General features: G+C 71.4%; 58 protein-coding genes (2 of these 58 only partly in view). 32 read left to right on the top strand and 26 right to left on the bottom strand.

Translation table 11 applies throughout. The features are described from left to right. Both ACWEVS_RS10710 and ACWEVS_RS10705 read right to left on the bottom strand, forming a co-directional pair. Positions 1-58 carry the 5' end (the start) of an RpiB/LacA/LacB family sugar-phosphate isomerase gene (locus ACWEVS_RS10710; protein WP_452414061.1) on the bottom strand. The gene continues 377 nt to the left of window position 1, outside the view, so the window shows 58 of its 435 coding nt (coding positions 1-58); it begins with the start codon at positions 56-58; its stop codon lies off the left edge, out of view. Between the two features lie 3 nt (positions 59-61). Continuing rightward, positions 62-919, bottom strand: a complete 858-nt coding sequence (locus ACWEVS_RS10705) for an NAD(+)/NADH kinase (RefSeq protein ID WP_452551023.1) — start codon at positions 917-919, stop codon at positions 62-64. A gap of 82 nt (positions 920-1,001) precedes the next feature. Between ACWEVS_RS10705 and ACWEVS_RS10700 the strand changes: the two genes are divergently transcribed. The 8 genes from ACWEVS_RS10700 (at position 1,002) to ACWEVS_RS10665 (ending at position 6,785) form a co-directional block, all read left to right on the top strand. Further along, entirely contained in the window at positions 1,002-1,547 is a 546-nt protein-coding gene (locus ACWEVS_RS10700; RefSeq protein WP_449924006.1) for an SseB family protein, read from the top strand. A gap of 122 nt (positions 1,548-1,669) precedes the next feature. Continuing rightward, on the top strand, positions 1,670-2,350 hold the full coding sequence (locus ACWEVS_RS10695; protein ID WP_452551021.1) for a prepilin peptidase: 681 nt from the start codon (positions 1,670-1,672) through the stop codon (positions 2,348-2,350). Positions 2,351-2,393: 43 nt separating this feature from the next. Beyond that, positions 2,394-3,575 carry a chorismate synthase gene (aroC, locus tag ACWEVS_RS10690; protein WP_452414058.1) on the top strand — a complete coding sequence of 394 codons (1,182 nt, stop codon included), beginning with the start codon at positions 2,394-2,396 and terminating at the stop codon, positions 3,573-3,575. Next, positions 3,572-4,072: a shikimate kinase gene (locus tag ACWEVS_RS10685; protein WP_452551020.1), complete on the top strand. Its 501-nt coding sequence runs from the start codon at positions 3,572-3,574 to the stop codon at positions 4,070-4,072. Before aroC ends, ACWEVS_RS10685 begins: the two co-directional genes overlap by 4 nt. Further along, positions 4,069-5,139, top strand: coding sequence for a 3-dehydroquinate synthase (gene aroB, locus ACWEVS_RS10680; RefSeq protein ID WP_452414056.1), 1,071 nt, complete (start codon positions 4,069-4,071; stop codon positions 5,137-5,139). The genes ACWEVS_RS10685 and aroB overlap by 4 nt, the downstream gene beginning before the upstream one ends. Then, positions 5,136-5,564 (top strand): type II 3-dehydroquinate dehydratase, encoded by a 429-nt coding sequence (gene aroQ, locus ACWEVS_RS10675; protein WP_449923992.1) that lies wholly within the window; start codon positions 5,136-5,138, stop codon positions 5,562-5,564. Before aroB ends, aroQ begins: the two co-directional genes overlap by 4 nt. Continuing rightward, positions 5,561-6,325 carry an SGNH/GDSL hydrolase family protein gene (locus ACWEVS_RS10670; RefSeq protein WP_452551018.1) on the top strand — a complete coding sequence of 255 codons (765 nt, stop codon included), beginning with the start codon at positions 5,561-5,563 and terminating at the stop codon, positions 6,323-6,325. The genes aroQ and ACWEVS_RS10670 overlap by 4 nt, the downstream gene beginning before the upstream one ends. 160 nt (positions 6,326-6,485) lie before the next feature. After that, entirely contained in the window at positions 6,486-6,785 is a 300-nt protein-coding gene (locus tag ACWEVS_RS10665) for a hypothetical protein (RefSeq protein WP_452551017.1), read from the top strand. A 7-nt stretch (positions 6,786-6,792) separates the two neighbouring features. Here the strand turns inward: ACWEVS_RS10665 and ACWEVS_RS10660 are convergent, their stop codons facing one another. Next, positions 6,793-7,686 carry an NADP-dependent oxidoreductase gene (locus ACWEVS_RS10660; RefSeq protein ID WP_452551016.1) on the bottom strand — a complete coding sequence of 298 codons (894 nt, stop codon included), beginning with the start codon at positions 7,684-7,686 and terminating at the stop codon, positions 6,793-6,795. A gap of 70 nt (positions 7,687-7,756) precedes the next feature. On the opposite strand from ACWEVS_RS10660, the gene ACWEVS_RS10655 reads away from it, so the two are divergent. The 4 genes from ACWEVS_RS10655 (at position 7,757) to ACWEVS_RS10640 (ending at position 11,317) form a co-directional block, all read left to right on the top strand. Continuing rightward, positions 7,757-8,362, top strand: a complete 606-nt coding sequence (locus tag ACWEVS_RS10655; protein ID WP_452551014.1) for a TetR/AcrR family transcriptional regulator — start codon at positions 7,757-7,759, stop codon at positions 8,360-8,362. A 449-nt stretch (positions 8,363-8,811) separates the two neighbouring features. Beyond that, entirely contained in the window at positions 8,812-9,387 is a 576-nt protein-coding gene (locus ACWEVS_RS10650; RefSeq protein WP_449923980.1) for an NADPH-dependent FMN reductase, read from the top strand. Positions 9,388-9,411: 24 nt separating this feature from the next. After that, the gene (locus ACWEVS_RS10645; RefSeq protein WP_452551012.1) at positions 9,412-10,392 is read left to right on the top strand and encodes an ATP-binding cassette domain-containing protein; all 981 of its coding nucleotides are present in this window, start codon (positions 9,412-9,414) and stop codon (positions 10,390-10,392) included. 79 nt (positions 10,393-10,471) lie between these two features. After that, positions 10,472-11,317, top strand: coding sequence for an ABC transporter permease (locus ACWEVS_RS10640; protein ID WP_354907456.1), 846 nt, complete (start codon positions 10,472-10,474; stop codon positions 11,315-11,317). Positions 11,318-11,864: 547 nt separating this feature from the next. Here ACWEVS_RS10640 and ACWEVS_RS10635 read toward each other — a convergent pair. After that, complete coding sequence (locus ACWEVS_RS10635; protein WP_452551011.1) at positions 11,865-12,380, bottom strand: GNAT family N-acetyltransferase; 516 nt, start codon at positions 12,378-12,380, stop codon at positions 11,865-11,867. A 112-nt stretch (positions 12,381-12,492) separates the two neighbouring features. Between ACWEVS_RS10635 and ACWEVS_RS10630 the strand changes: the two genes are divergently transcribed. Then, complete coding sequence (locus ACWEVS_RS10630) at positions 12,493-12,765, top strand: hypothetical protein (RefSeq protein WP_452551009.1); 273 nt, start codon at positions 12,493-12,495, stop codon at positions 12,763-12,765. A 37-nt stretch (positions 12,766-12,802) separates the two neighbouring features. Here ACWEVS_RS10630 and ACWEVS_RS10625 read toward each other — a convergent pair whose 3' ends face one another. Beyond that, positions 12,803-13,444 (bottom strand): hypothetical protein, encoded by a 642-nt coding sequence (locus ACWEVS_RS10625; RefSeq protein WP_452551007.1) that lies wholly within the window; start codon positions 13,442-13,444, stop codon positions 12,803-12,805. Between the two features lie 102 nt (positions 13,445-13,546). Then, a complete protein-coding gene (locus tag ACWEVS_RS10620) occupies positions 13,547-17,134 on the bottom strand; it encodes an AAA family ATPase (RefSeq protein ID WP_452551006.1) in 3,588 nt (1,195 codons plus the stop codon). 97 nt (positions 17,135-17,231) lie between these two features. On the opposite strand from ACWEVS_RS10620, the gene ACWEVS_RS10615 reads away from it, so the two are divergent. Beyond that, entirely contained in the window at positions 17,232-18,053 is an 822-nt protein-coding gene (locus tag ACWEVS_RS10615) for an MOSC domain-containing protein (RefSeq protein WP_452551004.1), read from the top strand. Positions 18,054-18,243: 190 nt separating this feature from the next. On the opposite strand, the gene ACWEVS_RS10610 is transcribed toward ACWEVS_RS10615, so the two are convergent. Next, the gene (locus tag ACWEVS_RS10610) at positions 18,244-20,205 is read right to left on the bottom strand and encodes an ATP-dependent DNA helicase (RefSeq protein WP_452551002.1); all 1,962 of its coding nucleotides are present in this window, start codon (positions 20,203-20,205) and stop codon (positions 18,244-18,246) included. A 689-nt stretch (positions 20,206-20,894) separates the two neighbouring features. On the opposite strand from ACWEVS_RS10610, the gene ACWEVS_RS10605 reads away from it, so the two are divergent. Beyond that, positions 20,895-22,052 (top strand): hypothetical protein, encoded by a 1,158-nt coding sequence (locus ACWEVS_RS10605; protein WP_452551000.1) that lies wholly within the window; start codon positions 20,895-20,897, stop codon positions 22,050-22,052. Between the two features lie 99 nt (positions 22,053-22,151). Next, the gene (locus ACWEVS_RS10600) at positions 22,152-23,720 is read left to right on the top strand and encodes a Na+/H+ antiporter (RefSeq protein ID WP_452550998.1); all 1,569 of its coding nucleotides are present in this window, start codon (positions 22,152-22,154) and stop codon (positions 23,718-23,720) included. Here ACWEVS_RS10600 and ACWEVS_RS10595 read toward each other — a convergent pair. Beyond that, positions 23,717-23,974, bottom strand: a complete 258-nt coding sequence (locus ACWEVS_RS10595) for a ubiquitin carboxyl-terminal hydrolase 14 (protein ID WP_452414031.1) — start codon at positions 23,972-23,974, stop codon at positions 23,717-23,719. The two genes, ACWEVS_RS10600 and ACWEVS_RS10595, sit on opposite strands and share 4 nt — an antisense overlap. A 208-nt stretch (positions 23,975-24,182) precedes the next feature. Here ACWEVS_RS10595 and ACWEVS_RS10590 point away from each other — a divergent pair, with 208 nt between their 5' ends. Then, the gene (locus ACWEVS_RS10590; RefSeq protein WP_449923954.1) at positions 24,183-24,569 is read left to right on the top strand and encodes a hypothetical protein; all 387 of its coding nucleotides are present in this window, start codon (positions 24,183-24,185) and stop codon (positions 24,567-24,569) included. Here the strand turns inward: ACWEVS_RS10590 and ACWEVS_RS10585 are convergent. After that, positions 24,566-25,474: a DUF3500 domain-containing protein gene (locus tag ACWEVS_RS10585; protein WP_452550996.1), complete on the bottom strand. Its 909-nt coding sequence runs from the start codon at positions 25,472-25,474 to the stop codon at positions 24,566-24,568. The two genes, ACWEVS_RS10590 and ACWEVS_RS10585, sit on opposite strands and share 4 nt — an antisense overlap. A 61-nt stretch (positions 25,475-25,535) precedes the next feature. Here ACWEVS_RS10585 and ACWEVS_RS10580 point away from each other — a divergent pair, with 61 nt between their 5' ends. The 3 genes from ACWEVS_RS10580 (at position 25,536) to ACWEVS_RS10570 (ending at position 26,675) form a co-directional block, all read left to right on the top strand. After that, complete coding sequence (locus ACWEVS_RS10580; RefSeq protein WP_354907446.1) at positions 25,536-25,868, top strand: YidH family protein; 333 nt, start codon at positions 25,536-25,538, stop codon at positions 25,866-25,868. 2 nt (positions 25,869-25,870) lie between these two features. After that, positions 25,871-26,212: a DUF202 domain-containing protein gene (locus ACWEVS_RS10575; protein WP_354907445.1), complete on the top strand. Its 342-nt coding sequence runs from the start codon at positions 25,871-25,873 to the stop codon at positions 26,210-26,212. Positions 26,213-26,363: 151 nt separating this feature from the next. Beyond that, on the top strand, positions 26,364-26,675 hold the full coding sequence (locus tag ACWEVS_RS10570) for a hypothetical protein (RefSeq protein ID WP_449923946.1): 312 nt from the start codon (positions 26,364-26,366) through the stop codon (positions 26,673-26,675). Between the two features lie 50 nt (positions 26,676-26,725). Here the strand turns inward: ACWEVS_RS10570 and ACWEVS_RS10565 are convergent, their stop codons facing one another. The 5 genes from ACWEVS_RS10565 to ACWEVS_RS10545 form a co-directional block, all read right to left on the bottom strand. Beyond that, positions 26,726-28,546, bottom strand: coding sequence for an ABC transporter ATP-binding protein (locus tag ACWEVS_RS10565; protein ID WP_452550994.1), 1,821 nt, complete (start codon positions 28,544-28,546; stop codon positions 26,726-26,728). Continuing rightward, positions 28,543-30,309 (bottom strand): ABC transporter ATP-binding protein, encoded by a 1,767-nt coding sequence (locus ACWEVS_RS10560; protein WP_452550993.1) that lies wholly within the window; start codon positions 30,307-30,309, stop codon positions 28,543-28,545. Before ACWEVS_RS10560 ends, ACWEVS_RS10565 begins: the two co-directional genes overlap by 4 nt. Positions 30,310-30,332: 23 nt before the next feature. Beyond that, positions 30,333-30,791 carry an anthrone oxygenase family protein gene (locus ACWEVS_RS10555; protein WP_452414025.1) on the bottom strand — a complete coding sequence of 153 codons (459 nt, stop codon included), beginning with the start codon at positions 30,789-30,791 and terminating at the stop codon, positions 30,333-30,335. 155 nt (positions 30,792-30,946) lie between these two features. Continuing rightward, positions 30,947-31,240 carry a hypothetical protein gene (locus ACWEVS_RS10550; protein WP_452550991.1) on the bottom strand — a complete coding sequence of 98 codons (294 nt, stop codon included), beginning with the start codon at positions 31,238-31,240 and terminating at the stop codon, positions 30,947-30,949. A 101-nt stretch (positions 31,241-31,341) separates the two neighbouring features. Next, positions 31,342-32,031, bottom strand: a complete 690-nt coding sequence (locus ACWEVS_RS10545; RefSeq protein WP_452550989.1) for a response regulator transcription factor — start codon at positions 32,029-32,031, stop codon at positions 31,342-31,344. Positions 32,032-32,132: 101 nt separating this feature from the next. On the opposite strand from ACWEVS_RS10545, the gene ACWEVS_RS10540 reads away from it, so the two are divergent. Further along, the gene (locus ACWEVS_RS10540) at positions 32,133-33,470 is read left to right on the top strand and encodes a sensor histidine kinase (protein ID WP_452550987.1); all 1,338 of its coding nucleotides are present in this window, start codon (positions 32,133-32,135) and stop codon (positions 33,468-33,470) included. A gap of 21 nt (positions 33,471-33,491) precedes the next feature. After that, complete coding sequence (locus ACWEVS_RS10535; protein ID WP_452414018.1) at positions 33,492-34,913, top strand: pyridoxal phosphate-dependent decarboxylase family protein; 1,422 nt, start codon at positions 33,492-33,494, stop codon at positions 34,911-34,913. A 3-nt stretch (positions 34,914-34,916) separates the two neighbouring features. Here the strand turns inward: ACWEVS_RS10535 and ACWEVS_RS10530 are convergent, their stop codons facing one another. Then, positions 34,917-36,032, bottom strand: a complete 1,116-nt coding sequence (locus ACWEVS_RS10530) for a ferritin-like domain-containing protein (RefSeq protein WP_449927105.1) — start codon at positions 36,030-36,032, stop codon at positions 34,917-34,919. Positions 36,033-36,111: 79 nt separating this feature from the next. Between ACWEVS_RS10530 and ACWEVS_RS10525 the strand changes: the two genes are divergently transcribed. After that, entirely contained in the window at positions 36,112-36,756 is a 645-nt protein-coding gene (locus ACWEVS_RS10525; protein WP_354907436.1) for a TetR/AcrR family transcriptional regulator C-terminal domain-containing protein, read from the top strand. 49 nt (positions 36,757-36,805) lie between these two features. On the opposite strand, the gene ACWEVS_RS10520 is transcribed toward ACWEVS_RS10525, so the two are convergent. Both ACWEVS_RS10520 and ACWEVS_RS10515 read right to left on the bottom strand, forming a co-directional pair. Further along, positions 36,806-37,309, bottom strand: coding sequence for an aggregation-promoting factor C-terminal-like domain-containing protein (locus ACWEVS_RS10520; RefSeq protein ID WP_354907435.1), 504 nt, complete (start codon positions 37,307-37,309; stop codon positions 36,806-36,808). A 302-nt stretch (positions 37,310-37,611) separates the two neighbouring features. Continuing rightward, positions 37,612-38,028 carry an aggregation-promoting factor C-terminal-like domain-containing protein gene (locus tag ACWEVS_RS10515; protein ID WP_452414016.1) on the bottom strand — a complete coding sequence of 139 codons (417 nt, stop codon included), beginning with the start codon at positions 38,026-38,028 and terminating at the stop codon, positions 37,612-37,614. Between the two features lie 178 nt (positions 38,029-38,206). On the opposite strand from ACWEVS_RS10515, the gene ACWEVS_RS10510 reads away from it, so the two are divergent. Continuing rightward, on the top strand, positions 38,207-38,692 hold the full coding sequence (locus ACWEVS_RS10510; protein ID WP_449927113.1) for a glutathione peroxidase: 486 nt from the start codon (positions 38,207-38,209) through the stop codon (positions 38,690-38,692). Further along, positions 38,689-39,087 (top strand): YchJ family protein, encoded by a 399-nt coding sequence (locus ACWEVS_RS10505; RefSeq protein WP_354907433.1) that lies wholly within the window; start codon positions 38,689-38,691, stop codon positions 39,085-39,087. Before ACWEVS_RS10510 ends, ACWEVS_RS10505 begins: the two co-directional genes overlap by 4 nt. On the opposite strand, the gene ACWEVS_RS10500 is transcribed toward ACWEVS_RS10505, so the two are convergent. Continuing rightward, positions 39,053-40,096, bottom strand: coding sequence for a LacI family DNA-binding transcriptional regulator (locus ACWEVS_RS10500; protein ID WP_449927119.1), 1,044 nt, complete (start codon positions 40,094-40,096; stop codon positions 39,053-39,055). The genes ACWEVS_RS10505 and ACWEVS_RS10500 overlap by 35 nt on opposite strands. Before the next feature lie 168 nt (positions 40,097-40,264). Here ACWEVS_RS10500 and ACWEVS_RS10495 point away from each other — a divergent pair, with 168 nt between their 5' ends. Next, positions 40,265-41,476: an ABC transporter ATP-binding protein gene (locus ACWEVS_RS10495; RefSeq protein ID WP_354907431.1), complete on the top strand. Its 1,212-nt coding sequence runs from the start codon at positions 40,265-40,267 to the stop codon at positions 41,474-41,476. Between the two features lie 106 nt (positions 41,477-41,582). On the opposite strand, the gene ACWEVS_RS10490 is transcribed toward ACWEVS_RS10495, so the two are convergent. Further along, entirely contained in the window at positions 41,583-42,335 is a 753-nt protein-coding gene (locus tag ACWEVS_RS10490) for an SDR family NAD(P)-dependent oxidoreductase (protein ID WP_452414015.1), read from the bottom strand. Between the two features lie 164 nt (positions 42,336-42,499). Here ACWEVS_RS10490 and ACWEVS_RS10485 point away from each other — a divergent pair, with 164 nt between their 5' ends. Together ACWEVS_RS10485 and ACWEVS_RS10480 are read left to right on the top strand one after the other, a co-directional pair. After that, positions 42,500-43,669 carry a PQQ-dependent sugar dehydrogenase gene (locus ACWEVS_RS10485; RefSeq protein WP_452550985.1) on the top strand — a complete coding sequence of 390 codons (1,170 nt, stop codon included), beginning with the start codon at positions 42,500-42,502 and terminating at the stop codon, positions 43,667-43,669. Then, positions 43,666-44,118 (top strand): flavodoxin family protein, encoded by a 453-nt coding sequence (locus ACWEVS_RS10480; RefSeq protein WP_449927128.1) that lies wholly within the window; start codon positions 43,666-43,668, stop codon positions 44,116-44,118. Before ACWEVS_RS10485 ends, ACWEVS_RS10480 begins: the two co-directional genes overlap by 4 nt. Here ACWEVS_RS10480 and ACWEVS_RS10475 read toward each other — a convergent pair. Beyond that, positions 44,108-44,401 carry a carboxymuconolactone decarboxylase family protein gene (locus ACWEVS_RS10475; protein ID WP_354907427.1) on the bottom strand — a complete coding sequence of 98 codons (294 nt, stop codon included), beginning with the start codon at positions 44,399-44,401 and terminating at the stop codon, positions 44,108-44,110. The genes ACWEVS_RS10480 and ACWEVS_RS10475 overlap by 11 nt on opposite strands. Before the next feature lie 325 nt (positions 44,402-44,726). Here ACWEVS_RS10475 and ACWEVS_RS10470 point away from each other — a divergent pair, with 325 nt between their 5' ends. Both ACWEVS_RS10470 and ACWEVS_RS10465 read left to right on the top strand, forming a co-directional pair. Then, a complete protein-coding gene (locus ACWEVS_RS10470; protein ID WP_452414012.1) occupies positions 44,727-45,407 on the top strand; it encodes a hypothetical protein in 681 nt (226 codons plus the stop codon). A 10-nt stretch (positions 45,408-45,417) separates the two neighbouring features. Continuing rightward, positions 45,418-48,324, top strand: coding sequence for an AAA family ATPase (locus ACWEVS_RS10465; RefSeq protein ID WP_452550983.1), 2,907 nt, complete (start codon positions 45,418-45,420; stop codon positions 48,322-48,324). A gap of 23 nt (positions 48,325-48,347) precedes the next feature. Here ACWEVS_RS10465 and ACWEVS_RS10460 read toward each other — a convergent pair whose 3' ends face one another. Both ACWEVS_RS10460 and ACWEVS_RS10455 read right to left on the bottom strand, forming a co-directional pair. Beyond that, positions 48,348-48,998 (bottom strand): HAD family hydrolase, encoded by a 651-nt coding sequence (locus tag ACWEVS_RS10460; protein ID WP_452550981.1) that lies wholly within the window; start codon positions 48,996-48,998, stop codon positions 48,348-48,350. Continuing rightward, on the bottom strand, positions 48,995-49,342 hold the full coding sequence (locus tag ACWEVS_RS10455) for a YybH family protein (RefSeq protein WP_354907423.1): 348 nt from the start codon (positions 49,340-49,342) through the stop codon (positions 48,995-48,997). Before ACWEVS_RS10455 ends, ACWEVS_RS10460 begins: the two co-directional genes overlap by 4 nt. Before the next feature lie 229 nt (positions 49,343-49,571). Here ACWEVS_RS10455 and lysS point away from each other — a divergent pair, with 229 nt between their 5' ends. Both lysS and ACWEVS_RS10445 read left to right on the top strand, forming a co-directional pair. Next, complete coding sequence (lysS, locus tag ACWEVS_RS10450) at positions 49,572-51,233, top strand: lysine--tRNA ligase (protein WP_449927140.1); 1,662 nt, start codon at positions 49,572-49,574, stop codon at positions 51,231-51,233. Positions 51,234-51,243: 10 nt separating this feature from the next. Continuing rightward, positions 51,244-51,630 (top strand): thiol-disulfide oxidoreductase DCC family protein, encoded by a 387-nt coding sequence (locus ACWEVS_RS10445; RefSeq protein ID WP_354907421.1) that lies wholly within the window; start codon positions 51,244-51,246, stop codon positions 51,628-51,630. Here ACWEVS_RS10445 and ACWEVS_RS10440 read toward each other — a convergent pair. The 4 genes in view from ACWEVS_RS10440 to ACWEVS_RS10425 are tightly spaced (at most 58 nt apart) and all read right to left on the bottom strand, a layout consistent with a single transcriptional unit that may run on beyond the window. Continuing rightward, positions 51,526-52,389 carry a hypothetical protein gene (locus ACWEVS_RS10440; RefSeq protein ID WP_452414006.1) on the bottom strand — a complete coding sequence of 288 codons (864 nt, stop codon included), beginning with the start codon at positions 52,387-52,389 and terminating at the stop codon, positions 51,526-51,528. The two genes, ACWEVS_RS10445 and ACWEVS_RS10440, sit on opposite strands and share 105 nt — an antisense overlap. Continuing rightward, positions 52,374-52,817, bottom strand: coding sequence for a hypothetical protein (locus ACWEVS_RS10435; protein WP_452414004.1), 444 nt, complete (start codon positions 52,815-52,817; stop codon positions 52,374-52,376). Before ACWEVS_RS10435 ends, ACWEVS_RS10440 begins: the two co-directional genes overlap by 16 nt. Positions 52,818-52,875: 58 nt before the next feature. Then, positions 52,876-53,529 carry a potassium channel family protein gene (locus ACWEVS_RS10430; RefSeq protein WP_354907418.1) on the bottom strand — a complete coding sequence of 218 codons (654 nt, stop codon included), beginning with the start codon at positions 53,527-53,529 and terminating at the stop codon, positions 52,876-52,878. A gap of 1 nt (position 53,530) precedes the next feature. Beyond that, positions 53,531-53,588: the 3' end of a TrkH family potassium uptake protein gene (locus tag ACWEVS_RS10425; protein ID WP_354907417.1), read on the bottom strand. The gene runs 1,289 nt beyond the window's last position; the window shows 58 of its 1,347 coding nt (coding positions 1,290-1,347); its start codon lies beyond the right edge, outside the window — the gene reads right to left on this strand; it ends in the stop codon at positions 53,531-53,533.

Here is a 53,588-nt window from a genome sequence, read left to right as displayed (position 1 = left end):
CCCGCACCAGTTTCGCGGCCACTCCGTCGAGGCTGTCGGCCGCCACCGCGATCCGCATGGCTCAGTCCACTTCCGCGCTGCCGTTGACCCGGAGCTTACGGCGGGCGCGCTCGTAGAAGGTCGTCGTGCCCAGCCGTACCACCCGGGCGGCGCCCGAGACGGCGGTCGCGGTCACGCGGTCGCCGGGGGACAGCCGGCCCATCACCATGCCGTCGACCTCCACGGCCAGCGTGCCGCTGGAGGGCAGCAGCTCCAGGGTGACCCGCTCGTTGGCCGACAGCATCACCGCCCTGTTGAACGTCGAGTGCGCCGCGGCGGGCACCACGAGGAACCCTTCGACCAGCGGCGAGACGATCGGCCCTCCCGCCGAGAAGCTGTAGGCGGTCGAGCCGGTCGAGGTGGCGAGGATGACCGCGTCGGCCGCGTAGCGCACGAACGGGTGTCCCTGCACGGCGACGGCGACCGCGGCGATCCCGTCGCCAGGCACCCGCACCAGCGCGATGTCGTTGAAGGCGGTGACCTCGTGCCCGTCGGTCAGCGTCGTCCGCACCGCCATGCGCGGCTCCACCGTGTAGCGGTGCTCGTCGATGGCCGACAGCGCCTCGGGCAGCTCGTCGACGTCGATCTCGGCGAGGAAGCCGAGCTTGCCGAGGTTCACGCCGAGGACGGGCGTCTCCAGGCCCGCGATCAGCCGCATCGTGCGCAGCATCGTGCCGTCGCCGCCCAGGCTGACCAGCAGGTCGGCGCGCTTGCACAGCTCCTCGGGTTCGACCGCGATCGCGCTGCAGTGGATGCGGTCCACCTCGTCGGGCAGGCCGAGCACCGTGACGCCCCTGGAGACCGCCCACGAGATGATCGTCTGGATCGCCGTCTCGGAGTCACGCCTGGGGTGCAGGACCAGGCCAACCGTTCCGATCATGCCCATGTGCTTCACTGTACGCGGCGCCGCCCGGTGACCGTCCACCGCGACCACACGTGATGCGCCGGTAGTCTGGTCGTTTGTGCCGAGCATTCCGCAACCCCTGGTGCCCAGCGACGACGGCGGCGCCGACGCCTCCGTCGCCGCCGCGCTGACCGCCTTCTCCTCCGGCACGGCCGACGCCACCGCCGTCCTGTCGGCCCTCAGCGGCACCAGGCTGCTGGTGCCCGTCGTGGCGCTGCTGACCTCGTCCGAGGTCGGCGAGCACGGGCTCAAGCAGGAGAAGGAGAGCGAGATGGCGCTCCCCAAGCTGATCGGCAAGGACGGCAGGGAGGCGGTGCTCGCCTTCACCGGCGTCGAGGCGCTCACCAGGTGGCGGCCCGACGCGCGGCCCATCCAGGCCACGACGCCGCAGGTCTGCCAGGCGGCCGTCCACGAGGGGGCGGCGGCCGTGGTGGTCGACGTGGCGGGGCCGGTGCCGTTCGTCATCGAGGGCGGCGTGCTGGAGGCGATGGCCGCGGTCGAGTCCGGCAGGCTCGACGACGTGGGCCCGTCGGTGACGGTGGCCCGCTTCGCCCCCGCGCCCGCTCCCAGGCGCCGCCGCTTTCCCTGGTCCCGCCGGTCCTGACCGCGCGCGGGACAGCAGGGGTGACCGCGGCCGGCGTTCCGCGCGACGGCCGTGACCGCGGGCGTCCGCGACGGGCGAGTCCAACGCCATCGTGACAGCGGGGGGCGTTCCGCGCGACGGCCGTGACGGAAGGACCTGACAGCCGCCGCCGCACCCGCGAGGATGAGCGGGTGGTGGTCTGGGCGGCGGTGGCCGGCTTCGTCGTGGGGTACGTCGTGCGCGCGCTGGCCGAGGGCTTCGAGGCCGACCCCGTGGACACCCGCGCCGAGGCGCGGCGGGTGCTGCGCGGCCTGCGCCGCCGGCCGTCCCTGCGGTTCCCGACCGTCGAACTGGCCACGGCGGCGGTGTTCGCGCTGCTCATCTGGCGGATGCCGGCGGCGTACCTGCCCGCGCTGCTCTACGCGGCAGCGGCGGGCGTCCTGCTCGCCCTGATCGACTGGCGCACCCAGCGGCTGCCCGACCTGATCACCCTGCCGTCCTACCCGATCCTCGCCCTCCTCCTGCTGCCCACCGGGCGGCTCCCCGAGGCGCTGCTCGGCGGCCTCGCCCTGCTGGTCCTGTACGGCGTGCTGTGGTTCGTCCGGCCCACCGCCATGGGCCTCGGCGACGTGAAGCTGGCCGGCCTCATCGGCATGGCCGCCGGCGCGGTGGGCTGGAACGCCTGGGTCGCCGCGGCGCTCGCGGGCCAGTTGCTCGGCGCGCTCTACGCCCTCACCCTCCTTGTCACGAAAAGGGCGGATAAGTCGACCGAATTTCCATTCGGGCCCTTCATGATCGTCGGGGCGCTCTGTCTCGCCTGGTGAGCCATGGCGATCCCACCGCTCCGTACATGGAAGACTTGTCAGCATGTTGCGCTGGTTGACCGCCGGAGAGTCCCACGGCCCCGAACTCGTCGCCATCCTCGAAGGCCTGCCCGCGGGCGTGGAGGTGACCACGGCCGCCATCGACGAGGCGCTGCGCCGGCGCCGTCTCGGCTACGGCCGCGGTGCGCGGATGAAGTTCGAGGAGGACAAGGTCTCCATCGTCGGCGGCCTGCGCCACGGTCGCACGCTCGGCAGCCCCGTCGCCGTCCGCGTCGGCAACACCGAGTGGCCCAAGTGGGAGAAGGTCATGGCGGCCGACCCCGTCGACCCCGCCGAGCTGGAGGGCCTGGCCCGCAACGCGCCCCGCTCGCGCCCCAGGCCCGGCCACGCCGACCTGGCCGGCATGCAGAAGTACGGCTTCGACGACGCCCGCCCGGTGCTCGACAGGGCCAGCGCCCGCGAGACCGCGGCCAGGGTGGCGCTCGGCGAGGTCGCCAGGCGCTTCCTCAAGCAGGCGCTCGGCGTCGAGATCCTCAGCCACGTGGTCTCGATCGGCGCCGCCCAGTCGCCGGGCAACGTCTTCCCGGTCCCCGGCGACCTCGAGGCCATCGACGGCGACCCGGTGCGCTGCATCGACCCCGAGGGCAGCGCGGCCATGGTCGCCGAGATCGACAAGGCGCACAAGGACGGCGACACCCTCGGCGGCGTCGTCGAGGTCCTCGCCTACGGCCTGCCGCCGGGCCTCGGCAGCTACACCCACTGGGACCGCCGCCTCGACTCCCGCCTGGCCGCCGCGCTCATGGGCATCCAGGCCATCAAGGGCGTGGCGGTCGGCGACGGCTTCGAGACCGCCAGGCGTCCCGGCTCGCAGGCCCACGACGAGATCGAGTACACCACCGACGACGGCGTCAGGCGCATCACCAACCGGGCCGGCGGCGTCGAGGGCGGCATGACCAACGGCGAGGTGCTGCGGGTCAGCGCCGCGATGAAGCCGATCTCCACCGTCCCGAGGGCGCTGGCCACCATCGACGTCAAGACCGGCGAGGCGGCCAAGGCCCACCACGAACGCTCCGACGTGTGCGCGGTGCCCGCCGCCGGCATCGTGGCCGAGGCCATGGTGGCGCTGGTGCTGGCCGACGCGGCCCTGGAGAAGTTCGGCGGCGACTCCGTCGAGGAAGTCGCCCGCAACCTGTCCGGCTACCTCTCATCCATGGTGATCAAATGACCAAGGCCGTGCTGATCGGCCCTCCCGGGTCGGGCAAGACGACGGTCGGCCGCCTGCTGGCGGAGCGGCTCGGCGTCGCCTTCCGTGACACCGACGCCGACGTCGAGTCGGTCGCGGGCAAGCCCGTGAGCGACATCTTCATCGAGGACGGCGAGGCGCGCTTCCGCGAGCTCGAGCACGACGCCGTCCGTACGGCCCTGGCCGAGCACGACGGCGTCCTCGCCCTCGGCGGCGGCGCGATCCTGCACGAAGGCACCCAGGCGTTGCTCGACGGGCACACCGTCGTCTACCTCCAGGTGGGGCTCGCCGACGCGGTCCAGCGGGTCGGCCTCGGCTCGGCCCGTCCGCTGCTGGTGCTCAACCCGCGCAGCCAGCTGAAGAAGCTGATGGACGAGCGCCGTCCTGTCTACGAACGGCTCGCCGTGCTCACCGTGGCCACCGACAAGCGCGATCCGGGCGACCTGGTCGAGGAGATCGTGAAGGGGCTGCCCGCATGAGCGCCACGCGCATCACCGTGCGCGGCGACAGCCCCTACGACGTCGTCGTCGGCACCGGCGTGCTGGGCGAGCTGCCCGGCCTGCTCGGCGAGGGCGTGCGCACCGTCGCCGTCGTCCACCCCGCCACGCTGCCCGAGATCTCCCGTCCCGTGTGCGGGGCCCTGGAGGCGGCCGGCTACGACGTGGTCGCGCTGCCCGTTCCCGACGGTGAGTCGGCCAAGACCGTCGAGGTCGCCGCCCAGCTGTGGTCGGCTTTCGGCCGCTACGGCATCAGCCGCTCCGACGCCGTCGTCGGCGTGGGCGGCGGCGCCACCACCGACCTGGCGGGCTTCGTCGCCGGCACCTGGCTGCGCGGCGTCAAGGTCGTCATGGTCCCCACCACGCTCCTGGCCATGGTCGACGCCGCCGTCGGCGGCAAGAACGGCATCGACACCCCCGAGGGCAAGAACCTGGTCGGCACCTTCCTGCCGCCGGCCGGCGTGCTGTGCGACCTGGCGACGCTGCCCTCGATGCCGCGCGCCGACTACGTCGCCGGCCTCGCCGAGATCATCAAGGGCGGCTTCATCGCCGACCCGACGATCCTCATGCTGGTCGAGGACGACCCCGAAGGGGCCACCAGGCCGGAGGGCGAGCACACCCGCCAGCTCATCGAGCGCAAGATCCAGGTCAAGGCCGACGTCGTCGGCGCCGACCTGCGCGAGGCGGGCCTGCGCGAGATCCTCAACTACGGCCACACCCTCGCCCACGCCATCGAGCGTGCCGAGCACTACCAGATCCGCCACGGCGAGGCCGTCGCGATCGGCATGGTCTACGCCGCCGAGCTGTCCCGCCTGGCGGGCCGCGCCGACCTGGTGGAGCGCACCCGCTCCATCCTCACCTCGGTGGGTCTGCCCACCGCCTACCGCAAGGACGCCTGGCCCGAGCTGCGCGACCACATGCGGCTCGACAAGAAGAACCGCGGCGCCAAGCAGCGCTTCGTCGTCCTCGACGGCCTGGCCAGGCCCGGCCGGCTCGAGGACCCGCCGGAGGAGCTGCTGGAGGCCGCCTACCGCGAGGTGGCTCGATGATCTACGTGCTCAACGGCCCCAACCTGTCGCGCCTCGGCACCCGCGAGCCCGACGTCTACGGCGCCGCCACCTTCGAGGACCTGCGCGCGCTGTGCGTCGCGACAGGACGCGAGCTCGGCCTCCACGTCGAGGTGCGGCAGACCGACGACGAGGCCGAGCTGATCGGCTGGATCCACGAGGCGGCCGACGGCAAGATCCCCGTCGTCCTCAACCCCGCTGCCTTCACCCACTACTCCTACGCCCTGCGCGACGCCATCGCCCAGCGCACCGCGCCGCTGATCGAGGTGCACATCTCCAACCCCGCCGCGCGTGAGGAGTTCCGCCACACCTCGGTCGTGGCGGCCGTCGCCACCGGCACCATCGCCGGCTTCGGGCTCCAGTCCTACGTGCTGGCCCTGCGGGCCATCGCGGACCTGGTGCGATGACCCGCTACCGCTCCTTCGTCGCGCTGGGCGACAGCTTCACCGAGGGGCTGAACGACCCCGGCGCGAACGGCCGCTTCCGCGGCTGGGCCGACCGGGTCGCCGAACGGCTGGCACAACTCGAGCCCGACTTCCACTACGCGAACCTCGCCGTGCGGGGCAAGCTCCTCGACCAGATCGTCGCCGAGCAGGTCCCGGCGGCCGTCGCGATGCGGCCCGACCTGGTCAGCTTCTGCGCGGGCGGCAACGACCTGCTCCGGCCCGGCAGCGACCCCGACAGGATGGCCAAGAAGCTCGCCGGCGCCGTCGCCGAGCTGCGCGCGACGGGCGCCGAGGTGCTGTTGTTCACCGGCGTCGACCCGCGCGACACGCCGCTCATGCGGCGCATGCGCGGCAAGTTCGCCGTCTTCTACCTGCACGTGCGCTCCATCGCCGACCGGTACGGCTGCCGCGTCGTCGACCAGTGGTCCCTGCAGTCGATCCGCGACTGGCGGGCGTGGAGCGACGACCGGCTCCACATGAACGAGGAGGGCCACCGCCTGGTCGCCGCCAGGGTGCTCGACGTGCTCGAGGTACCGTGCGACGACTCATGGCTCAGGCAGTGGCCGGCCCGCACCGTCGACCCCAGGGTCAAGCGGCGGGAGGACGCCCGCTGGGTGCGGGAGTTCCTGGTGCCGTGGATGAGCCGGCGCCTGCGCGGCACCTCCTCGGGCGACGGCCTCGACCCCAAGCGCCCCACCCTGGAGCGGTGGAAGCTCTCCTAGTGCCGTTGTCGGTGTGGTGGGTCCCGCCGACGGGGCGGATATATCAGACTTGAGCGATGGCGGAACGGGTCCAGGTTCGGCAGATCGATGACGACGAGGGTCGTCGGCTGCTGCGGATGGTGCGGCGGGCACGGGGTCGGGGTCGGGGTGACCACGCTACGTGCGGATCGCGATCGTCTGCGACGACTACTCCCCGCATCTGACCATCAAGCGATGCCGCCGGGTGGCGGACTGGGCCGAGGCCGACAACGTCGAGATCGCCTACACCCCGACCGACTCCTCGTGGCTCAACCGCATCCAGGCGCAGTTCACCGCCTCGCGCTACTTCGCGCTGGACGGGACCGACCATGCAGGCCAGAAGGAGCAGGGCGGCATGATCCGCCGCCACATCACCTGGCGGAACCGGCATGCAGACAACGTCTGCCTCCGTCAGATCGTCACCAGGGCGAACGTCGCCTGAGGCGGCACTAGACGAGGATGACGCGGCGGCCGCGTGTGTGGCCGGCGCGGCTGTCGATGTGCGCCTTCGCGGCTTCGGCCAACGTGTATGTCTTGTCGACCGGGATGTGGAGCTTCCCCCGCGCGATGAGCGCGGTGGCCTCGGCGAGTGCTTCCGGCACGCTTCCGGCCTCGCCGGAGAACCGGACGCCGAACTGCGGCGCGCTGAGGTCGGCGATGGAGACGACCTTCCGCGGGTCCCGGGTCAGCTCCACGAGTTCGGGAATCACGCCGGAGCCGGCCAGATCGAGGGCTGCGTCGACGGGACCGAGCCGGCGCACTCTGTCGACCCAGCCGGGGCCGTATGTCGTGGCGAGGGCACCGAGGCTGCGCAGATAGTCCTGGTTCGCCGCACCGGCCGTGCCGATCACCGTGATGCCACGGTCGCGGGCGATCTGCAGCACCGCGGACCCGACTCCGCCGGAGGCGCCACTGACAAGGAGCGTCTGCCCGGGCTGGACGCCGACCTGGCCGATGATGCGCAGCGCGGTCTCGACCACGGAGGGATACCCGGCCGCCTCCGCGAAGGACAGGCCGTCGGGCATCCGAGCCCAGGCCGAGAGCACGGCGAACTCGGCGTAGGTGTCAGCGCCTTCGCCGAACACGCGGTCGCCGATGTCGAACCCTTCGACGCCCTCCCCGATCTCGTCGACCACTCCTGAGGCGTCCAGTCCGACTCCGGCGGGCAGCCGGATCGGATGGGCCTTCAGGATCTGGCCTTCACGGATTCTCCAGTCGACGGGGTTCACGCCTGCTGCCCGGACCGCTATGCGTACCTGGCCGGGGCCCGCGTGGGGTTCCTCGGCCTCAATGATGTGCAGGACGTCCGGACCGCCGAACTCGGTGAAGTTCACTTTCTTCATGCGGCAGACCGTAACACTAACGGTTAGCTTTTTGAAACGGTTGTGTTTTCGCATCTGGTAGTGTTACCGCATGACCGAGCAGCCAGGACGCCGCGAGCGAAAGAAGGCCGCGACCCGCCAGAAGATCGCCGACACCGCCCTGCGCCTGTTCGCCGAGCGCGGCTACGACGCGGTGGGCATCCGCGAGGTGGCCGCCGCGGCCGACGTGGCCGTGACCACGCTCTTCTCCCACTTCAGCTCGAAGGAAGCCCTGGTCTTCGAGCAGGACGAGGAATTCGAGCAGCGCCTCGTGCGGGCGGTCACCGACCGCCGGCCGCACGAGGCGCTCATCCCCGCCCTGCGCCGCGAGATCCACGCCATGGTGCAGCACTGCACGGCGGACGGCGCCGCCCCGCTGTGGCGCATGATCGAGGAATCACCGGCGCTGCGGCAGTACGAGGAGTCGATGAGACAGCGCCACGCCCGGTCGCTGGCAACGGCCATCGCCGCCGACCTGGACTTGCCGCAGACCACGCCGACCTGCAGCGCGATCGCACGCTTCGTGGTCGACGCCTTCTCGGTCGCCCGCGAAACGGACGACCCGCGAACCGCGGTGGACGAGATCTTCCGCATGATCGAGGCGGCGTGGGTGGTCGCTGGTGCCACTCCACCTACGCGGGAGAGCGTTGCGGTGTGAGGCGCAGGGGATGGAGAACGCGCCAGCCGGGAACGGATCCCGACCGGCGCGTCGCAAGCTACCGGGCAATCGGTGCCTGATAAGGCACTAGCTCGCGACCGGCGGCAACGCACCTCCTACCGCCGCGCTCGTACCGCCTCACCCCGCGCCCGATGCGCCCGGCTGGCAACCCGGATCCGACAGACCCCGCATACCCCGCCGGCCTCGCGCGCTCGCGTGCGTGGCATGCCTCCCTCGCCCTGCCGTCGCCTCGATCACCCGGCGCCCTGGTCGGCCTGCTCCGTCGGGTCGGCCGTCGCCCGCGACCTGGTTCACCCCCTCCAGCGGGTCGGCCATCGCCGCGCCCCGGCCCGCCCTGCTCCGCGGGATGACCCGCGGCCTGGCCAGGCGGCTCCGCTAGATCCCATCTAGCGACGATCTAGCGCCTCCTTCCTGAAGGGAGGTGCGGGATGAAGGCGACGGACCCGCTGCGGCTGGCTGTGATCATCGGCAGCACACGCGAGGGCAGAGTCGGTGACGGCATCGGCCGCTGGTTCGCCGCCCGCGCAGCGCTCCGCGACGACCTCGAGGTCTCGCTCCTCGATCTGGCCGGCTACGCCTTTCCCTCCGCCTTCCCCGCCGTGCCGACCCCCGCCATGCGGGCCTTCTCGGCCGCGGTGGCGGCGGCGGAGGCGTTCGCCGTGGTCACGCCCGAGTACAACCGCAGCTTCCCCGCCTCGCTCAAGCAGGCGATCGACTTCGCCTACGACGAGTGGCAGGCCAAACCGGTCGGGTTCGTCTCCTACGGCTCGGGGTCCTGCGGGCTCTACGCCATGGAGCAGCTCCGGACCGTCTTCATCGGCCTGCACGCCGTCACCGTGCGTGACGGCGTGGGGATCGACCTGCTCGGCGACGGCGTGGACGACCGCGGCAGGCCGTACGGCAGCGACGCACGCGAGCAGGCCGTCGCCACCTTGCTCGACCAGCTCCTGTGGTGGGGGCTCGCGTTGCGCGAGGCCCGCGCCATCCGGCCCTTCGCCTCCTGAACTCCCGACAGAAAGCGACACATCATGACACAGCTAGCCATCGAAACCTCCGGTCTGGTCAAGACCTTCGGCGACAACCGCGCCGTCGACGGTCTTGACCTGGCCGTGCCCGCGGGCATCGTGTACGGCGTGCTCGGCCCCAACGGAGCCGGCAAGACCACCGCCGTTCGCATGCTCGCCACGCTGCTGCGTCCCGACGGCGGCCAGGCCAGGGTCTTCGGCCACGACGTCAGGCGCGAGGCCGACGCCGTCCGCGCCAGGGTGAGCCTGACCGGCCAGTACGCCTCCGTCGACGAGGACCTCACCGGCATGGAGAACCTCGTCCTGCTCGCCCGGCTGCTCGGCCACCGCAAGCCCGCCGCCGGCGACCGGGCGCGCGAGCTGCTGGAGGCGTTCGGCCTCACCGAGGCCGCCGACCGCCTGGTCAAGAACTACTCGGGCGGCATGCGCCGCAGGCTCGACATCGCCGCCAGCATCCTCAACACTCCCGACCTGCTCTTCCTCGACGAGCCCACGACCGGGCTCGACCCGCGCAGCCGCAACCAGGTCTGGGACATCATCCGCGTCGTCGTCGCCCACGGCACCACGGTGCTGCTGACCACCCAGTACCTCGAGGAGGCCGACAGGCTCGCCGGCCGCATCGCGGTGATCGACCACGGCAAGGTCATCGCCGAGGGCACCCCCGGCCGGCTGAAGTCCTCCGTCGGCGCAGGCGCGATCCACGTACGGCTGCGCGACGCCGCCCAGCGCGCCGAGGCCGAGCGGCTGCTGTCGGCGGCGCTCGCCACGCACGTCTATCGCGAGGCCGACCCCGTGGCGCTGACCGCGCGGGTCGCCGGCGACGACGGCGAGCGTGCGGCCGCCGAGCAGGCCTCGCTGGCACTGGGCGAGCTGGCGCGCGCCGGCATCGTCGTCGACGACTTCTCCCTCGGCCAGCCCAGCCTGGACGAGGTCTTCCTCGCCCTCACCGACCGCCCCGCCACCGAGAAGGAGACCGCCGCGTGACCACCGACACCCCCTGTCACCGGCAAGGGGACTGCGGCGTGACCACCGACACCTCCATCACCGACAAGGAGATCGCAGCGTGACCACCGACACCTCCACCAGCACCACCTACGTCCCCGTGGCCGAGACGCTCAGGGCCGTGCTCGCCCCGGCCGCCCGCCCCGACCGGCCGAGCGCGCTGTCGGCGTCGATGACGTTCGGCTGGCGGTCGCTGCTGAAGATCAAGCACGTGCCCGAGCAGCTCTTCGACGTCACCGCGTTCCCGATCATGATGACGTTGATGTTCACGTTCCTGTTCGGTGGCGCGCTCGCCGGCTCGCCAGGGGAGTACCTGCAGTTCCTGCTGCCCGGCATCATGGTGCAGAGCGTGGTGATGATCACGATGTACACCGGCGTCGAGGTCAACAAGGACATCGAGCGAGGCGTTTTCGACCGCTTCAGAACTCTGCCCATGTGGCGGCCCGCCCCCATGGTCGGCTACCTCATGGGCGACATGCTCCGCTACGTACTGGCCTCGACCGTCATCCTCGTCGTCGGCCTGATCCTCGGGTTCCGGCCGGATGGCGGCGTGGCCGGCACCGTCGCGGCGATAGCGGTGCTGGTCGGTTTCTCGTTCGCGTTCTCGTGGTTGTGGACGATGCTCGGCCTGCTCCTGCGCAGCGAGAAGTCGGTGATGGGGTGGAGCATGCTGGTCCTGTTCCCGCTCACCTTCCTCAGCAACGTCTTCGTCGACCCTGCCACGATGCCGGGCTGGCTGCAGGTGTTCGTCGTCCACATCAACCCGATCAGCCACCTGGTGGCGGCGGTCCGCTCCCTGATGGACGGCTCGGCGAACGTCTCCGAGCTGGGCTGGGTGCTGGTGGCGAGCATCCTGCTCGTCGCCGTGTTCGGCACGCTCACCATGCGCCTGTACAACCGCAAGTAGCGGACCTTCCATCACGGCGCAACCCTGTCCCGCACGCGGATCGGACGGGGGAAGGCAGCGACCGCCTTCCCCCGCCCGGTCCACCCACATGCCACCGGCCGCGACAAAGGCGCCCACTGCCCTCCCGCATCCGGTCCGCTTCCGTGCCGGGTCAGCCGCCCTCCCGCATCCGGCCCACTACCGCACCCGGTCCACCGGCCCGCCTCGCGATCGGTCAGCGCGCGGTCTTCCGTGCCACTCGAGTGCTGCGTGTCGGCGAGGAGCGAGGTCCACGTCGTGCGCGCACGACGTGGACCCGTTGTGTCTCGTTGATCACGGCGGGGCGCTTGTCTCCGTGAGCTTGACGGCGCGCCGGCCCGAACGACACGTGCGATGGCATCGATCCCATCCGGTCTGGCGTGGCGAGGTGGACGGCAACCAACCGTCTCACAGAGCTCTCGGCCGATGATCGTGGAATGCCTGCTGCCAGGTGGCTCGGATCGCATACGCGAGGTCCATCGCGCTGATCTGGCGGGTCAGGATCAGCGACCACGCATGAGTGCCCCGCTCAACGACGGCTCGTGGGCGCGTTCGAGGATGCCGTTTCGGACGGCAGGCCGCTGCTCGGCGGATCGAGCGGGGAGCCGACCGGCGGGCTCACGTAGTGGTGAAGCAGGGCCGGCTCACCGGCCGCGTTGAGCCAGGCGGCACGGGTGCTGCCCACCCTGCGCCAACCCGACCGTTCGTAGAACCTGATGGCGGCTGTGCCCTCGGAGGAAACCTGCAGCGTGAGTGGAGCCCGGACGGCGGTGCGCACGAAGCCGAGGAGCTGGGCGGCCACGCCACGGCCGCGGGCGGTCGGGGCGACGAACAGCCGGGTGACCTCCATGTCCCTGCTGAGAGCGACATGGCCGAGCACCGCTTCCGCCTCGACCGCTATCCATGCTCTGAGCAGGCGTTCTGGCGTCAACCAGGCGCCAGGATCGGTGGGCCAGTCCACCGGGTAGCGATCTGCGGCCTGGACCTCGGAGAGGGTCTGTATGCAGGCGTCCATATCTGCGGCGGTTCGGTCGCGGATCTCCACGCGTACAAGGGTAGGAGGTCACGACCTCCCTGAAGCCCCCGCCCGTTCTCGTGAGATCGGACAGCGCCGGCCGCCGCCGGTGCCCGGCCCGTAACTGCCTGCATCGTTCGCGATGAAGCTCGCCGCCGTCTTCCCCGCCGGTCCGCCGCGTGGGTGGACCGTTCGTGATGAAGCCGGCTACCCGTCTTCCCCGCTGGTCGGCGTGGGTGCATCGTTCGCGATGAAGCTCGCCGCCGTCTTCCCCGCCGGTCCGCCGCGTGGGTGGACCGTTCGTGATGAAGCCGGCTACCCGTCTTTCCTGCTGGTCGGCGGCGTGGGTGGACCGTTCGTGATGAAGCTCGCCGCCGTCTTCCCCGCCGTTCCGCCGCGTGGGGGCAAGGCCTGACGAAGCCGCGCACGGCCGGCTGCGTGCGCGTGCCGGGTCACCCGATCCACCGTGGGGTGTACTCGACGTGGAGCTCACGCGCTCTGCCCAGCACGCCGTCCCCTGTGAGCTCGGTGCAGTAATGCGAGTCCCACGGCGCCGCACTGCGATGTCCCGGGCCGTGGCGGACGAGGTCGAAGAAGAGGTCCGCGGTCCCACGGAACGCCTTCGCGCTGCCGACCATGAACAGCGTTTCGGCCTGCACACGCTGGTGGAACACATCGCGGTACTCCCGGTGACGCCGGGCGGCGGCATCGATCCCATCGTCGTCCGCCGGGTCCGGCGGAAGGATGCCCACCCTGCCGACCGCGCCTCGCCCGAGACGTGCGCGCAGCCGTTTCCAAAGATGCGGCTTGAACCGCAGCGAATGGTGGAGCAGCACCAGGTCCAGTGGGCCCTCCCCGGTCAACGGCCCGCCCGAAGGAATCGCGCCGCCGCGGAGTGGCAGGTAGACGATCGAACGTCGCGAGCGCGCGGCCAGCAGCCACAGCATGCCGACGTACCGGGCGGCGCCCGCGTCCATGTTCATCTGCAGATAGTGGTCCTGGTCGACCAGCAGCGCGTGGGTGAGCGGATCGCCCGCGCGGACGATCCGGAACTCCGCCGCTCCCAGCCGGACGTGATGGATGCTGATCCTCATACCGGGATTCTCCGCGACCCTTGACGACCGTCGGGCGACCGCGACACCTCACAACCGCCAGGCGACCGTGACACCTCACAACCGCCAGGCGACCGCGACACTTCACAGCCGCCAGGGGATGTCGCCGCTCGGATCGTAACGGCAGAGGGTTCCCGTGGAGACGGCGGCGCGCAGGTGGGCGGCGAGCTCCGGATGGAGCGTGTCGAGCTTCCGCAGCACGTCGCGGATCCTGGCGCTGACGGTCTTGCGCGCCCGTTCCGCCTCGTCCCCGAGCCTGCGCGAACGCCCGCCGAGCCCCACCGCGGCCCGTAGCTCGGCCAGCAGCGCCTCGCGTTCCCTGTCGAGGTCCGCCGCCCGCGCGTCGTCGCCCATCCGCAGGGCACGCTCGGTCTCCTCGTCGAGCCTGGACAGATGGCGTCGGTAGCGAGCCTTGGCTTCCTCGTCGAGGATCGCGTCGCCGCCCATCCGGCGCGCGGCCACCACCGCCTCGCCGCCCTCAGGGGCGAGCAGCTGTACGGCGGGCAGGTCCGTGCCCGGTCGGCTCAGCAGGTGGTGGAGATCCCGAAGGCCCTTCGCGTCAGGAACGTGCACCCTGCGCCCGCCGAACGACAGGGACCACACCGACCCCTGCCTCCGGAACTCGTACCCGGAATCGGCCTGACCCGCCCTCGCGGACACCCCTGGCCCGTCCGCCGAGGGAGCCGCCGCCCGTGACGGCATCCTGGATGCCTCGTCGCCATCCGGCCCGATCGGCCGGGAAGCCTGCGGGTCGCCTGGCCGAGCCACCCGCGTCTCGGCCACCTGTGCCACCCGGGCGGCTGGGGCGGGGGCGCGCGTGTTGTGCGCCTGCCGTACGCGTTCGACATCGGCCGGGATGTGGCGCATGCCCAGCGTGGCCGCCTCGGCTGTCACCTCGCCGAGCAGCCGCTCGGCGGTCTCCGCGTCGCCGGGGCCGGCGCGGCCGAGCAGTGCGGCGCCGAGCCGCAGGCCGGCCTCCACCGACCAGGGGCGTGCGCGCAGCAGTTCGGCCGCGCGCCGGGCGGCGGTGAAGGCGGCGATCGCCTCGTCCCAGCGCTGTTCGGCCGCCTCCACCAGGCCGTGCCACAGGGTCATGGGGCCGCTGACGTCCCAGCCGTAGAGGGAGACCGCCCACTCGCCCAGATGCGGCCGCAGGAGTCGCCTGGCCTTGGCGCACAGGTAGGGATCACGGGAGGCAGCCGCCACCTCTGCCAGGTGGCGCAGCCACAGCGGGCGGATGAACCCGTCGGCAGGCTCGTCGCCAACCTGTGGCGACGGCGTATGGGCTCGCCCGCGCCGCAGGTCGGTGAGCGTCTCCAGCATGGCCGCGTGGTGGTGATGGTGGCCGGAGCGCAGCCGTTCGAGCACGGGCGCCAGTTCCTCGAACCGGCCCTGGGCCAGCAGCAACGCCCAGCGATGGTGGTCGATCATGTAGCCGTAGTGGGTGTGACCGTGGTCGTCGCCTATCGCGACGACTTCCTCCAGCAGCGACTCGGCCTCGGCGAAGTCGCCGAAGAGGAGCTTGATGATGCTCATGTCGATCGATGTGGACAGGTCGACGTGGGCGTGCTGACTACGTCTGCCCATCGTGACGTAGCGATCGAACTCGTCGAGGAAGCGGGGATCGCCGAGCTCCAGCAGCGCCACCCAGTGGAGGGAGGAGGTGAAGTGCTCCATGTCGGCGTCGCCGCCGCGGCGGGCGAGCTCGCGCAGCTCGGCGGTCAGCTCCACCCGCTGGCCGGCGGTGCCAGGGCCCCAGATCGTGTCGTGCAGCGCCCACAGGCCGAACGTCAGCGCCTCGTCGTCGTCGCTGTTTCTCGCCAGGAAGGTGATGCGCACCGCCAGATCCTGCGCGAGCCGATCGGCCGAGCGCGGATCCACGGGGAGCGGACCGCCCGACGGCGCGGCACCGGATGGCGGCGAGGGCGGTTCCGGCCAGGACGCGTCGCCGCTCGACGGCGCGGCGGACGGCAGAAGGGGGGAGGGCAGCTCTGGAGCGGACAGATCACGGGACGGCGCATCGGCTGACGGCGGACGGGAGACGGGCCGGCCGGCAGCGGGCCCTCCTGCGGAGGGTCGGGTTGCCGAGAACCGATCCGAGGAGGGCTCGGCTGCCGAGGACAGCCCGGCGGCGGCGTCGGCGGCGACGAAAGCGGGGTCGGTGGTGGTGGGCGCGGCGGCGTCGGGCATGAGTTTGCGGTGGGCGTCGCGCAGCAGTTCCACGCTCGTGCGGAGGTCGTGGGGACCGCAGGTGCCGTGGTAGGCCAGCGCGGTGCGGGCCAGCAGGCCGGGATCGTCGAGCCGGCGGGCGGCGGTGATCGTCCGGTCGAAGACCCTCGCGGCCTCCTCCTGCTCGCCGTTGTGGTGAAGGTGGCGGCCGTACTCCAGCCCTGTCTTGATCAGCGACTCGGGCGGCCCCGCCTCGGCCCGCTCCATGGCCCTGCGCCAGTGGGTCATCGACTCGTCCCTGGCCAGGCGGTGCAGCGCCTGCCTTGCCGCGGACACCAGCAGCTCGCACGCCGCCACCGGGTCGAGGGCGTCGCCCGCGAGGTAGGCGTGGCGGGCCAGGTCGCCCGGCAGTGCCTCGTGCGCGTCGCGCAGCGCGTGGACGGTGGCGGCATGCCTGGCCCGCAGGTCCGCCTCGTCGAGCGAGTCGTAGAGCGTCTCCCTGACCAGGTCGTGGGCGAAGGCGAACATGCCGCCCCCCTGCGAGACCACCAGCCGGGCGGCGGCGGCCTGGGTGAGCAGCCGGTCGACGTGGGCGACGGGCTCGGCGGCGACGGCCGCGAGCACCCGCCGGTGGAACGCCCGCCCGAGCACCGCCGCGTCGGTCAGCAACCTGACCACGGTGGCGGGTAGCAACGACAGGCGGCGCCACAGCGTGTCGCGCACGCCCGGCGGGATCGCCGTCACCGAGCCGTTGGTGCGCCACAGCCGGGCGGTCTGCTCGACGAAGAACGGATTGCCGCCCGTGCGCAGGTGGATCTCCTCCACCACGTCGGCGCCGGGCGCGCTGCCGATCGTGCGGGCGACGAGCGCGGCCACCTGCGCCCGGTCGAGGCCGGTGAGCGTGATCACCGTGGCGCGTGACGACAGCGAGCTCAGCTGCGGCCGCAGTGGGTGCTCACCCTGCTCGACCTCGACGTCGCGATAGGTGCCGACCAGCAGGAGCCGTTCGAACCAGGTGTGCTGCGCGGCGAACTCCAGCAGCCGCAACGACGCCCCGTCGGCCCAGTGGAGATCGTCGAGCACGACCACGACGGGACGCGTCTGCGACACCGCGACCAGCGCGGTGGTCACCGCGTCGTAGACCCGGAACGCGTCGCCGCCCTCGCTCGCGCCGCCGTCGCCGAGCAGCGCCGCCAGGCTCCCGTCCGCTGCCTCCTCGACGACGGGCCATTCCGTGGTACGGCGCAGCCCGCGGATGACCTGCACCCACGGCCAGTAGCCGGGCGCGGCCTCGGAGTCCCAGCAGGAACCGCTCAGCACCAGCGCGCCATCATGCCTGGCGCGCTCGGCCGCGCTGGTCACCAGCGTGGTCTTGCCGATGCCCGCCTCGCCCGTCACCAGCACGAGCCCGCCGTGGCTGGCGGTCGTCCTGCTGATCTCGGCACGCAGCAACGCGGCAGGGTGCTCCCTGCCGATGAGTGCCTGGGCGTCGTGCGTTCGCATGGTGTTCAGACGGTAGCGGTTGGTGCCGACAAAACCGCGTTGCGGACCGGCGGAGCGCCAGCTGAGAGAGCGCTCTCTCGCGAGCTACAGTGAGGTGGTGCTGATCACGCAGATCTGTGTATATCCCGTCAAATCCATCACGGGGCGGGCGGTTGACGCGGCGTATGTCCACCCGTGGGGACTGGACGGCGATCGCCGATGGGCCGTGGTCGACCACCAGGGCGACAACCTGTGGCTCGGCGAGTACCCGCGCATGCTGGCCGTCACCGCGCAGGAGCGACCCGGCGGCGGCCTGCTGCTGTCCGCGGACGGCATGCCCGACCTGGCGGTACCGCCCGCGTCCGGGCCGAGTGTCCGCGTGGGCTTCTCGGGGCTCGACAGCGCCGTGCTCGCCGCCGACGCCGCCCACTCCTGGTTCACCGATCTGCTCGGCGTGCCCGCCAGGCTGGTGTGGCTCGACGACCCCGCCCGCCGTTCCGTCGACCCCGCCCACGGCGGGCTGCCCGGCGAGGTGGTGAGCTTCGCGTGGGACGCGCCGCTCCTGCTCACGTCCGCCGCCTCCGCGCGCAGGCTGGACGAATGGATCGAGGACGGCGCGCGCGTGCGGGGCGAGCCGCCACCGGGCCTGCTGTCGCCGCTGCGCTTCAGGCCGAGCGTGATCATCGACGGCGGGGAGCCGTTCGAGGAGGACGGCTGGCGCGAGGTGCGGATCGGCGCGGTCGACTTCCGGGTATCGGAGCTGTGCGACCGGTGCGCGGTGACGGTCATCGATCCGGTCACCCGCGTCAAGGGCAAGGAGCCGCTGCGGACGCTCGCCCGGCACCGCCGGTGGGACGGCAAGACCTGGTTCGGCATCCGCCTGGTCCCGCGCACCAGGGGCGAGATCCACGTCGGCGACCCGGTCACGGCGACCCGGTGATGGCGACCCGATGACGGCGACCCGCGCCGGAGCCACGTGACGGCGGCCCGGGCCCCGGGAGCTCACGTGCCGTCCAGGGGGTCGACATCCCGGTGACCTGCCGCGGCCCAGGCATACCTGGACCGAGGCCGTACGTCGCCACGTAGCGACCGAATCGGCGCCCTGTGCGCCGGAACTCCGGGAGCGGGCCTCAGCCGGTCAGCCGCTTGAGGGCGGTCCGCACCACCGCCGGGTCGCTGGTCCGCCAGAACGGCGGCAGCGAGTTGAGCAGGAACCCGCTGTAGCGCGCCGTCGCCAGCCGCGGGTCGAGGACCGCCACCACGCCCTTGTCGTCCTGCGCCCGCAGCAACCGCCCCGCCCCCTGCGCCAGCAGCAGCGCCGCGTGGGTGGCCGCCACCGCCATGAACCCGTTGCCGCCCTTGGCCATCACGTGCCGCTGCCGTGCCGACGTCAGCGGATCGTCGGGCCGGGGGAACGGCACCCTGTCGATGATCACCAGCCGCAGCGAGGGGCCGGGCACGTCGACGCCCTGCCACAGCGACAGCGTGCCGAACAGGCACGTCGCCTCGTCCTCGGCGAACTGCTTGACCAGCAGCATCGTCGAGTCGTCACCCTGGCACAGCAGCGGCACGTCGAGCCGGTCGCGCAGCGCCTCGGTGGCCGCCTTGGCCGCCCGCATCGAGGAGAACAGCCCGAGCGTGCGCCCACCCGCCGCCTCGATCAGCTCGGCGATCTCGTCGACGTAGGCCTGGGGCAGCCCGTCACGCCCCGGCTGGGGCAGGTGCTTGGCGACGTAGAGGATGCCGGAACGCGGATGGTCGAACGGCGAGCCGACGTCGATGCCCGTCCACCCCTTGTCGCCGAGCCCCCACTGCGCGGCCAGCCCGTCGAAGGTGCCGCCGAGCGCCAGCGTGGCCGAGGTCAGCACCACCGTCCGCTCGCCGAACAGTTTCTCGCGCAGCATCCCGCCCACGCTCAGCGGCGCCACGCGCAGGGTCGCCGGACGCCGGTCAGTGGCGCCGTCGAGCCACACCACCTCGGCCCTGTCGACCTCCGAGGCGTGCCCGTAGGCCTCCAGCATGCGCACGGCGGTGTCGTGCACCTCGTCGAGCGCGGTGAAGGCGGCCTTGCGCTGGCCCGCCTTGTCCGGGTCGTCCTTGTCGGCCCCGCGCGGCCCCAACGCCGTGATGCACCTGGCCGCGCTGTCGCGCACCAGCGCGAGCGTCAGCCCCAGCACCTCGGGCAGGTCGTCGACACGGCCCGGCGGCGCGGCCTCCAGCAGCGCCTTGAGGTCCTCGCCCGCCTCCATCAGCTGGTCGGCGATCGGCTGCTCGATGAGCCGCCCCACCCGTCGTACGGCCAGCGACACCGAGGCCTCCGACAGCTCGTCGGTCACCACCGACGTCACCCTGTCGACCAGCTCGTGCGCCTCGTCGACGACGACGACCTCGTGCTCGGGCAGGATCGACATGCTCTCCATCGCGTCGATGGCCAGCAGCGCGTGGTTGGTCACGACCACGTCGACCTCGCCGGCGCGCGCCTTGGCCAGCTCGGCGAAGCACTCGGCGCCGCTCGGGCAGCGCTGCGCGCCCAGGCACTCCTTGGCGCTGACCGAGAACTGCCGCCACGCCTGCTCGTTCACGCCGGGCACCAGCTCGTCGCGGTCGCCGGTCGTGGTCTCGTCGGCCCACTCCTGGATACGCTGGACCATGCGCCCCGTCGCGCTCACCTCGCGCGGGTCGAACAGCTGGTCCTGCTCCTCCTCCGGCCAGCCCGCCGTCGCCTTGTAGCGGCACAGGTAGTTGCGCCGGCCCTTGAGGATGGCGAACGTCGGCTCGTGCGGCAGCTCCTTGCCGAGCGTCTCGGCCAGGCGGGGCAGGTCGCGGTCGACCAGCTGCCGCTGGAGGGCGATCGTGGCGGTGGAGACGACGACGGGGGAGTCGGACTCCATGGCGTGCCTGATCGACGGCACCAGGTAGGCCAGGGACTTGCCGGTGCCCGTGCCGGCCTGGACGGCGAGGTGCTCCTCGTTGTCGACGGCCTGCTGCACGGCCTTGACCATGGTGATCTGCCCTGGCCTGTCGCTCCCTCCCAGGGCGCCTACGGCGATCGAGAGCAGCTCTTCGACTGGTGGGAGTGTGGAGTCCGGCACGGCAGAAACCGTACCTGGTCGCGGCGACAGAAATGGCAGCCTTCCGGCGAGGGCACGCCGCGCCACCCCGAAGCCGCGCCCCGGGGCCGCGCCGCCCGAAGCCGGTCCCGCCGGCCCGCTCGGTGCCGCCCGAAGCCGGTCCCGCCGGCCCGCTCGGTGCCGCTCGCCCGCCCGTACCGCCCGCCCGTCGCGCCGTTGCCCGACCCGTCGCCACGCCGTCCGAAGTCCCGTCTCGCAGCCGCGTCGGCAGGCCGTGCCGCCGGGCCGTTCCGGGGATCACGGCCAGGCACACGGCCCCGCCGGAGATCGTCTGAAGATCCGCCCAAGCGCCACCTGATCCGCGGCAAAAGGATGGTCACCTCTCCGTACGGAGGTGAACACATCCCGGCGTTCCAGACGCCCGTCCCCTTCGGGCGTGGCACACTTGCGGGCGTAACCCGCCAGGTCAAAGAAGATCTTCTCGCTGTGGCGCCCGGGCTTCACGGCGGGCTGTGGAAAGCCCGGTTCGCTAGGGTTTCGCAAGGTTGAGTGGACGAATAAAGGCTGGTTAAAGCAGTATGTCTGCCATGTCGGAAGTTGTCCCGTTGCCGTCATTCGGTGAAGTCTTCTTCGATGCCCGAGGTCAGGAGCGGTGTCTCCGGGTCACGTGGCACGAGGGCACCCTGGTGCTCAGCCTGTGGCGAGGAGAGATGTGCACCGGCAGTTTCCGGATGCCGATGGACGACGTCGGGCGGCTGCTCGACACCCTCGACGACGGCTACGCCGAGGCCACGGGCGAGCAGCCCGCCGCGGTCGCCCAGCCCGTCGACGAGCCCGCCGAGTACCCGGGGACGGGCCAGTACCACCGCCCGCCGCCGTTCGAGCACGAGCCGCAGCGCCCCCACGACGACCGGCCGACGGCGACCCTGTCGCCCAACGACGTCCTCGTGGCCCGCGGCGCGCCCGCCCAGCCGGACAAGCTCGTCGCCTCCTACGCCGACCACCGCGAGCCCTCCCAGACCCCCCTTCCACCCGACGGCAGGCCTCGCCTGGCCGAGCAGCCCCCGGTGAGCGCCGAACCGATGGCCGCGCAGGGCGGCTACCCGCTGCCCGACTACCAGATGCCCGCCGAGCGCGAAGGCGCCAGGAGTCCGCACTCCACCGACCCGCTGGGTTTCCCGAGGCAGCAGGGCTCGCCGTACTCCACGCACTCCGAGCCGTTCGCGGCGCAGACCACGCAGCCGGACCCCTTCGGCGCCCGCGGAGCGGCGCACAGCACCCAGCAGGACCCGTACGGTGCCCAGGCGGCGGCGCCGCAGCCGGACCCGTACGGTTCCCAGGGAGCGGCGCCGCAGCCGGACCCGTACGGTGCGCAGGGTGCGGGGCCGGGCTCCCAGCAGGACCCGTTCGGCGCCCCGGCGGCGCAGGGCGGCCAGGCGTACGCGTCCGACCCCTACGCGCCGGACCCGTACGCGCAGGCCGCGCGCCAGCCCGCCCAGCCGTCCTACACCGACCCCTTCGCGCCGCCGCCGCGGCGGACGCAGAGCACGCCGGGCGCGGTCGGCCTCGGCACGCCCATGCACGGCATCCCCGGCGCGGGCCGCAGCCGGCCCGCCCCCGCCCCCGAGCCCTACCCGCAGCCCGAGCAGCAGTACGGCCAGCAGGACCAGTACGGCCAGCCGACCTACCAGCAGGGCCCGATGGACCCCGCCGACCCGCTCGGCCTCGGTCCCGACGCCTACCAGAACCAGCAGCCCGACCCGGCCATCCACCGCCCGTACGTGAACGACCCGATGTACGTCACGGGCGAACGGCTCCGCCCCGAGCAGCAGTACCGCGACGACAGGACCGATCACAGGGAGTGGTGACCGGCGGCTCCCGATGTCCCCGGGCTCCGGACGTGTGAGAAACTAGCGGGCGGGTCAGACCCGGTCTGATACGCCCGTTTCTCGGCAACAGGGGGGCTCGTGGACGCGTCAACGGGTCTGTACTGGCTGCTGTTGGCCAGCGGCTCGATCATGGTCGCGTGGGTGGCCAGGCGGCGCGGCTGGCCGGCGCCGCTGCTACTGGTGCTGGTGGGCCTGGCGGTCTCTCCGCTGGTGCCCTCCTACGGGCTGGACGCCGATCTCATCCTCTACGTGTTCCTGCCGCCGCTGCTCTACTCGGCCGCGCTGGACAGCTCGTATCTCAGCCTGCGCGAGAACACGCGGGCGATCGGCCTGCTGTCGGTCGGCCTGGTGCTGTTCACCACGCTGGCCGTCGGCGGTGTCGTCCATCTTATGCTGCCCGACCTGCCGCTGGCCGCCGCCTTCGCGCTGGGGGCGATCGTGGCGCCGCCCGACGCCGTCGCCGCGGTCGCGGTGGGACGGCGGCTCGGCCTGCCGCGCCGGGCCCTGACGATCCTCATCGGCGAGAGCCTGTTCAACGACGCCACCGCGCTGACGGTCTACCGGGTGGCGATCGGCGCCGCGGTGGGTCACGGCCTCAGCCTGCTGGAGGGCTTCGGAGAGTTCCTCTACACGGCGGTCGGCGGCGTGCTGATCGGCCTGGCCGTCGCCGTGGTGTCCGGATGGTTCCTGGAACGGGCGCGCGACCCGCTGGTCGAGAACACGGTGATGCTGCTGATCCCGTTCGGCATCTACCTGGGCGCGGAGTCGGTGCACACGTCGGGCGTGATCGCGGTGGTGATCGTCGGCCTCTACCTCGGCCACCGGATGCACCGCACGGGCGCGGGTACCCGCCTGGTGCTCGACGCGGTGTGGAAGGTCGTCGACTTCATGCTGGAGTCGATCGTCTTCGCGCTGATCGGCCTGCAGCTGGTGCCGGTGCTGAGCGGTCTGGCCGGACGCGGCGTCTGGGAGGTCGCCGGCTACGTCGTGGCCGTCTTCGCGGTGACCGTGCTGGCCAGGTTCGTCTGGGTGTTCCCGGCCACCTATCTGCCGTTGCTGCGCAGCAGGAGCACGCCCAAACCGCCGTGGCAGAACCTCACCGTGGTCGGCTGGGCGGGCATGCGCGGCGTGGTGTCGCTGGCCGCGGCCTTCGCCATCCCCGCCGACTTCCCCGAGCGCGACCTGCTGCTGTTCCTCACTTTCAGCACGGTGATCCTCACCCTGCTCGTGCAGGGGCTGACCTTCCCCGCGCTGATCAAGAAGCTGCGCGTCTCCAGCGAGCGCGAGGCGTACGAGGACAACCTGTCGGAGGCCGCGGCCCAGCAGGCTGCGGTCGAGGCGGGCCTGGCCAGGCTGGAGGAGATCCTCGAGGAGGAGGAGACCAACGAGATCCACACCGAGGTCATCGACATGTTGCGCGCCAAGTCCGAGCGCCGGGCGCTCAACGCGTGGGAGCGGCTGGGCGGCGGCACCGGCTACGGCGGCAGCGAGACGCCGAGCCGCCTCTACCGGCGGCTGCGCAGGGAGATGCTCGCCGCGGAGCGAGAGGTGTTCGTACGGCTCCGCGACGAGCGGCGGCTCGACGACGAGGTGCTCCGGCGCGTGACGGCCGAGCTCGACTTCGAAGAGGCGATTCTGGAGCGCTAGCCCATCTTGTTGTCGAGGAAGCACCACCGCCAGTCCTCGCCCGGCTCGAAGGACTGCATCACCGGGTGACCGGACTGCCGGAAGTGGGCGCTGGCGTGCTTGTTGGGCGAGGAGTCGCAGCAGCCGATGTGGCCGCACTCCAGGCAGCGCCGCAGGTGCACCCACGGTGATCCGATGGTCAGGCACTCCTCGCAGCCCTCCGGGGTGCGCGGCTGCGGGTCGTCGGCGCTGAGAAGATGGTCGCAAATTGCCATGGCAAGAAGCTTATGACCAGTGCATGCGGCCAATTCGGCCGCACCTGTTGATCGCGGGTGGCGGTCGTCGCCGGGCAGGCCGTTCGGCGTCGACACCCCGGTCGCCAGGCCGTGCGGGACGCGCTGCCGGGACCACGTGACGGACGGCCCCTGCTTCGACACTGTCGTGATCACCGCAAGGGGGACGACCGTTGGCTAGGGTCGAGGTATGCGACTCGTGTCCAGCAGGTTCCTGCCCCTTGCCGCTTTCGCCGCGGTCGTCTTCGCCAGCGGGTGCAGCGAGATCAACGCGACGGTCGACAAGGCCCAGGCCTGCCTGGAGGCCCCCAAGATCGTCTCCGAGACCGTCGCCAAGATCAGCGGCCTGGTCAACGATCCCGCCGCGATGGAGAAGGAGCTCGACAACGCCGCGCAGAAGCTCGGCGACGTGGCCGACAAGGCCGCCAACACCACCCTCAAGCAGGCCACCGACGACCTGGCCGCCTCCCTGCGCCGGCTCGACGTCAACAACGTCAACGAGGCTGTCGACGCCGTCCAGAAGGTCGGCAACGACACCGCCGCCTACCTCACCAAGCTGAAGGAAGCCTGCAGTTAGTGCTCGCCGGCCAGGTGGGCGGCCAGCAGTTCGGCGCCGAAGTCGGCGCCGGGCCGCCGGATGACGGTGTGCGCGTGGTTGGCGGCGTTCTGCGTGTTGTCGTACTCGATCAGCAGGCCAGGACCCTGCAGCCGGTAGTAGTGGCCGCCACCCGGCGACAGCGGTCCCGCCCAGGCGAAGGAGAAGGCGGCCGGATCGTGCGTGCCGCGCAGCGAGGGCGCCAGGCGGTCCAGGTAGACGTCGAGCAGGCGGGCCAGCAGGTCGCGGGGGGCGGTGGCGAGCGCGCCGCCCGGCACGCCCAGCGGCTCCAGCGCCGAGGTCACCGCCGACGTGCCGGTCAGGATGTCGGACGGCGCGACGTCCGCGACGACCGCCTGCTCGCGCAACGCGGCGGGCAGCGCCGTCACCAACGCCCTGGCCAGGTCCTCCTCCAGCGGCAGCGGCCGGACCACGGCCGCGTCGCCGTACCGGACGGCATGGGGGTTGGCGCCGAGGAACAGCGGCGCGACCTCCACCCGGCCGCCCGCGACCGTCGCCGTGACCGACACGTGGTGCCCCTCGAAGCGCCAGCCCCAGTGGTCGGCGCCGGGGCTGCCGAAGACGGCCAGATGGTAGTCGTCGCTGTGGCGGCCCCGCCGTCCCTGCTCGTCGAGGTCGAGCACCTCCTCCAGCGCCATGATCGTCACGGCCTGCGCGAAGGCGTGCCGCGACAGCGCCGTGGCCAGCAGCCGGTGCGCCGCCTTGCGCGCCTCGCCGTTCAACCCGAGCAGCGAGACCCCTGGCCTGGGCGCGGGCACGTAGGTCCAGCGCAGGCGTAGCGGGTCGCCGAACGCGTAGGTGGCCGCCTGCCACTGCTCGGTGGTGAGGCAGCCGAGGAACCGGGTCGCGATCTCCGCCATGAGCATGACAACAGGATCGCCTATCCCGGCTTGTCGAGGGGAAATGGGGCCGATTTAGCGTGGTCCCATGAACGGCACCGAGCCCGACCCCCGCTTCACCCTCGCCAACGAGAGGACCTTCCTGACCTGGCTGAGCACGTCGCTCGCGCTGTGCGCGGGCGGCGTGGCGATGGCCGCGGTCTCCGACGACGTCTTCGTGCCGTGGGCGCGTACCGCGCTGTCCGTCCTGCTGGTCCTGCTGGCGGCGCTGGCCGCCGGCATGGCCTACCCGCGCTGGCGCAACATCCAGCGCGCGCTGCGCAACCAGTCGCCGCTGCCGCCGCCCGCCCTGGCCGCCGTCTTCGGGTACGGCGTGGCCGCGGTCGCCGTCGTCGCGCTCGTCCTCATCCTGATGGCCTGAGCATGTCGGCCGAGATCTGGGATCCCGGGCTGCAGAGCGAGCGGACCCGCCTGGCCTGGGTGCGCACCGCCGTCGCCCTGTCCACGGGAGGTCTCGGCGCGGCTGGCCTGGCCGCCCGCGTCGGGCTCGGGCCGCTGTTCGTGGCGGGCTTCGCGCTGGCCGCGCTGTGCGGCGGCATCCTGCTGGCGCGCACCGGCGCCCGCTTCCGCCAGGTCCAGCGCGCCCTGCACAACGGCGACCCGCTCGACGGCCGCGCCGACGCGCTGGTCGCCTGGATCGGCACCCTCTGCGTGGTGGCCGGCTCGGTGTGCTTCGTCGTCACCATGGGCCTGGCCCACCTCTAGATCGCCCAGCGCGGCGTAGGCGGGCACGGCCGGCTCGTCGACGTCCTCCTCGCCTCGGAACCCTTCGGGGCCCTGCCGGCCTCGTCAACGGGTTGCGAGGACGGCAGGAGGAGGCGGACACTCGAAGAAGACCAGCTCGGAGGTGATCCGCGTGCGCGAAGACTATGACGCGCGGGAGACGTGGCCGTTCGAGTGCCAGTGCTGCTGGCATGTCTGGCAGGAGGAGTACACCGTCAGACACGTCACCGACGACCACGGCAACGAAGTCGAGGTGTGGCTGCGAGCGGGCGTGCCCGTCCAGCCCGCCAACTCCGACAAGAGCTGCCCCAAGTGCGGGGCGGTGCAGATCACGACCTTCCCCGCCGGGTACCTGGCCAGACACCCGGAAGCGCCGGTGCCCACCCCGCGTGAGGGCGCCGCGGAGACGCCGCTGAAGTTCACCTGGCGCGCGGCGATCATGTAGGACCCGCTCCCTGGCGCGCGGCGCCGGCGGGCGCCGCGCCCGGGGAGGTCTCAGGCCAGGCTGTCGAGCCAGGCCTGGTGCAGGCCGGCGAAACGGCCCGCGGAGGCGATGAGCGCCTCGGGCGGGCCGTCCTCGACGATCCTGCCGCGCTCCATCACCAGCACCCTGTCGGCGATCTCCACCGTCGACAGGCGGTGCGCGATGATGAGCGCGGTCCGGTCGGCCAGGATGGTGCGCAGGGCCCGCTGCACCATCCGCTCGCTGGGCACGTCCAGCGACGAGGTGGCCTCGTCGAGGATGAGCACCGCCGGGTCGGCGAGGAAGGCACGGGCGAAGGCCACCAGCTGGCGCTGGCCCGCCGACATCCGGCCGCCGCGCTTGCCGACCTCGGTGTCGTAGCCGTCGGGCAGCCCCGAGACGAACTCGTGCGCGCCGATGGCCTTGGCCGCGTCGACGACCTCCTTGGTGGAGGCCTCGGGCCGGCCGAACCGGATGTTGTCCGCGACCGTGCCGGAGAACAGGAAGTTCTCCTGCGTCACCATCACCACGGCCTTGCGCAGGGTGGTCTCGTCCAGCTCGCGCAGGTCGACCCCGTCCAGCAGCACCCGCCCCGCCGTCGGGTCGTAGAAGCGGGAGATCAGCTTGGCCAGGGTCGTCTTGCCCGCGCCCGTCGCGCCGACCAACGCCACGGTCTGACCGGCGGGAACCGTCAGATCGAGGGACGGCATGACGGGCATCTCCGGCACGTACGAGAACGCGGCGGCCTCGAAGCGGACCTGCCCGCGCGCCGCCGCCAGCGGTGCGCCCTTCGGCGGCTCGGGAACCGACGGTTCCTCCTCCAGCACGCCCGACAGCTTCTCCAGCGCCGCGCCCGCCGACTGCAGGGTGTTGTAGAACTGGCTGATCTCCTGCATGGGCTCGTAGAACTGGCGCAGGTAGAGCAGGAAGGCGGCCAGCACGCCGACGGTGACCTCCTCGTGGAACGCCAGCCAGCCGCCGTAGATCAGCACACCGGCGATCGTGAGGTTGCCGATGAGCTTGATGCCCGGCATGAACACCGCGATCAGCTGCATCGCACGGGCGTTGGCGTCACGGTAGTCGGCGTTGAGCCGGCCGAAGATCTCCTGGTTGCGCGGCTCGCGGCGGAAGGCCTGGACGGCCTTGATGCCGGTCATCGACTCCACGAAGTGCACGATGACCAGCGCCACCGTCTCCCTGGTGCGCCGGTAGGTGATCGCCGACTGGCGGCGGAACCACCGGGTGAACAGCAGCAGGAGCGGCAGCGGCACCAGCGCCACCAGGCCCAGGTGCACGTCGAGGATCAGCAGCAGCGCCGCCGTGCCGAACATCGTCAGCACCGCGGTGACCAGGCCGTCGAAGCCGGACTGCAGCAGCTCGGCGATCGCCTCGATGTCGGAGGTGAGCCGGGAGATGACTCGGCCGGAGGTGTACTTCTCGTGGAAGGAGAGCGACAGCCGCTGGAAGTGGTCGAAGACCCTGCGGCGCAGCTCCAGCAGGATGTCCTGGCCGATCCGGCCGGACAGGTTGAGGAAGACCTGCCTGGTCAGCGCCTGGGTGACGGCGGCGGCCAGGATGACCCCGACCACCGTCAGCAGCGTGACCGGACCCTCTCCACGCAGCATCGGCGGGATGCCCGAGTCGATGCCGACCTTCACCAGGTAGGGGATGGCCAGGCCCGCGCCGCTGGAGCAGATGATGATCGCGGTCAGCAGCGCGATCGCCCTGCGGTGCGGCCTCAGCAGGTCGCCCAGCAGGGCGCGCGAGCGGGTGCGCAGCAGCAGGGAGACCTTCTCCGGCAGGTCGTCCTTGTTCTCCGAGGCGACGCCCCGCCAGTCGGTGGTGGCCGTCAACGCAGGGCTCCTTCCTCGGACAGGTCGGCGTCCTGGGCCAGCAGCGAGCGGTACTCGGGCACCTCGGCCAGCAGGTCCTGGTGCCTGCCGACGTGGGTGATCGTGCCGTCACGCAGCAGCGCCACCTTGTCGGCCAGCAGCACCGTCGAGGCGCGGTGCGCGATCACGATGCCGGTCGCCTCGCGCAGCACGTGACGCAGCGCCTCCTCCACCAGAGCCTCGGTCTCCACGTCGAGCGCCGACAGGGTGTCGTCGAGGACGAGGATCTTCGGCTTGGACAGCACGGCTCTGGCCAGGGCCAGGCGCTGCCGCTGCCCGCCCGACAGCGACATGCCCTGCTCGCCGATGCGGGTGTCGAGGCCCCACGGCAGGTCGTGGACGAACGTCGCCTGCGCCACCTCGAGCGCCTCGCGCACCTCCTCGTCGGAGGCGTCGCGGTTGCCGAGCGTGAGGTTCTCGCGCACGCTCATCGAGAACAGCGTGGGCTCCTCGAACGCGGTGGCCACCACCTCCCTCAGCGAGCTCAGCTTCAGGTCGCGCACGTCGTGGCCGTCGATGGTGACCCGTCCCGAGGTGACGTCGATCAGCCGGGGGACCAGCGCGGTGAGCGTCGTCTTGCCCGAACCCGTGGCGCCCACGACGGCCACCGTCTCGCCCGGCCGTACGTCGAGCCGGACGTCGTGGAGCACCGGGCGGTCGGCGCCGGCGAAGCGGAAGCCGACGCCCTCCAGCCGCAGGTGGCCGCGCGGGTGCTCGATCGTCTCGGTGCCGTCCTGGATCGCGGGGACGGTGTCCATGACCTCAAGGACGCGGTCGGCCGAGGTCATCGACTCCTGCGCCATCGCCAGGATGTAGCCGAGGCTCGCGATCGGCCAGACCAGCTGCAGCACCAGCGTGGTGAACGCCACCAGCGAGCCCTGCGAGAGCGAGCCGGACCCCACCGCGAGCGCGCCCAATAACAGGACCAGGGCCAGCGTGAGGTTGGGGATCACCTCGAGGAAGGTGAAGAAGCGCGCCGACAGGCCGACCTTCTCGAGCGAGGTCGCGTGGACCTTGCGCGCGGACTCGTCGAAGGTGTCGAAGACGTGGTGGCGGCGGCCGAATGCCTTGATCGTGCGGATTCCGATCGCCGACTCCTCGACGAGCGTGGCGAGGTCGCCCTGCTCGTCCTGGACCTGGCGGGAGATCGTGATGTACTTCTTCTCGAAGCGCAGCGACACCCAGACGATGGGCACGGCCGAGGCCGCCACCAGCAGCCCGAGCGGCCAGTACATGTTCAGCAGCACGATCGTCACCGTGGTGAGCTGGATGACGTTCATGACCAGGAAGAGCATGCCGAAGCCGAGGAAGCGGCGGATGGTCGACAGGTCCGTCGTGGCGCGCGAGAGCAGCTGGCCCGACTGCCACTCGTTGTGGAAGGCCATCGGCAGGCGCTGCAGATGCTGGTAGAGGTCGTCGCGGATCCTGGTCTCGAGGCCGAGCACGGGACCGGTCTGCGTCCAGCGGCGCAGGAAGATCATCAGAGCCTCGGCGACGCCGACGCCGACCGCCAGCAGGCCCAGCGGGAGCAGGTCCGCGGTCTGCCCGGCGTCGATCACCTCCTTGCCCACCAGGGGGAAGGTGATGCTGGCGGCTATGCCGAGGATGGCGACGAGCCAGATGAAGACCAGCTTGCCGACGTAGGGGCGCAGGTAGGAGCGCATGCGCCACAGGGAGTTGGAAGAGAGCAGGGGACGGCTGGGAATCTTCGTATCGGGAGGCATCTCCTCTAGGTTAAGCCCCGGGATCAAGCCGTTTTCGTGAGTTGGGGCTCCAGCATCGCGCGCACGAGGCAGGCCGTCGCGGCGGTCGACAGGACGGCCCTGACCAGGTTCCACGCCACCCACGGGCCCTCGAACTGCGCTCTCGTGAGGGTTCCCGCGGCGAGGCCGTCGTTGAGCGGGACGTTGACGGCCGAGGTCGTCACGAAACCGACCAGGTAGAGGACCAGCCCCGCCAGTATCCAGAGCGCGGCAGGTCTGGCGCGGCGGTGACGGATCAGTGCCCAGATGGGCAGGACCAGGCCGGCCAGGAAGGGCACGAGGAAGGCGGGGTTGATGATGGCGGCGTTGACGTGGTTCATGACGGCGACGAAGGTACGGTCGCCGGCGGCCGCGAGGCCGGGCATGACCGCGATCGAGAAACCGTAGTACGTGCCGGCGACCAGGCCGGTCGCCAGCGCGGAGAGACCCAGGACGATTCGCATGCCGGTATTCAAGCGGGCCGCCCGTCCGTCTCTCCATCGCTGAGACTCTCACCCGCATGCGCGCCCGTATCACCCGGTGGCCACCCACCGGGGCGCGGCGACGCCCGCGGCCCTCCAGGTGGTGCCTGGAGGGCCGCGGGCGTCCGGCCCCTTCGTCAGAGGGCGGTGAGCTTGCCCAGCCAGGCCCAGCCGCCGCTGTCCAGGTGCAGCCAGTTGCCCGCCTTCGTGCCCGTGGTGACGCCACCTGCGGGGATCCAGTCGACCGCCGCGCAGGTCTTGGCGGGACAGGAGCGGATCGGCGCCCCGCCGGCGCTGGTGACGACGTAGCCGCCGCCGACGTGGCGTCCGCCGTCAACGGCGGCGCCGGCGGCCCCCGCGAGCACGGTTCCAGCCACAGCGGCGGCGGTGATCGTCAGGGCCACGGTCGAAGCAGCGATGAAGGTACGCATATCAACATTCCCCCGAATGTCTCGTTATTGCTGACATCTCAGAGAATGCGGGGAACGGTCATAGGGCGGTGTCATGGCGACGTTAAGGCGCCGCTAAGGCGTCACGGCCCCTCGGGCGGCACCAGCTTCACCCCCACGCCGCGCACGGTGTGCAGGTAGCGCGGGCGCTCCGCGGTCTCGCCGAGCTTGCGGCGCAGCCACGACAGGTGGACGTCGACGGTCCTGTCCGCCCCGCCGTACGGCACCTGCCACACCTCCACCATCAGCTCCCGCTTGGTGACGACCCGGCCGCGCCGGGCGGCCAGGTAGTGCAGCAGGTCGAACTCCCTCGGGCTCAGCTCCAGCGGCACGCCGTCGAGCGTCGCCTCGCGCGCACTCACGTCCACCCGGAGGCCGCCCACCTCGATGCCCTGATCCTCCTCGGCGGGAGCGCCCCCTCGGCGCAGCACCGCCCTGATCCTCGCCTCCAGCTGCTCGGCGCCGAACGGTTTGATCACGTAGTCGTCGGCGCCCGCGTTGAGCGCCTTGACGATCTCCGACTCGGCGTCCCTGGCCGAGGCCACCACGACCGGGGTGGCGCTGACCGCCCGCAGCATCCGCAGCAGCTCGCAGCCGTCGACGTCGGGCAGGCCCAGATCGAGGACCACGACGTCGGGGCGGCTGTCCATCACCTGGTGCAGCCCGCCCATGGCCGTGGGGCTGGAGGAGACCGCGTGGCCGCGCTCGGTCAGCGCCCTGCTCAGCGCCGTCCTGATCGCCGCGTCGTCCTCGATGAGGAGAACATGCACCACGAGGTCACGCTATCCGTGCTTTCGCGGCTTTGACCCGCGCGCGACGGTCTCCATGCCACACCGAGACCCGCACCTGATGGCCGGTCGGTGACCGTGGAAGTGTGCACCTCGGCAGTTTGCGCCCGCGCTCGATCAGGGCCCGCATGACGGCCGCCACCGTGGTCGGCTTCGGCGTCGTCCTGCTCGCCGGAGTCGTGGCACTCTGCCTGGCCCTTCCCGGCCGGGTGCGCGCCCAGCTGGTCGACCGCGCCGACCAGGCCAGCAGGCAGGTCACCCTGCTGGTCGACGACGAGCCCGTCCACGGCCCGATCCCGCCGCAGCACGGCGTGGCGCTCCTGCAGGTCGTGGACGCGGACGGCAGGGTGGTGGCGGCCGGCGAAGCGCTGCGGGGACGGCCGCCGCTGACCACCGCGCGTCCCGCGGCGGGCGACTCCCGGGTGCAGACGCGGGTGTGCGGTGGCGAGCCGCGGTGCCTCATCGTCGTCGGCACCTCCAACCGGTCCACCCCCTACGGCCCGGTCATCGCCTACGCGGCGGTCAGGGAGTCGATCGCCCTGGACGTCCCGCTGATCGCCGGGCTCCTCTCGCTTGCCGCCGCCGTTCTGCTCGCGCTCATGGCCTGGGCCACCTGGGTCGGCGTCGGCAGGGTCCTGGCGCCCGTCGAGCGCATCAGGTCGGGTCTGGAGCAGATCAGCGCCACCGACCTGAGCGACCGCATCGCGGTGCCCGGGACCGGCGACGAGGTGGCCGAGCTGGCCATCACCGTCAACGACACGCTGCAGCGGCTGGAGGACGCGGTCGGCCGGCACCGCCGCTTCGTCTCCGACGCCTCCCACGAGTTGCGCACGCCGCTGACGGCGATGCTGGTCCGGCTGGAGGGCAGGCCCGAGGGAGAGGACGCCGACAGGACCCTGGGCGAGGCGCTCGGTGATGCCCGGCGGCTGTCGGCCATCGTGCAGGACCTGCTGCTCCTGGCGCGTCTCGACGCGGGCGTGCGCCCGCCCGACGAGCTGCTCGACCTGGGCAAGCTGGTGGCCGACGAGGTCGGCAGGCGGCCCTCCCGCCTGCCGTTCACCACCTCCGTCGAGCCGGGCCTGATGGTGCGCGGCAACCGGCTGCGGCTGGACAGGCTGCTGACCAACCTGCTGTCGAACGCCGACAGGTACGGCGAGAGCGCCGTCCACGTCACCGTGGCCCGCGAGGGCCGCGACGCCGTCGTCGAGGTGAGCGACGACGGCCCCGGCATCCCCGCCGACCAGCGCGAGGCCGTCTTCCGGCGCTTCACCAGGCTGGACAGCGCCCGCTCGCGCGACATCGGCGGCACCGGCCTCGGCCTGCCCATCGCCCGCGACATCGCCGTCGCCCACGGCGGCAGCCTGGTGGTCGCCGACAGCGGCCGCGGGGGCGCACGGCTCGTCCTGCGCCTGCCGCTGAGGTGATCCGTCATGCAGAATCCGGCTATGCATGATCCACTGTTCGAGCGGGACGCCGCTCCCGCGGCCCTGGACCTCGTCGCCCGCGCCGCCGGCCCCTTCCTCGGCACCTTGACCGACCGCCCGGTCCACGACCACGCCGCCGACCACCTCATGGACCTCCTCGACGGTCCCCTCCCCGACAGGGGCGAGGGGACGCTGGCGGCCGTCGAGGAACTGCTCGCCGTGGGCACCAGGGCGTCGACACAGACCTCGGGCCCGCGTTTCTTCCACTTCGTCGTCGGCGGCGCCACCCCCGCGGCGCAGGCGGGCGACTGGGTGACCTCGCTGCTCGACCAGGCCGGCGGGCTGCACCTGACCTCGCCGCTGGCGGCGCGGGCGGAGAAGGTGGTGCTGGCGTGGTTGAAGGACCTGTGCGGGCTGCCGGAGCCGTACGGGGGAGTGCTGACGCCGAGCGCGACGTTCGCCAACCTGACCGGGCTGGCCTGCGCGCGGCAGTGGTGGGGCGAACGGCACGGCGCCGACATCGTCTCGCAAGGGCTGGCCGGGCTGCCGCGGATGCCGGTGCTGGCCGGCGGCTACATCCATCCCAGCAGCCGCAAGGCGCTGCAGATCCTCGGCGTGGGCCGCGACGGCGTGACGGTGTGCGCGCGCGACGACGCCGGCCGCGTCGACCTGGCCGCCATGGAACGGGAGCTGGCCGCGCTCGACGGGCCCGCGGTGATCGTCGGCAACGCGGGCGAGGTCAACACCGGCGACTTCGACCCCATCGCCGACCTGGCCGACCTCGCCGAGCGGTACGGCGCGTGGCTGCACGTGGACGGCGCGTTCGGGCTGTTCGCCGCGGCCTCACCACGCCTACGCCACCTCGTGGCGGGCGTCGAACGCGCCCACTCCGTCGCCGCCGACGGCCACAAGTGGCTGAACGTCCCCTACGAGAGCGGCTTCGCCTTCGTCCACGACCAGGACCTGATGTTCAGGGCGTTCGGCGCGTGGGGCGCCCACTACCTGCCCTCCGACGTCAACTACAACAACCTCGGCCCGGAGTCCTCCCGCAGGGCGCGGGCCTTCCCGATCTGGGCGACCCTGCGGGCCTACGGCAGGCAGGGCTACCGGCAGCTCGTCGAGCGCCATCACGACCTGGCCCTGCGCCTGGGAGAGGCCGTGGAGAAGGCGCCCGACCTGGAGCTGCTGGCCCCCGTGACGCTCTGCGTGGTCTGCTTCCGCTACGCGCCGCCGGGCGTGCCCGAGGGCGAGCTGAACGACCTCAACCACCGCATCGGCGAGGAGCTGATCGCCGACGGCCGCTTCTACGCGGGCACGACGACCTACCGGGGGATGACCGCCCTCCGCCCCGCGATCGTGAACTGGCGCACGACGGAGGATGACATCGACGGCCTGGTGCGGGTGCTGAGGGAGGTCATCGCCCGCGTCCACCCGGCCGGATAGGCGTCAGGAGGTCGTGCCCAGGGCGATGGTCTCGGCGACCTCGGCGTGGCGCTCGGCCTCCTCGGCGGCGAAGCGTTCGGCGTCGAGCCTGTCGGCGATGTCCTCGTCCTGCTTCATGAGCGCCTCGAGCGACTGCCCCGCCATCTCCAGTACGCCCATGTCGGCGTAGGCCTGCTGCAGGCGCGGCGACCACAGGCCGATGTCCTTCACGCACGGCACGATCCTGCTGAACAGCAGTGACCTGAACAGCCGCAGGTACTCCGACTCGTCGACGGCCCGCATCGCCTCGGCCACCTCCGCCTGCGACAGGCCGAGCGTCTCCCACGTCTCCCTGCCGCGCAGCCGGTCGCGCATGAGGTAGCAGCCCTCGATGACGAAGTCCTCGCGCTCGCGCAGCTCGCTCTCCGAGAGGTTCTTGTAGTAGTCGCGCAGCGCCATCCGGCCGAAGGCCACGTGCCTGGCCTCGTCCTGCATGACGTAGGCGAGGATCTGCTTGGGCAGCGGCTTGGTGGTGATGTCACGCATGACGCCGAACGCGGCCAGCGCCAGCCCCTCGATCAGCACCTGCATCCCCAGGTACGGCATGTCCCACCGCGAGTCGGTCAGGGTGGAGTCCAGCAGCGACTTGAGGTGCTCGTTGATCGGGTAGGCCAGGCCCACCTTCTCCTGCAGGAATCGCGCGTAGGTCTCGGCGTGCCTGGCCTCGTCCATCGTCTGGGTGGCGGCGTAGAACTTGGAGTCGAGGTCGGGCACCGACTCCACGATGCGCGCCGAGCAGATCATCGCGCCCTGCTCGCCGTGCAGGAACTGGGAGAACTGCCAGGCGGCGCCGTGCCTGCGCACCTCGGCGCGGGTCCTGTCGTCCATCCGCTCCCACAGCGGCGTGCCGTGGATGGCGATGGTGGTGTCCGGGATGCCGAGCACGTCGTACGGATCGACCTCCAGGTCCCAGTCGATCCTCTTCACCGAGTCCCACTGCTTGTCCTTGCCCTTCTGGTACAGGGCGAGCATGCGGTCCCTGCCGTCGTCGTACTCCCAGGTGAAACGGCTGGACCCAGCCATGTCCACGTTCCACGTGGAGAGCTCTGCGGGGATCGTGTAGAGATCGTGCGTCGACATGCGGCCTCCAGGGGGACGTACACCGTACGTATACCTCGAGCGTGGCACGTACGGTGTACGTGCGTCAATAGAATGAGCTATGCCCACCGAGCCGCTCTCCCGCGTGCGTATCGTCGCGGCCGCGATCGACCTCATCGAGCGTGAGGGCGCGGACGCGGTGTCCATGCGCAGGATCGCCGCCGACCTGAACGTCGGCGTCATGTCGCTCTACAACCACGTGCCGAACAAGGCCTCGCTGCTCGACGGCGTCGCCGAGTCGGTGCTGTCACAGATCGAGTTCACCGACGACCCCGGCGCCCACTGGACCGACAGGGTGCGCATGCAGGCCAGGGCCTTCCGGCAGATCGCCCACCACTACCCGCGCTCCACCATGCTGGTGGTCAGCCGGCAGCTCCACTCCAACGCCGGGCTGTTCCCCGTGGAGCGGGCGCTGACCACGCTGCGCCAGGCGGGTTTCGACGGCGCCGACGCGGTGCGCATGCTGCGCCTGTTCATCGCCTACGTGATCGGCTCGCTGCTGCGCGAGGTGGGGGTCACGCCGACCTTCGCGCCCGTCCCCGGCGCCCCTCCGGTCAGCGACGTGGACCCCGAACTGTTCCCCCAGGTCAGCGAGCTGTCCTCGCTGCTGGGCTCGTGCGACCACGAGGAGGAGTTCGACTTCGGCCTCGACCTGCTCATCCAGGCCATCGCCGTCCACCTGGAAAGGAAGGGCACCCGGGGCTGAGCCCGGATGCCCTTCCACGGCAGGCGCCACTTCCCCTCGGCGGCTGCCCCTAGTACCAGTTGTGCGACCTGAAGTGGCCCCAGGCGCCGCACGGCTTGCCGTAACGGCCCTTGATGTACTGCAGGCCCCAGCGGATCTGGGTGGCGGGATTGTGCCGCCAGTCGCTTCCGGCGCCCGACATCTTCACCGCCGGCAGTGCCTGCGGAATGCCGTAAGCCCCTGAGCTGGGGTTCTGCGCCCGGTGGTTCCAGTTGCTCTCCCTGGTCCACAAGCTGTCCAGGCACTGGAACTCCCGCAGCGACCACGACCTCCGTACCACGAGGTCGAGCGCGATCCGCTTGTTGGTGTTCCTGCCGGGCAGCGCGGGCCGCGCCTTCGGCTCGGCCTTGGTCGTCCACGTGGCGTGATGGATCACGTGGGGCTGGACCGCGACCGTCCAGGTCCGCTGGTGGACCGTCCCGGGCGACTCGGCGTCGGCCAGGGCGATCGTGGATGTCCCGCCGGTGAACGCCGCGGAGGCGACCACCATGGCGAGAACGCGTTTGCTGTCCAACTTGATCCTTGCAGTCGGGTCGCGTGCGGGCGGACCTTCGTGAAGCAAGGGTCCTGCCGATCCGCGCCCGTGGCTCGGGCGAGAACGGGCCCGCGCGGCCTCCGAGATCCTTTCCCGTCCGATCGACCTGGACGGCCCGGAAGGCACCGCGACGATGTCTCTAGGCGGTTTCTAATACGCCATGTCGCCACTGGTGCGTGATCTCAGACGCCGGAAGAAGAGGACTTTGCCGCTGAACGGTCTCGCCTTGGATCGGCCCGGCGGCCCGATGACCATGCGTATTCGAACAGCGGGTGCGGAGATCAGTACCAGCCCCGCCCCTGGAAGTGGGACCAGGCGGCGCACGGCGAGCCGTACCTCTTCTTGATGTAGGACAGGCCCCAGGTGATCTGCGTCCTGGGGTTGGTGCGCCAGTCCCGGCCGGCGCTGACCATCTTCCTTCCGGGCAGCGCCTGCGGGATGCCGTAGGCGCCCGAGCCGCTGCCGGCCCGGTGGTTCCATCCGCTCTCCCTGGCCCACAGCCGCTCCAGGCAGCCGAACTGGGCCCGGGTCCATCCCTTGGCCGCGACCATGGGCCTGGCGATGGCCTTGTTCCTCGCGCCGGTGGTGGCGCTGCCGGTCGCGGCGGCGTCCGCGGACGCCGCCGTCGCTGTTCCCGCTCCCGACACCACGACCGTGGCGGTCAGGAGCAAGGCTCTGGTACGGCGGAGCGTAGGCATGCGGTCTTCCCTTCGAAGGGGTCGGGGGACTGCGTCACCCTGCCGCACTCGCGCCATTTGTCGCTAATTGACCATGAAAAGGTAGATCGTCAGTAAAGAACGTGATCTATGGCTGTACAGGGGGTTTAGCGGGAAAAAGTGGACTCTGTCACATTTCTTGGGAAGGTAGAGTCGGATCATGAATCTCCGCGACATCCCGGTCCGCACCCTCGCGGACGCCCCGACCACGCTCGCCGAGCTGGCCGGCGACAAGGCCCTGCTCATCGTCAACGTGGCCTCCAGGTGCGGCCTGACCCCGCAGTACACCGGCCTGGTGAAGCTCCAGCAGGAGTACGGGCCGCGAGGCTTCAGCGTGGTCGGCGTGCCGTGCAACCAGTTCATGGGCCAGGAGCCCGGCACGGCCGAGGAGATCCAGGAGTTCTGCTCCACCACCTACGGCGTCGACTTCCCGCTGCTGGAGAAGGCCGACGTCAACGGCGCCGACCGGCACCCGCTCTACGGCCCGCTCACCGCCACGCCCGACGCCGACGGCGAGGCCGGCGACATCCAGTGGAACTTCGAGAAGTTCCTCGTCGACCGCGAGGGGACGGTGGTGGCCAGGTTCAGGCCGCGCACCGAGCCGTCCGACCCCGCCGTCACCGCCGCGATCGAGAAGCTCCTGTGAGTGGGCGGACCTGCCCGTGCGGGCTGCCCGCGGCCTACGAGGACTGCTGCGGGCGGCTGCACCGCGGGGCGGCGGCGGCCGAGACCGCCGAGCAGCTCATGCGCTCCCGTTTCAGCGCCTTCGCGGTGGGCGACGCCGCCTACCTGCTCAGCAGCTGGCACCCGTCGACCAGGCCCGCCGAGATCACCTTCGAGCCGTACCTGCGGTGGAAGCGGCTGTCGATCGTGAGCACGAGCGGCGGCGGGGCCGGCGACACCGAGGGGACGGTCGAGTTCCGGGCCCGCTACAGCCAGGCCGGCAGGGCGGGGGAGATGCGCGAGGTCAGCAGGTTCACCCGGCACGAGGGCGCCTGGGTGTACCTCACCGGCGAGGCCCGCAGCTCCCACGCACGATGAGCTCGGTGGGCAGCAGCACGCTGCGCGGGCGCCTGGCGCCCGACCTGAGCACCAGCTCGGCCGCCCGGTAGCCGAGATCCTGGCCCGGCTGGGCGATCACCGTCAGCGGGGGCGAGCACAGCTCGGCCCACGGCACGTCGTCGTACATCACCAGCGACAGGTCGCCCGGGATGCGCAGGCCGAGCTCCCGCGCGGTCAGCACGGCCGCCTCGCCCAGCGCGCTGCCGCCGGCCACCAGCGCGGTGACGTCGCCCCGGCTCTGCAGCAGACCCGAGGCGGCGGCGTAGGCCGAGTCGCGGCTGCCGCCGGCGGAGACGATCAGCTCCTCATCCGCCAGCGTGCCCATCGCCTCCCGGAAGGCGGCCACCCGGCGGGCGCGCCCAGGGCCGCCGAGGTAGGCGATGCGGCGATGGCCGAGGCCCTTGAGGTACTGCACCGCCGTACGGACACCGGAGCGGTCGTCGGCCAGGACGGCGGGGATGGCGCTGTCGGGACGGGGCGGCGTCCGCAGGCCGTCGAGCATCAGCAGGTCGTCGAGCGGCTCGTCGGACGGCTCGTCCTCCTGGGGCTGCTCGCCGACGAACACCACCGTCATGCCCGCCCTGATCGCCGGGCCCCACGCCTCGGCGTCGCCCGAGGGCACGGCGATCACCCGGTCGACGCTCTGCTCCAGCAGCATGCCGATGAGCTCGGCCTCCTGCTCGGGGTCGTCGCCCGTCGAGCCGACCACGACGGGCTCGCCCGCCGAGCGGGCGCAGGCGAGCACGCCCTCGGCGAGCCTGCCGTACAGGGTGTCGGTCAGGTCGGGAACCAGCAGGCCGATGCCGCCGGCGCGCTGCTGGCGCAGGTTGCGGCCCACCGCGCTGGGGCGGTAGTCGAGATGCGCGGCCACCGCGAGCACCCGCTCGCGGGTCTCCTGGCTGGCCGATCCACCGGACAGCACCCGGGAGACCGTGGCCACGCCGACGCCGGCGGCCTCCGCCACGTCCTTGATGGTGGTGCGCTTCATGGAAACGATTCCACCACTCATTCCGGAAGCTTTCCAGCTCGAATGGGTAACATCGCCTGGTCTCTTGACAGGGTTCCCCCTTTCGGGTGAGATGCATGAAAACGTATCCACGGTGAGTGGTGTCCCCCACATACGTCCGGGTTCCGGCCCGCTGCGCGAAGGACTGTCATGGCATCCATCGTTCTGACAAACGTCGACAAGATCTACGCCGGTGGCGTGAAGGCCGTGAACGCACTCAACCTTGAGATCAAGGATGGGGAGTTCATGGTTCTGGTCGGCCCCTCCGGCTGCGGCAAGTCGACCGCGCTGCGGATGATCGCCGGACTCGAGGACATCAGCGGCGGCGAGATCGCCATCGGCGACAAGGTGGTCAACCACCTGCCGCCGAAGGACCGCGACATCGCGATGGTCTTCCAGAACTACGCGCTCTACCCCCACATGACCGTCGAGGAGAACCTCGCCTTCGGTCTGAAGCTCCGCAAGATGCCCAAGCCGGAGATCCAGAAGCGCGTCAACGAGGCCGCCAAGATGCTGGGCCTCGAGACCTACCTCAAGCGCAAGCCGGCCGCCCTGTCCGGTGGTCAGCGCCAGCGTGTCGCGATGGGCCGCGCCATCGTCCGCGAGCCGCAGGCCTTCCTCATGGACGAGCCGCTGTCCAACCTCGACGCCAAGCTCCGCGTCTCCATGCGCGCCTCGCTCAACCAGATGCACGAGCGCCTCGGCGTCACCACCGTCTACGTCACGCACGACCAGGTCGAGGCCATGACCCTCGGCGACCGCGTCTGCGTCCTGCGCGACGGCCTGCTCCAGCAGGTCGACACCCCGCAGAACCTGTTCGACAAGCCCGTCAACCTGTTCGTCGCCGGCTTCATGGGCTCGCCCTCGATGAACTTCGTCACCGCCGAGCTGGTCCGCGACGGCGGCGCCGCGGTGGCCTTCGCCGGCTACAAGCTGGCCATCCCCGAGTCGACCTTCTCCGACAAGCCGGGCCTCGACCAGTACATCGGCAAGAAGGTCATCCTCGGCATCCGGCCCTCCGACTTCGAGGACTCCAGCGCCGCCGGCAGCCACGCCAACGGCTGGGCCACCCTGCCCGTCAAGGCGGAGGTCACCGAGGAGCTCGGCTCCGAGATCAACGTCCTGTTCCTGATCGACGCCCCGCCGGTCGAGCACAAGGACACCGTGGCCGCCCAGGACACCGGTGACGACGAGGAAGCCACGCTGCCGCTGTCCGGCGACAAGTCGCTGTGGACCGCCCGCGTCAACGCCCGCAGCCACGTGCGTCCCGGCCAGTCGATCGAGCTGGTCGTCGACACCCACAACCTGCACTTCTTCGACGCCGCGAGCGGCCTGGCGATCGGCCACGAGGCCAACCGCTAGAGCACGCCTCTTCCGAGCATCCCCCCGCCGCGACCCCCTCCCGCGGCGGGGGGATCGTCTTCGCGGGGTCCGCTCCCCGTGTTCCGGAGGCGGGGGGAGCGCCGGGCTACTTGCGGCCGATCATGGCGGAGATCCGGTGGGTCAGCCCGCGCGGGATGAGCCTGCCCACCGCCACGATCGCCTTGTAGCGAAGGTCGGGGATGGAGACCGTCCTGCCGAGCGCCAGGTCGCGCATCGCCTCGTTCACCACGGCGTCGGCCTGCAGCCAGAGGAAGCCGGGGATGCCGGAGACGTCCATCGAGGCCCGCTGGTGGAACTCGGTGCGCACGAAGCCGGGGCACAACGCCATGATCCGGATCTTCGGGTCGCCCACCTCGGCGGCCGTCGACTCGCTGAAGTTGACCACCCACGCCTTGGAGGCGCTGTAGGTGCCCCGGGTGAAGAAGGCCGCCACCGAGGCGACGTTGATCACGGCGCCCCTGCCGCGCGCCCGCATGCCCGGCAGGGCCGCGAGCGTGAACCTGAGCACGGCCTCGCAGTGCACCTTCAGCATGCGCACCTCGTCCTCGAGCGGCACCTCGAGGAAGTGGCCGGGGTGGCCGAAGCCCGCGTTGTTGACCAGGCAGTCGACGCCTTCGCGCAGGCGGGCCTCGACGCGCTCCAGCCCGTCGTCGGTGGCCAGGTCGGCGGGCAGGACGTCGACGGCGACGCCGTACTTCTGCTTGAGCCGTTCGGCGGCCTCGGCGAGCCGGGTCTCGTCGCGGGAGACCAGGACCAGCGAGAAGCCGTCGGCGGCAAGGCGGCGGGCGAAGGCCGCGCCGATGCCGGCGGTCGCGCCCGTGATCAGTGCGGTAGGCATACGGCCAGCGTAACGCCCGCCCCGCCCGCTCCCGGCGGCGCGCCGACGATCACGATCGCACGGCCGGGCACGCGCGCCAGGGCAGGGCCGCCGCCTGCGCCGAACCTTTCCCGGCCCCGGCGCGTACAGGCACCGTGACGAGATCGCATGAGAGGATCGGCAGCGTGCGCCCCGCGCTTGCCGCCGTCGCCCTGGTCGCGGTGCTGACCGCCTGCTCGGCCACCCAGCCGGCAGGGCGGGAGCCTGCCCGCCCCGAGGCGGGACAGTCCGTCCGGCCCTCGGCCGAGGCGGCGACCACGGCGTCTGGGCGGCCGGTGCCCGCGAGGCTGGAGTTCGCCGAGATCGCCCGGTTCGACAAGCCCGTGGCCTTCGCCGTGCGCGAGGGCGACGAGGCGCTCTACGTCGCCGAGCAGAGCGGCCGGCTGCGCGCGCTCGTCGACGGCCGCCAGCAGGTGATCGTCGACCTGTCCGGCGAGGTCAGCGACGGCAACGAGCAGGGCCTGCTCGGCGTGGCCTTCCATCCGACCGGCAGGTGGCTCTACCTCGACTGGACCGACGCCGCGGGCCGTACCCACGTCACCGAGTGGGCCTTCGACGGCCGCAGGGCCGGCGGGCGGCGCGACGTGCTCACCCAGGACCAGCCGTACGCCAACCACAACGGCGGGCAGCTCGCCTTCGGCCCCGACGGCTACCTCTACATCGGCCTCGGCGACGGCGGCGGCGGGGGAGACCCGCAGGGCAACGGCCAGAACCTGGGCACCTGGCTGGGCAAGATCCTGCGCATCGACCCGCGCGGCACGCCCTACCGGGTTCCCCCGGACAACCCGTTCACCGGCCGCGGCGGGGCCAGGCCGGAGATCTGGGCGTACGGCCTGCGCAACCCATGGCGCTTCAGCTTCGACAGCAGGACCGGCGACCTGTGGATCGGCGACGTCGGCCAGAACGCCTGGGAGGAGGTCGACCACGAGCCGAGCGGCAAGGGCGGCCGCAACTACGGCTGGAACGCCTTCGAGGGCGGGCATCCCTTCGACACCGGCGTGCGGGCCGCCGGAGCCGTCAAGCCGGTCATCACCTATCCCCTCGGGCAGGACGGGACCTGCTCGGTCATCGCGGGCCACGTCTACCGGGGTGCCCGGATCCCCGGGCTGGCCGGCCACTTCCTCTACGGCGACTTCTGCGCCGGATGGGTCAAGGCCGCGCCCGTGAGCGACCCGGCGCACGGCATCGAGGTGGGCAGGGTCGAGCAGCTGTCGTCGTTCGGGCAGGGCCACGACGGCGAGCTCTACGCCCTCAGCCTCCAGGGCGGGCTCTACCAGGTGCGGGCGGCGTCGTGAGCCGGCTGCTGATCGTCCACCACACCGCCTCGCCGGCCACGCACGAGCTGCTGGAGAAGGTGCGCGAGGGCGCGACGACCGACGAGATCCAGGGTGTCGAGGTGGTCACCAGGGCCGCGCTCAACGCCACCGCCGCCGACGTGTTCGCCGCCGACGCGCTCATCCTCGGCACCCCCGCCAACATCGGCTACATGAGCGGGGCGCTCAAGCACTTCTTCGACACGATCTACTACCCGTGCCTGGAGGAGACGCGGCGCCTGCCGTACGGGCTGTACGTGCACGGCAACAACGACGCCACGGGGGCGGTGCGCGGCGTGGAGTCGATCACGCGTGGTCTCGGCTGGGAGCCGGTCGCGGCGCCCGTCGTGGTGATCGGCGCGGTCACCAAGGCGGACCTGGAGGCGTGCTGGGAGCTGGGCGCGACGGCCGCGGCGACGATCAGCCCATGACCACGCGCTCGATCAGGTCCTCCACCTGGGCGTTGAGCCGCGCCCCGCGCGCCCATCCCGCGTAGTGGGTGAGGAAGACGACCGTCTCCCTCAGCTCCTCCGCGCTCAGGTCGCCGGTGCGCAACGCGGTCTCCAGCTGGATCTCGACCGCCTGGTCGAGCCCCTGTCCGACGAGCAGGCCGATGAGCAGCAGTCGGCGGTCGCGGTCGCTGATCGCCTCGCGCGCCCACACCTCGGCGAACAGGTGCTCCACGGTCATGGCGAAGTTGATCGGTTCGTTCATGTCGCGCTCCGAGCGAGGCGGGAGGGGGGTCCGAAGCTCCTTATCCTTCGCCAGTCCGGCGCGAAGAGATAGGCCCTTCGGCAAGACATCTTGGCCGTTCCCTGGTTGCGCAAACGTTGCAGCAGGGTAGAGATGGGCGAGTAGGTCTTGATCCGGACTTTCTCCGCGCGTCTCAGCGATCTATAACAAACACAGCCAATAGTCGGCTGCGCTTTGGTCAAGACTTCTGGGGCCGGAAGAGGAGATTAGCCGCCAAAAACGGGCACAACCAAGGCGTTGGCGGGTAACGCGGAGGTAAGCCCTGGTGAAAAAGACACGGGCTTGGATGAAAGCGGCCGTCAGCACGGCCACGGTCACGGCCGTGCTGACGGCCGGAGTCGCCGCCTGCGGTCAGGCGGAGTACACCTACGTGCGCGACAGGGAAGGCACCACCTACTTCAAGGTGCCCTCCTCGTTCTCGAAGATCGACTCCACGAAGATCGATCTCCTGCTCAGCGGCGACCATCCCGAGTCCGAGACGGCGAAACTGCGCAAGCAGCTGGTCTGGTCGACCGCCTTCGACCAGGCCCCCGAACCGGCCGTGGACCACCTGCTGGGTTCCCAGGACCCGTTCGTCTACTCCACCGTCCACCGGCTGACCGAACCGCAGCGGAACGTGGTCTCGCTCAACACGATGCGCGACTTCATCCTGCCCGTGACGGAGGAGATGCGGCAGGCCTACACCCAGCGCCTCATGGAGGCGGGCCAGCAGCCCACCCTCGCGCGGTTCGAGCTGCTCACCGACCAGCCGATCGTGCTCAGCGACGGCGCGAGAGGCGTGCGCGTGCGGTTCAACTACCTGATCGGCGACACCGTCCAGACCTTCGACCAGACCGCCTACCTCGACCGGACGGGCGGGACCGTCTCGGTGCTGCTGATCCGCTGCACGGCCGCGTGCTTCAGCAAGAGGGTCGCCGAGTTCGACAACATCGCCGAGTCCTTCAAGCTGCTCAAGATGCCAGGATGAGGGAGCGACCGTGACCACGACCCACCCTGAGGGACTGCGCGCTCCCGGCAGCGGCCCCAACGATCCCGACTCCGTGACCCGCAAGCGGATGGCCTTCTGGGATCGCAGCAAGTTCATGCTCGGCCTGGGCCTGGCCTTCCTCGTGCTCGCCTGGAAGGAGATGGCCGACTACGAGGGCATCATGCCCTTCACCGACGCATTACAGCGTATCGGGGACAACCATCCGTGGATCTTCTACCTGCTGGCCGCCGAACTCGTCCGGCAGGTGCACTTCTTCGTCAGCGAGCGCTCGCCCGGCTACCACCGCTTCTGGAGCAAGGGCGTCTTCGGCGGCTTCGAACGGTGGACGCACCGCCGGTTCAGCGACTGGACGAGGTTCAGGCTCGCCAGGATCATCAAGATCCTGTTCTGGGTCACCGTGCTGGCTCTGGTCCTGGGCGCGGTGCTCGACCGCAGCCCCTTCCTGGCCCTGTTCCAGGCTCCGGCGCTGGCCTTCCAGGCGCTGCCGTACGTCGCCCAGCTGGCCTTCGCGTTCTTCTTCGTCATCTTCCAGTTCGTCGGACTGTTCTGGTTCCTGTCGCGCGGCGGCGTCGAGACCTACTACCCCGACGACATCAAGACCAGGTTCAGGGACGTGTGGGGCCAGGACCACGTGGTCGAGCGCGTCAAGGAGAACATCGTCTTCCTGGAGCAGCCGGATGCCATCGAGGCGCGCGGCGGCTACGTGCCCAGCGGTCTGTTGCTGTGGGGGCCGCCCGGAACCGGCAAGACGCTGATGGCCGAGGCCGTGGCCGGCGAGACGGGCAAGCCGTACGTCTTCGTCGACCCGGGCGCGTTCATCAACATGTTCATGGGCATCGGCGTGCTGAAGGTCAAGTCACTGTTCAGGAAGCTGCGCAAGCTCGCCCTGCGCTACGGCGGCGTCATCGTCTTCTTCGACGAGGCCGACTCCCTCGGCCGCCGCGGCCGCCTGGCCGGGCAGGCCCCGCCCGGGCAGGGCTTCAGCGCCGACGGCTGCCACGGCTTCGGCTACCTGTCGGAGTCGTCCAGATCCATCCTGTCCACCAGGGTCACGCCGCCGGACACCGAGAACAGCAGGTTCTTCATGGGCGGCGGCATGAACGGCGGCGGCGACATGGGCACGCTGCAGGCGCTGCTCACCGAGCTGTCCGGCCTGAAGAAGCCGCGCGGCCTGTTCAACCGGCTCGTACGGCGCGCCCTCGGCATGCGCCCCAAGCCGCCGCCGAAGTACCGCATCCTGGTCATGATGGCGACCAACATGCCGGACGCCCTCGACGACGCGCTGCTGCGGCCGGGCCGTATCGACCGCATCTACAAGGTCGGCTACCCGTCCAAGGCGGGCAGGGTCCGCACCTACCAGGGCTACTTCGCCAAGGTCCAGCACGAGCTGACCGACGAGCAGATCGACAAGCTGGCCACGATCACCCCCTACGCCACCGGCGCCACGATCAAGGACCTGGTCAACGAGGCGCTCATCACCACCATCCGCGACGGCCGCGAGACCATCACCTGGTCGGACGTGCTGCGCGCCAAGCGGCTCAAGCAGCTCGGCCCGCCCGAGGACGTCGAGTACATCGAGCGGGAACGGCACGCGGTCGCCGTCCACGAGGCCTGCCACGCGGTGATCGCCTACCGCACCCGCTACCACCTCGAGATCGACATCGCCACCATCGAGAAGGGCGCCGACTACCTGGGCATGGTCGCCTCGATCAAGCCCGAGGACCAGTTCACCCGGTGGAAGTCCGAGCACGAGGCCGACATCATGGTCTCGCTCGCCTCGCTGGCCGGCGAGCGGATGTTCTTCGGCGACGACAACTCCTCCGGCGTCTCCGGCGACCTCATGTCGGCGACCTATCTCGTCGGGCTCATGGAGTCGCACTGGGGCATGGGCACCGGCATCGCCTCCCTGCCCGCGCTGCAGGAGCTCGGCATCCACGCCGGCAAGGCCCTGCGCGGCCAGCCCGGGGCGCAGGAGCAGAGTCCCGCGCCGCGCGAGGGCGTCGTCCCCGAGCATCTCAGCGAGCGCGTCGAGTTCAACCTGGTCAGGTTGCTGGAGAAGACCGAGGAACTGCTGCGCGAGCACCGGCGCGAGGTGCTGTGCCTGGCCCACGCGCTGGAGACGCACAAGACGCTCAACGGCGAGGACGTCGTCGCGGTGCTCGAAGGGCGGCAGGGCCCGCTGGTGGACGGCGGCGTCTACCGGTCGGAGACGCTCATCGAGGAGATCGAGGAGTACCACCGCGACGCGGCCAGGGCGCACCGCGAGCACAGCGGCGTCGAGCGCGACCTGCCCGGCGTCGTGGAGGTCACGGCCGGGATCGCCGAGCCGTCCTACGACGTGCAGGTGCTCGACCCGGCCGACGCCGCCGCCCCCTCGCCCGGCAACGCGCTGGTGCCGGACGACCGGCGGCCCCAGTTCGTCCCGTGGGAGCCCCCGCAACCCGGCGCGCCCGCCACACCGGGTCACCAGGCGGCGCCGTTCGGGACCGCCCCGCAGATGCCCGCTCCCTTCCTGGCCGCTTCGTCCGGTACGGCCGAGCCGCCGCCCGCGCGCCGCTCGGGCGCGACCGCGTGGGTGGTCGTGGGCAGCCTGTTCACGCTCGCCGGCCTCGCGCTGTTCGGCGCGCTGGCGGCGACCGGCGCCACCGGCAGCGCGGTCGGCGCGATGTCCCCCGGCCTGCTGCTCGTGCTGTTCGTCGTCGTGGTGGCGGTGGTCGTCGGCATCGGGGTGGCGCTCATCGCGCTGAAGGCGGTGCGCGCGGGACAGAAGCGGGCCGAGCAGGAACGTGACAGGGCCAACGCCCGCGCCCAGCTGCTGGCCGCGGCCATGGACCCGGAGACGGCGATGCGCCTGCTCGGCTACGACGGCCGCCGCGGGCCCGACGAACGCCCCTGAGCACCCACCGCGCCGGTGGGTGCTCAGCCGAGCCGGTCGACCAGGCCGGGGGTGAGATCGCCGAGAGCGGGCACGACCGCGGCGGCCAGTTCGAGGGCGTCGGGCGCGGGCGGGTACCTCGGATGGGGGACGGCGATCACCCGCATCCCGGCCGCGGCCGCCGAGCGCAGCCCGTTGCTGGAGTCCTCGACAGCCACGCAGCCGCGCGGGTCGGCGCCCAGCCGCCGCGCCGCCTCCAGGTAGCCGTCGGGCGCGGGCTTGCCGTACGCGACCTCCTCGGTGGAGACGGTCGCGGAGAAGAACGCGCCGAGCCCCGTGGCGTCCAGGACGACGTCGATGAGCGCGCGGGGCGACGAGCTGGCCAGGCCCAGCGACCGGTGCTCGGCCAGGCGGGCGACCGCCTCCTTCGCGCCGGGCATGAGGGGGACGCCGTGGCGGTACCGCTCGGCCATCAGCCCGACCACGCCCGCCGCGATCTCGTCCGGCGACCGCCGCACGCCGAGCTCGGCCAGGTAGGCGGCCCATTCGCCGGTGCTCATGCCCATGAGCCTCGGCTGGGTCTCTGGCAGCCACGTGCCGCCGTGCGCGGCGACGTAGGCCCTGCGGACCTCCTCCCACACCGGCTCGGAGTCGACGAGCACGCCGTCCAGGTCGAAGACGACAGGCCGGCTCATGCGGGCTGCTCCATCCAGTACTCGACGAACTCCGTGCACCGGCCCCCGGCGTCCAGCCTGACCAGCCACAGGTTGCTGAAGGCGGTGTCGGGATAGGTGGTGACGCCTTTGACCACGGCCACCTCCTCGGTGACGGCGACGGGCTCGTACTCGAAGGCCGCGGGGCCGTCGGTGTCCTTGCGCTCGAGCCATCGCGTGACGATCGCGTCCTTGCCGCGCCACGGCTCGGCGTAGGGCTCGGTGAAGTAGACGGCGTCGTCGGCGAACAGCGCGCCGATGTCGTCGGGGTCGTTGGTGTGCCAGGCCCGGATGTAGGCGTCCATCCAGCTCGCGAGGTGGGTCATGGACACCTTTCTACCCGGGCCCGGCGAGGCGGCCGCGGCCGAGGGTGCGCTCCGCCGCCCGGCGCCGAACCGCAGGGCGACGGCCTCCGAACGGCCTCCGAACGGCCTCCGAACGGCCCGCGGCGGGCCGGCCGGGCCGGACGGAACCGGCGGCCTGGCGCGGTCGCGTCCATACCCGCCGATTCTTCCGTCAGAATGGGGCGTCACACTTCGATGGAAGGGCTGTTCCATGACCGACTGGGTCTCCCAACTCGCGGACGACGTCATCGCCGAGTCGGAGCGGCGCGCGCCCGGCAAAACGATCGTCTGCGCCTCGGGGCTCAGCCCGTCCGGACCGATCCACCTGGGCAACCTGCGCGAGGTCATGACCCCGCACCTGGTGGCCGACGAGATCAGGCGGCGCGGCCTCGACTGCGTCCACCTGCTGTCCTGGGACGACTACGACCGCTTCAGGAAGGTGCCCGCGGGCATCGACCCGTCGTGGGCCGAGCACATCGGCAAGCCGCTCACCTCGGTGCCCGCCCCGCCCGGCAGCGCCTACCCCAACTGGGCCGAGCACTTCAAGACCCCGATGATCTCCGCGTTGGCCAGGCTGGGCGTCACCTACCGCGGCATCAGCCAGACCAAGCAGTACACCTCGGGCGCCTACCGCGAGCAGATCCTCCACGCGATGCGCGAGCGTGACCGCATCGACGCCGTCCTGGCCCGCTACCGCACCAAGGCCAAGCCGAAGGCCAAGGACGCCGACGAGGCCGCCGCGCTCGAAGGCTCCGGCGCGGCCGAGGAGGAGGCGGGCTATTACCCGTACAAGCCCTACTGCACGCTGTGCGGGCGCGACCTGACCACCGTCACCGGCTACGACGACGAGACGACCGAGCTGGCCTACACCTGCGAGTGCGGCTTCGGCGAGACCGTACGGCTGGCCACCCACGACCGCGGCAAGCTGGTGTGGAAGGTCGACTGGCCGATGCGCTGGGCATACGAGGGCGTCGTCTTCGAGCCCTCGGGCGTCGACCACACCTCGCCCGGCTCGTCCTTCGAGGTCGGCGGCCACCTGGTCGGCGAGATCTTCGACGGCGTGCAGCCGATCGGCCCGCGCTACGCCTTCGTCGGCATCAGCGGCATGGCGAAGATGAGCAGCTCCAAGGGCGGCGTGCCGACCGCGGCCGACGCGCTGGAGATCATGGAGGCGCCGCTGCTGCGCTGGATGTACGCCCGCCGCAAGCCCGCCCAGTCCTTCAAGGTCGCCTTCGACCAGGAGATCCAGCGCCTCTACGACGAGTGGGACGCCCTGGAGCGCAAGGTGAGCGAGGGGCAGGCGCTGCCCGCCGACCAGCTCGCCCACGCCAGGGCGGTGCGGACGGCCGAGCAGCCGCTGGCGGCCACCGAGCGGCGCGTGCCGTACCGGATGCTGGCCTCCATCGTCGACGTGACCACCGGCGACGAGGAGCAGACGCTGCGCATCCTGCGCGAGCTCGACCCGGCCGCGCCGATCACCGACCTCGCCCAGGTGCGGCCGCGCCTGGACAAGGCACAGCGCTGGGTCACCACCCAGGTGCCCGCCGAGCAGCGCACCACCGTCAGGCCGGAGCCCGACGAGGAGCTGCTGTCCTCGCTGGGTGCGGAACAGCGCGAGTCGCTGCGGCTGCTGCTCGACGGGCTCGACGCGCACTGGTCGCTCGACGGGCTGACCGACCTGGTCTACGGCGTGCCCAAGCGGCAGGCGGGGCTGCCCGCCGACGCGAAGGCCACCCCCGAGCTGAAGGCCGCGCAGCGGGAGTTCTTCGTCCTGGTCTACACCCTGCTCGTCGGCCGCGACACCGGGCCGCGCCTGCCGACGCTGCTGCTGGCCGTGGGGGCCGACCGGGTCCGCAAGCTGCTGGGAGCGTAGAGTCTGGATCATGAGATCCCTGCTCGTCTTCGACGGCGACTGCGCCTTCTGCACCACCTGCGTGAGGTTCGTCGAACGGCTGCTGCCGACGAAGGCGGAGATCATCCCGTGGCAGTTCGCGGACCTGCGGGCGCTGGGTGTGAGCCAGGCGCGGGCCGAGTACGAGCTGCTGTGGGTGGACGAGCGCGGCGCCGTCTTCGGCGGCGCCCAGGCCGTGGCCAAGCTGCTCATCGACGCGGGACTGCCGTGGAGCCCGCTCGGCCTGCTGCTGCGGGTGCCGCCGGTGCGCTGGCTAGCCCACGGGCTCTACCGTGCCGTCGCCAACAACCGGCACCGGCTTCCTGGTGGCAGCCCCGCGTGCGCGCTTCCGGCCGATCGTCGCCCGCTCCAGCGGTAGGAAGGCCGCCAGGCAGATGACGTGCGGCAGGAAGTGGATCGTGATCGCCGCCCAGGTGAGCAGGTGGAACAGCCCCCAGAAGGCGACAGCCGCGTGGAGCGCCCTGCCGCGCAGCGCCAGCATGACCGGCGACGCCGTCTCGGCCAGCAGCACGATCCACTGCCCGATCAGCAGCGCGCCTGGCAGGGCCGCGACGAACTCGCCGAAGAACGTGCCGCGCCTGGAGATCGCCCACTGGAAGGTGGCGCCGTTCGGCCACTCCCAGCCGCCGTGCCTGATCTTGGCGTAGGCGGACAGGAAGTAGGTGGCCGCGACCGCGATCTGGACGCACCGCATCGCCCACCCGGCCGCCTCCTCACCCGCCCGCGCGGCCGTCGGCAGCACGAACAGGGCCACGACCAGCGCGAGGTGGTCGTGGTCGACCTTGCCGTACGACATGGCCAGCAGCGCCCAGTACAGGTAGCCGGCCGCCACGACGTATCCGGCCGCGCGCGGCAGCCTTCCCCACGCCGCCACCAGCGCCGCCACCACCACGACGGCGAACAGGGTGTAGACCAGCACGGGGGAGGCGCCCGGCAGGTGCAGCAGGCGGGCGACCAGCACGGGCCGGTACCCGGCGGGGTTCTCGGCGTGGCCCCAGACGCTGCCGGTGAACAGCATCATGTCCAGCGGGAGGAACAGGTAGACGATCAGCGACATGATCCGCACCCGCCGCGCCGGGACGGGAGCGAACCACCACCGCTCTAGCGCACCACCCATGACACCCTCTCCACGTCCTTGGTCCCCGCGGGACGGCGGTCTTCGAGCGTGACGACCCTGGTGATCACGATGAGCCGGGTGAGCCGGGGATCGTTGGGGCGGATGCGCTCGTGGGCGTCCGCCAGGCTCTGTAACAGCGAGGGCTGGGCGAGGTAGCGGCTGAGCTGGCCTTCGAGCTCGGCCCGGCGGATGCCGACGTAGTAGGGCTCGATGGGGATCTCGACCCGCGCGCCGGTGACGGTCTCGGCCTGCAGGTGCAGCGACTTGATCTCGCCGTCCGGCGGGATGCTGAACGCGAACTGCACCATGGGCCCGAAGGGGAACAGGTCGTCGTCCCCCAGCACCGTGCCGTATCCCAGCGCGGCGATCACGGCCCCCGCCGCGAACAGCCGCCACGCTTTACCCCGTTGTGTCAAGCCGCCCCGCATGCGAGCAAGCTAGCAGATCATGATCCAATTGATCATGATATTTCCGACATCTGCGGTTTCAGGGGAGTTCGGCGAAGCGCTCCACGTTCTCGGTCCTGCCCGAGACGAGGATGACGTCCCCGTAGGCGAGCTCGGTCTCCGCCGTGGCGTAGGTGAACTCCTCGCCGGGGCTCTTGACCGCCACCACGGTCACCCCGAACTTCTTGCGCAGCCCCGACGAGCCGAGCCGTATCCCGACGTACTCCTTCGGCGGCCGCGTCTTGGCCAGCGCGAAGCCCGCGTCCACCTGCATGTAGTCGAGCATCCGCCCGCTGACCAGGTGTGCCACCCGCTCGCCCATGTCGTGTTCGGGCAGCACCACGCGGTGGGCGCCGATCCGGCTGAGGATCTGGCCGTGCTGCCTGCTCACCGCCTTGGCCCAGATGTCCTCGATCTCCATGTCGACCAGCACCGAGGTGGTCAGGATGCTGGCCTCCAGGTCGCCGCCGATGGCCACCACCGCGCGGTAGAAGTCGGGCACGCCGAGCTGGGTGAGCGCCTCCGGGTCGGTGGCGTCGGCGGCGGCGATCTGGGTGATCTGGCCCGCCAGGGCCTGCACCACCTTGGGGCGGCTGTCGATGGCCAGCACCTCGGTGCCTCGTCTGGTGAGCTCGAGCGCGAGCGCGGTCCCGAACCTGCCGAGACCGATGACGACCACGGGGTCGTTTCTCATGTCAACCAACTATGACCCGTTCCTCAGGTAGTTCGTACCGGCTCGAGCGTTCCTTCAGG

The organism is Nonomuraea sp. NPDC003754 (genome assembly GCF_053605785.1).
The sequence above is the reverse complement of the archived record's forward strand: the minus strand, read 5'-3'. Positions and strand labels throughout refer to the sequence as shown.

What these genes read in the sequence shown, in the direction of transcription:
- ACWEVS_RS10535 (WP_452414018.1), top strand. Translation starts at nt 33,492, where the DNA reads ATGCATGATCCACTGTTCGAGCGGGACGCCGCTCCCGCGGCCCTGGAC.
- ACWEVS_RS10670 (WP_452551018.1), top strand. Translation starts at nt 5,561, where the DNA reads ATGACCCGCTACCGCTCCTTCGTCGCGCTGGGCGACAGCTTCACCGAG.
- aroQ (WP_449923992.1), top strand. Translation starts at nt 5,136, where the DNA reads ATGATCTACGTGCTCAACGGCCCCAACCTGTCGCGCCTCGGCACCCGC.
- ACWEVS_RS10555 (WP_452414025.1), bottom strand. Translation starts at nt 30,791, where the DNA reads ATGCGAATCGTCCTGGGTCTCTCCGCGCTGGCGACCGGCCTGGTCGCC.
- ACWEVS_RS10475 (WP_354907427.1), bottom strand. Translation starts at nt 44,401, where the DNA reads ATGAACGAACCGATCAACTTCGCCATGACCGTGGAGCACCTGTTCGCC.
- ACWEVS_RS10500 (WP_449927119.1), bottom strand. Translation starts at nt 40,096, where the DNA reads ATGAAGCGCACCACCATCAAGGACGTGGCGGAGGCCGCCGGCGTCGGC.
- ACWEVS_RS10605 (WP_452551000.1), top strand. Translation starts at nt 20,895, where the DNA reads ATGTGCACCGGCAGTTTCCGGATGCCGATGGACGACGTCGGGCGGCTG.
- ACWEVS_RS10580 (WP_354907446.1), top strand. Translation starts at nt 25,536, where the DNA reads ATGAACGGCACCGAGCCCGACCCCCGCTTCACCCTCGCCAACGAGAGG.
- ACWEVS_RS10525 (WP_354907436.1), top strand. Translation starts at nt 36,112, where the DNA reads ATGCCCACCGAGCCGCTCTCCCGCGTGCGTATCGTCGCGGCCGCGATC.
- ACWEVS_RS10625 (WP_452551007.1), bottom strand. Translation starts at nt 13,444, where the DNA reads ATGAGGATCAGCATCCATCACGTCCGGCTGGGAGCGGCGGAGTTCCGG.
- ACWEVS_RS10560 (WP_452550993.1), bottom strand. Translation starts at nt 30,309, where the DNA reads ATGCCTCCCGATACGAAGATTCCCAGCCGTCCCCTGCTCTCTTCCAAC.
- ACWEVS_RS10440 (WP_452414006.1), bottom strand. Translation starts at nt 52,389, where the DNA reads ATGGGTGGTGCGCTAGAGCGGTGGTGGTTCGCTCCCGTCCCGGCGCGG.
- ACWEVS_RS10530 (WP_449927105.1), bottom strand. Translation starts at nt 36,032, where the DNA reads ATGTCGACGCACGATCTCTACACGATCCCCGCAGAGCTCTCCACGTGG.
- ACWEVS_RS10650 (WP_449923980.1), top strand. Translation starts at nt 8,812, where the DNA reads ATGAAGGCGACGGACCCGCTGCGGCTGGCTGTGATCATCGGCAGCACA.
- ACWEVS_RS10705 (WP_452551023.1), bottom strand. Translation starts at nt 919, where the DNA reads ATGATCGGAACGGTTGGCCTGGTCCTGCACCCCAGGCGTGACTCCGAG.
- ACWEVS_RS10430 (WP_354907418.1), bottom strand. Translation starts at nt 53,529, where the DNA reads ATGAGAAACGACCCCGTGGTCGTCATCGGTCTCGGCAGGTTCGGGACC.
- ACWEVS_RS10510 (WP_449927113.1), top strand. Translation starts at nt 38,207, where the DNA reads ATGAATCTCCGCGACATCCCGGTCCGCACCCTCGCGGACGCCCCGACC.
- ACWEVS_RS10620 (WP_452551006.1), bottom strand. Translation starts at nt 17,134, where the DNA reads ATGCGAACGCACGACGCCCAGGCACTCATCGGCAGGGAGCACCCTGCC.
- ACWEVS_RS10585 (WP_452550996.1), bottom strand. Translation starts at nt 25,474, where the DNA reads ATGCTCATGGCGGAGATCGCGACCCGGTTCCTCGGCTGCCTCACCACC.
- ACWEVS_RS10435 (WP_452414004.1), bottom strand. Translation starts at nt 52,817, where the DNA reads ATGCGGGGCGGCTTGACACAACGGGGTAAAGCGTGGCGGCTGTTCGCG.
- ACWEVS_RS10515 (WP_452414016.1), bottom strand. Translation starts at nt 38,028, where the DNA reads ATGCCTACGCTCCGCCGTACCAGAGCCTTGCTCCTGACCGCCACGGTC.
- ACWEVS_RS10455 (WP_354907423.1), bottom strand. Translation starts at nt 49,342, where the DNA reads ATGACCCACCTCGCGAGCTGGATGGACGCCTACATCCGGGCCTGGCAC.
- ACWEVS_RS10445 (WP_354907421.1), top strand. Translation starts at nt 51,244, where the DNA reads ATGAGATCCCTGCTCGTCTTCGACGGCGACTGCGCCTTCTGCACCACC.
- ACWEVS_RS10630 (WP_452551009.1), top strand. Translation starts at nt 12,493, where the DNA reads ATGAAGCTCGCCGCCGTCTTCCCCGCCGGTCCGCCGCGTGGGTGGACC.
- lysS (WP_449927140.1), top strand. Translation starts at nt 49,572, where the DNA reads ATGACCGACTGGGTCTCCCAACTCGCGGACGACGTCATCGCCGAGTCG.
- ACWEVS_RS10575 (WP_354907445.1), top strand. Translation starts at nt 25,871, where the DNA reads ATGTCGGCCGAGATCTGGGATCCCGGGCTGCAGAGCGAGCGGACCCGC.
- ACWEVS_RS10660 (WP_452551016.1), bottom strand. Translation starts at nt 7,686, where the DNA reads ATGAAGAAAGTGAACTTCACCGAGTTCGGCGGTCCGGACGTCCTGCAC.
- ACWEVS_RS10495 (WP_354907431.1), top strand. Translation starts at nt 40,265, where the DNA reads ATGGCATCCATCGTTCTGACAAACGTCGACAAGATCTACGCCGGTGGC.
- aroB (WP_452414056.1), top strand. Translation starts at nt 4,069, where the DNA reads ATGAGCGCCACGCGCATCACCGTGCGCGGCGACAGCCCCTACGACGTC.
- ACWEVS_RS10685 (WP_452551020.1), top strand. Translation starts at nt 3,572, where the DNA reads ATGACCAAGGCCGTGCTGATCGGCCCTCCCGGGTCGGGCAAGACGACG.
- ACWEVS_RS10645 (WP_452551012.1), top strand. Translation starts at nt 9,412, where the DNA reads ATGACACAGCTAGCCATCGAAACCTCCGGTCTGGTCAAGACCTTCGGC.
- aroC (WP_452414058.1), top strand. Translation starts at nt 2,394, where the DNA reads ATGTTGCGCTGGTTGACCGCCGGAGAGTCCCACGGCCCCGAACTCGTC.
- ACWEVS_RS10590 (WP_449923954.1), top strand. Translation starts at nt 24,183, where the DNA reads ATGCGACTCGTGTCCAGCAGGTTCCTGCCCCTTGCCGCTTTCGCCGCG.
- ACWEVS_RS10460 (WP_452550981.1), bottom strand. Translation starts at nt 48,998, where the DNA reads ATGAGCCGGCCTGTCGTCTTCGACCTGGACGGCGTGCTCGTCGACTCC.
- ACWEVS_RS10490 (WP_452414015.1), bottom strand. Translation starts at nt 42,335, where the DNA reads ATGCCTACCGCACTGATCACGGGCGCGACCGCCGGCATCGGCGCGGCC.
- ACWEVS_RS10550 (WP_452550991.1), bottom strand. Translation starts at nt 31,240, where the DNA reads ATGCGTACCTTCATCGCTGCTTCGACCGTGGCCCTGACGATCACCGCC.
- ACWEVS_RS10470 (WP_452414012.1), top strand. Translation starts at nt 44,727, where the DNA reads ATGAAAGCGGCCGTCAGCACGGCCACGGTCACGGCCGTGCTGACGGCC.
- ACWEVS_RS10595 (WP_452414031.1), bottom strand. Translation starts at nt 23,974, where the DNA reads ATGGCAATTTGCGACCATCTTCTCAGCGCCGACGACCCGCAGCCGCGC.
- ACWEVS_RS10655 (WP_452551014.1), top strand. Translation starts at nt 7,757, where the DNA reads ATGACCGAGCAGCCAGGACGCCGCGAGCGAAAGAAGGCCGCGACCCGC.